Origin of the sequence: Stutzerimonas stutzeri (assembly GCF_002890915.1) — a bacterium.
GTDB classification, from domain to species: Bacteria; Pseudomonadota; Gammaproteobacteria; order Pseudomonadales; family Pseudomonadaceae; genus Stutzerimonas; species Stutzerimonas stutzeri_AF.
Genome location: NZ_POUT01000001.1, coordinates 670812 through 726445, shown reverse-complemented (window position 1 = coordinate 726445; position 55634 = coordinate 670812). Strand labels below are relative to the sequence as shown.

Sequence of the window (55634 nt, the reverse complement as noted above, 5' to 3'; positions counted from 1 at the left end):
TCGCCGATCCGGCCTATGCCCGTGTCCATCTGCAGGGCCGCTTCGATGCCGCGCACAGCTTCCTGCTCGACAGCCGCACCCGCGACGGCCAGGTCGGCGTCGAACTACTGCAGCCCTTCCATGACGATCCCAGCGGCCGCTGGGTGATGGTCAACCGCGGCTGGATTCCCTGGCCGGACCGCCGCGTGCCGCCGGCATTCGATACGCCGACGCAACCGTTGAAGCTGGCTGCCTGGGTCTACGTGCCGCCGGGCAAGCCCTTCGTCTTCAGCCATCGCATGGCCGAGGGCTGGCCGCGGCTGATCAACCATGTCGACGTCGAGGCGCTGTGGAAGCTGCTCGGCCGCGACGGGGTGATCCACGAGTTGCGCCTGGAGCCCGGGCCGGGCGCCTATCGCGCCGACTGGCCGGTCACCAGCATGAGCCCGGCGCAGCACCTGGGCTATGCCGTGCAGTGGTTCGCCCTGGCGGCGGCGCTGCTGGCGCTGTTCATCTATTTCGGCGTGCATCAGGCACGAGGGAAGCACAGTGGAAACGATGAATCCGATCCTTGCCGGCCCTGAGCCGAAGCGTGGACACGGGCGGCTGCAGCTGCTGCTGATCGTCGCCGTGGTGCTCGGGCCGATGCTGCTGGCCACGGCGATGTACCGCTTCGGCTTCTGGGTGCCGGAAAGCCGCAGCTACGACGGCGTGCTGATCGCCGACGGCCAGGACCGCAGCGCCATCGGCGTGGGCACGTCGCCTGGCGCGCCGCGCTGGGAACTGCTGGTCACCGCCCCGCAGGGCTGCGACGAAGCCTGCCGGCAACTGGTCTACCTGGCCCGCCAGATCAATATCGGCCTGGCCCGCGAAGCCGCCCGTGCCAGCCACGCGCTGGCCAGCGCCACGCCGCTCGAGCCGGACTACGAACAGCGCCTGCGCCGCGAGTACCCGCAGCTGCAGCGCCATGCGCTGGATGCCGCGGTTTATTCCCGCAACCCCGAGGCGCCGGCCGCGCCGCAGCTGTGGATCGTCGACCCGCACGGCAACCTGGTGCTGCGCTACGACGCCGGCACCGACGGCAAGGCGATTCTCGACGACCTGAAATACCTGCTGAAGATCTCGCAGATCGGCTGACGCATACGGCCGCCTCGCTGCAGTCCCAACGAGGCGCACAAGGAGAACCCGATGGCCAGACCCGGATACCGCCTCGCCCTGATCGCCACCCTGCTGGCTGCGGTGGTGGTGCTGCTCGGCGCCTATACCCGGCTGACCCATGCCGGCCTCGGCTGCCCGGACTGGCCCGGTTGCTACGGTTTCCTCAGCGTGCCGATGAGCGAGCAGCAGCAGGGCCTCGCCGCCCTGCGCTTTCCCGAAGCGCCGCTGGAGGTGCGCAAGGGCTGGAACGAAATGATTCACCGCTACTTCGCCGGCACCCTGGGCCTGGTGATCCTCGCGCTGGCGGTGCAGGCCATGCGCCGTCGCGGGCGGCCTGGGCAACCGCTGAAGCTGCCGCTGGCGCTGCTCGCCGTGGTGATCGCCCAGGCGGCGTTCGGAATGTGGACCGTGACCCTGCAGCTCTGGCCGCAGGTGGTCACCGCGCACCTGCTTGGTGGCTTCACAACTCTAAGTTTGCTGTTCCTGCTGTGCCTGCGGCTGTCCGGCGCATTCGCGCCGCTGCCGGCGGTGTCCGGGCGCTTGCGCGCCTTCGCCGGCTTCGCCCTGCTGCTGGTGATCGGCCAGGTCACCCTTGGCGGCTGGGTCAGCAGCAACTACGCCGCGGTGGCCTGCACCGACTTCCCCACCTGCCACGGCCAATGGTGGCCGCAGATGGATTTCGCCAACGCCTTCGACCTGACCCACCACGACATCGGCCCCAACTACCTCGGCGGCCTGCTCTATGGCGAGGCGCGTACCGCGATCCACGTCAGCCACCGTATCGGTGCGCTGCTGGTGGCGCTGGTGGCACTGCTGCTCGGCGGCATGCTCTGGCGCCAGGGCCTGGGCCGGCTGGCCGCGCTGCTGCTGGCCACGCTGGCGCTGCAGATTGGCCTGGGCATCAGCAACGTGCTGTTCAATCTGCCGCTGGCGGTGGCGGTGGCGCACAACGGCGGCGGTGCCGCGCTGCTGCTGGTGCTGGTGCTGGTCAATTACCGGCTGCGCCAGCCCGCCCAGGCGCCCGCGCATGCCGAAGCCGTATCGATTTCGAACACGACGGGTCGGCTCGATCTGCCCCGCGCATGACCACGAGGAGAAACCCCATGGCGACTCTACTCAGCGAACGCAGCGCCCAGGCCAGCTGGCGCGACTACCTGGAGCTGACCAAACCGAAGGTGGTGCTGCTGATGCTCATCACCTCGCTGGTGGGCATGTTCCTCGCCACCCGCGCCGGCGTGCCGTGGACGGTGCTGCTGTTCGGCAACCTGGGCATCGCCCTGTGCGCCGGCGCCGCCGCGGCGGTGAACCATGTGGTGGACCGGCAGATCGACGCGGTGATGGCGCGCACCCACAAGCGGCCGCTGGCCGAGGGCCGCGTCTCGCCGGCCGCGGCGCTGACCTTCGCCTTCGTCCTCGGCGTCGCCGGGCTGGCCCTGCTGCTGGCCTTCACCAATGCGCTGGCCGCCTGGCTGACGCTGGCCTCGCTGATCGGCTATGCGGTGATCTACACCGGCTTTCTCAAGCGCGCCACACCACAGAACATCGTCATCGGCGGCCTGGCCGGCGCCGCGCCGCCGCTGCTCGGCTGGGTCGCGGTGACCGGCCAGGTCAGCGCCGAGCCGTTGCTGCTGGTGCTGATCATCTTCGCCTGGACGCCGCCGCACTTCTGGGCGCTGGCCATCCACCGCAAGGCCGAATACGCCAAGGTGAACATCCCGATGCTGCCGGTGACCCACGGCGTGCACTACACCAAGGTGCACATCCTGCTCTACACCGCGGTGCTGCTGGCGGTCAGCTTCATGCCCTTCGCCATCCACATGAGCGGCCCGTTGTACCTCGCCGCCGCGGCGCTGCTGGGTGCGCGCTTCCTCTACTGGGCCATCGCGCTGTACCGCGACAGCCGGCCACATGCGGCAATCAAGACCTTCAAATTCAGCATCTGGTACCTGTTCGCGCTGTTCATCGCGCTGCTGGTTGATCATTATCTGTTGCTCAATATCTGAGCCGCCGAACAAGGATTCCCATGACCCGCATCCAGAAAACCGTCTTCATCCTCGTCGCGCTGGTCGCGCTGGTCATCGGGCTGACGGTTTCCAGGGTGCTGAACAGCGAGCGCCAGCTCGATCCCACCCAGCTACTGGACGCCGGCATCGTGCTGCTGCCGCAGAGCCGCCCGCTGCCGGCGCTGAGCCTGACCGACCAGGACGGCGTGCCGGTGCGAATGGACGAACTGGAGGGTCGCTGGACGCTGCTGTTCTTCGGCTACACCTTCTGCCCGGACATCTGCCCGGCCACGCTGGCCGAGCTGCGCCAGCTCAAGGGCCTGCTGCCCGAGGACGTGCGCGGCGAGATCCAGCCGATCCTGGTCAGCGTCGACCCCAACCGCGACACCCCGGAGCAGTTGAAGCAGTACCTGGGCTACTTCAAGGCCGGTTTCCTGGGCCTCACCGGCCCGCTGGACGATATCCAGAGCCTGGCCAACGGCGTCGGCATTCCCTTCATTCCGGGCGATACCAGCAAGAAAAACTATACCGTCGACCACAGCGGCAACCTGGTCATCATCGGCCCGGACGGCCACCAGCACGGCTTCATCCGCGCACCGCTGAGGGTGCAGAAACTCGCCGAGCAACTACCCGCGCTGGTCAGCCGGGCGCAGTAAGCCCGCTCGCCACGGCAAAGGCCGCAGGATAGCTTCAAGCTTAAAAGCATCATTTCGAGGGCGGGCAATTCACAGGGATGTGGTGAATGCCGCAAGCCCGCCGGGAGCGGGCGCGGCCCACAAAAGCAGCGAGCCCACGCCGAACCCTGTGGGAGGCGCGACCTCGCGGCGATGCAGGCCGCAGGCCTGCCAAAAAGCTCAAGAGCATCGCCCCCTCCCACAAAAAGCCGGCGGACCCTGTGGGAGGTGCGACCTCGCGGCGATGCAGGCCTGCCAGAAATGCTTCAACCCGCCTCTGTCGCCATAGCGCGTCGTGCCGCCATCTGCCGCCGCGCGCCAAGCTTGCGCCACCAGATCACCACACCGGTGACCGACAGCACGGCGATCGCCACGCCGAGCACGGCGATCAGGATGCGTCCCGGCAGGCCGAGGATGCGCCCGCCGTGGATCGCCGGCTGCAGCAGATGGAACCGCTGGCCCAGCGTGCCCTGGCCGGGAATCTCCTGGCCGAGCAGACGGCCGTCGGTGCCATGGAAGAACAGCCAGGCATTGCCTTGGTTGCTGTCGTGCTCGCCGAAGCCGGCACCGTAGAAGTTGTATTCGAAGCTGTAGTACAGCTCGGTGATCGCTTCGCTCAGGCCCAGCTCGGCGGCATGCTGCAGGGCGAAATCGTAGGCCTGGTGGAAGTCGTAGGCGGTCGTGCCCAGTTGCTCGGCGGGCAGCCGCCCGCGGGCCTCGTAGACGCTCGGCTCCACCTTCGATACCAGCGACACCAGCGGCTTGAACACCTGCTCGGGCAGGTTCATCGCCACGCTGCTGAGCGCCACCGGTGTGAGCAGCAGCCACAGCCACAAGCCGCCGGCCCGGTGCACGTCGTGGTTCATGCGCTGGCGCTTGATCTTCCAGGCCGTCCACCATTTGCCGAAGAACGGCCGCCCGCGCGGGAAGGTCAGTACCAGCGAGACGAAGCAGTCGATCACCCAGGCGATCGCCACGATGCCCATCAGCCACAGCCCCCAGTTGCCCGGTAGCGCCAGGTTGTAGTGGAACTCGAGGATGAACGGCACCAGGTTCTTGCGCGAGAAGCAGCATTCGCCCCAGTAGCGCGTACCCACCGGCTCGCCGGTCACCGTGTCGAGGTAATGCACCACCGGCCGTTCCTCGTACGGCTTGCCGGTGGCCGGATCGTTGCGCGGCACCAACGCCATCAGCGCGGCATGCCCCGGATCGTCGGGGAACTCCATGTACCAGACCTGCATGCGCGGATTGGCCCGCTCAACGCGCTCCACCAGCGTGCCCGGCGCCAGTACCGGGCCACGGCTGGCGGTGTGGTAGAACTCCGGGTTGAGCCATTCGTCCAGCTCGTGGTGGAAAGCCAGGATGCTGCCGGTGATGCCGGCGAGGAACAGGAACAAGGCGGTGGCCAGGCCGATATAGCGGTGCAGGAGCACGAGAATGGAACGCATCGTCAGTCGTCCGTATTGCAGAAAGCACAAAGCCGCCAACCCGCTGGGGCCGGCGGCCGCTCGGCGATGATCAGAAGTCGTAGGTCACGGTGGCCATGACGTTGCGCGCCTCGCCGTAGTAGCACTGGCTCAGGCTGTTGCACGCGGCGACGTACTTCTCGTCGGTGAGGTTGTTGAGGTTCAACCGTACGCCGACGCCGGCGAGGCCCACGCGCGACAGGTCGTAACCGAGCATGGCGTCGTACAGCGTGTAGGACGGGATATGCAGGGTGTTTTCCGCATCCGCCCAGCTCTTGCCGAAGTAGCGCGCGCCGCCACCGACCTGCAGCCCGGCCAGCGGCCCCCGGTCGAAGGTGTAGTCGGCCCACAGCGAGGCCATGTTGCGCGCGACCGCGTTGGGCCGGTTGCCGCGATTGTTCACCCCGGCCGCGCCGGTGAAGTCCTTGGAATACTCGACATCCATGTAGGTGTAGCTGGCGATGACGTTGACCTGCTCGAGCGGGCGCAGCCGGGCCTCGACTTCCACGCCCTTGGAGGTGAGCTCGCCGACCGCGCGGTAGAAGTTCTCGTTGGAATCCTTGTTCGCCAGGTTGGACTGCTTCAGGTCGAACCAGGAGAGGGTGTAGAGGTCGTCGGTGCCGAGCGGCTGGTACTTCAGGCCCACCTCGTACTGCTCGCCTTCGGTGGCATCCAGCAGGGCGATGTCGTAGACGCCCGGCGACACCTCGTTGTAGGCCGCGGTGGCGTTGGGGTTGAACGACTCGGAGTAGCTGGCGTAGGGCGACAGGCCGTTGTCGAAGGCATAGAGCACACCGACGCGGCCGGTGAACTGCTCGAGCTTGGCGCTATCGGACTGGTCGCCAGTGTACGCATCCTCGGTATGGTCGAAGGACACATCCACCCAATCCTGGCGCATGCCCAGGGAGAAACGCCAGTTGCCGAGGCTGATCAGATCCTGCACGTAGAGGCCGGTCTGCTCCAGCTCGCGGGTCTCGTCGTACTGATGGTAGAACACCGGGCTGCCGGCGCCGACGGCACCGGTGTAGGGGTTGATCGAAGGCAGACCAGAACCCGCGTCGTAGTCGACCTTGGCCTTGCGTCGCTGGTAGTCGAGGCCGGTCACCAGGGTGTGGCTGAGCGCGCCGGTATCGAAGAGGAATTGCAGCTGGTTGTCGACCGTCCAGGCGTGCAACGCCTCGTCGGCACCGGTGAAGTAGCGCACCAGCTCGTCCGCGCTCGCATAGCCATACTGGTAGACCTGGCCGGAGTCCACGGTCGAGTCGAGGTACTGGAAGTTCTGCCGCGCCGAAACCACATCGTTGAAACGGTGTTCGAGCTGGTAGCCGATCATCTGCTGGTCGCGCTCGAACTTCTCGTAGTCCTCGTCGCCCTCGAAGAAGCTGCGCGAGATGCGTCGGCCGTTGTGCGAGGTGACCGTGCCGTCCGCCGGCAGCCCGCCGTGGTAGCCGCTCTCCGGATCGTGCTGCAGCATGGCCTGCAGGGTCAGGCGGGTGTCCGCGCTGAAGTCGATGGAGAGCGACGGCATCAGCGCATAGCGCTGTTCCTCGATGCCATCGACCTGGTTGTCGGCATCCTTGGCGACGCCGACCAGGCGGTAGGCGATGCGCTCGTCGTCCAGCGGGCCGGTGAAGTCGAACGCGGCCTGCTTGTAGTCGTGGCTGCCGTAGGAGAACTGCAACTGGCGGCGGGCCTCCTGCTGCGGCTTCTTGCTGGTCATCGCCACCAGGCCACCGGGCAGGCTGCGGCCGTAGAGCACCGAGGACGGGCCCTTGAGGATGTCGATGCGCTCGATGAAGTACGGATCGACCTGCAGGCTGCTGTAGGTGCCGCTGTCGCCCAGCAGCTTCTGCCCGTCGAGGTAGAGGTTGTCCACCGAGCCATCGGTGATGCCGCGCATGGCGACGTAGTCGTAGCGGGTGGTCGCGCCGTAGGGCGTGCTCATCAGCCCCGGCGTGTAGCGCACCGCCTGGGCGATGGAGCGCGAGCCCTGGTCCTCGATCTGCTGGCGGGTGACCACCGAGACGGTCTGCGAGGTCTCCACCAGCGGCATGCTGGTCTTGGTCGCCACGCTGCTGTGGGTGGCGTTGTAGCCTTGCATCTCGCCCAGCGCGTTGCCCAGGGCGAAGCCCTCGACCACCATCGGCTTGAGTTCGACGGCACTGGCCTGCTCGACGCGCGGGGCCAGCGAGTAGTTGCCCTGGCCGTCGCGTACCGCCTGCAATCCGCTGCCCTGCAGCAGCGCCGCGAAACCGTCCTCGACGCCGTACTGGCCCTGCAGGCCGCGCGACTGGCGCCCCTGCAGCAGGCTGCCGTCGACCGACAACAGCACGCCCGCCTCGCCGGCGAAGCGGCTCAGCGCGCTGGACAGCGGGCCGGCCGGGATGTCGTAGCTGCGCACCGCCTGCTGGCTCGCCGAATTCTCGGCGGCACTCGCCAGCGCAGGCGCCAGAGCCCCCAGCGGCAGGCACAGCAGGGCGGCACGCACCGCGCCGGTCAGGGCGTGCGAGCGGCTGGGAAGGAGCGGCAAACAGGTCGAACGCATGATGAATCCTTTTCCGTGTTGGCGGGACTTATGCGCCTATGCCCGATCAGAATGGAAAAGGGGAACTGCAGATACGAATATTTTTTATTTGCAACTGTTCTTGGGGCTAGGCCGCCGGCTCCAGGCTGACCCACCAGGCCATGCGCCGCTGGATACGCACCGGCAACGTGGCCGCCAGCGCCTCCAGCACCCGCTCGGTGTCGCCCAGTGGAAATGCGCCGACCACCCGCAGGTCGGCGATGCGCGGATCGCAACCGAGATAGCCGTGGCGATAACGCGACAGCTCGGCAAGGAAGTCGCCCAGGCGCTGGTTATCGGCCAGCAGCACGCCGGTCGACCAGGCCTGCCGCTCCGCCCGCACCGGTTGCAGCGCATCGATGCGGCTGAGGCTGAAACCGGCCTGCTGCCCCGCGGCGACGCTGGTGATGCCGAGCCCCGCCAACTGGATATCCACCACGCCAGTATACACGCTGAGCAGGGTCCGGCCGTCATCCTGGCGCAGCGAGAAACGCGCCGCCTGATCGCTGCGCAGCTGCCCTTCACGGCTGCGCAGCAGCAGCGGCGGAGCGCTGCGCCCGCCCGGGGCATCGACCAGCAGCTCGCCACGATAGAGTGACAACCGCCGCGCCTGGCGATCGAAGGCGATATCCACCGCGCTGTCGGTGTTCAGCCACAGCTGCGAACCATCGGCCAGGCGCAGATCGCGGACCTCGCCGACAGCGGTGCGCTGGTCGGCGGTCCACTCGCGCCAGGGTGCCGCCCCGGTCGCCAGCGTGAGCCCGGCACCCCCGCACAGCACGCCCAGCAGCTTCAGCGCCTGGCGCCGGCTCGAGCGCTGCTGGAGCAGGCCGCCGGCGATGCGCCCGACCGGATCGGCTGCCAGCGGCAGCAACTGCCCGCTGATGCGCTCCACCCTCGCCCAGGCCCGGGCATGCTCGGGCTGCCCGACCCATTCCGACCAGGCCTGGCGCTCGGCGGCGCTGACCGTCCCGGATTGCAGCACCGCGAACCAGTGCGCGGCCTCCTGCAACACACGGTAATCGATGCTCATCACTCCTCCGCCACCAGGGTCAGGCAATGCAGCATGGCCTGCGCCATGTACTTCTTCACCATTCGCTCGGAGACCCCCAGTTCCGCGGCGATCGCCGCATAGGTCATGCCCTGCAGTTGCGACATGAGGAAGGCGTTGCGCACCTTCGCCGGCAGGCGCGCCAGCAGCGCGTCGACCTGCAGCAGGGTTTCGACGATCAGCGCCTGCTCCTCCGGCGAGGGCGCCAGCGGCTCGGGCTGCAGCGCCAGCGCATCCAGGTAGGCCTGCTCGATCTGCCGACGGCGCCAGTGATTGATCAGCAGGCCCTTGGCGATGGTATGCAGGTAGGCCCTGGGCTCGCGGATGGCGGCCATGTCCTCGTCCTTGGCCAGCACCCGCACGAAGGTGTCCTGGGCCAGGTCTGCAGCCTTCTGGTTACAGCCGAGCTGGCGCCGCAGCCAGCCATTGAGCCAGCCGTGGTGATCGGCATAGAGCCGATGCAGCAGTTGCTGCCGAACCATACCTTCGGTTGCCATGCGGCCTCCCATGAATGCTGCGGAGGTTAATGCTAACGCTTCTCAACAACATAAATCCACGACCAACTGTCCGCACTGCCGGGCGGCCTTTTGCGCAGCCTCGACTAGGCTTTCAGAACATCCGAATGTGGAGTGCGACCATGCCTCGTCTGCCCCGATTGGCCACCGCGGCCGCCCTGTCGATGTTCTTGCTGCCGGCCCAGGCCCAGCCGATCCTGCCCGGACTCTGGGAGTTCCGTAGCGGCGATATCCAGATGGATGGCCAGCAGATGCCGGGTACCGACGAGATGCTGGCACAGATGCAGAACCTGCCGGCCGAGCAGCGCAGGATGATGGAAGAAATGCTCGCGGCGCAGGGCGTGCAGCTGGGCGGCAAGGGCGTACGCATCTGCCTCAGCGAAGAACAGGTGAAGTCCGGCGACCTGCCGTTTCAGGACGATCCGGCCTGCCGCCAGGAAATCACCGAGCGCAGCGACAGCCGCTGGAAATTTCGCTTCGAGTGCCCCGATGCTCGCGGCCAGGGAGAAACCCGCTTCATCAGCGATCGCGAGTTCGTCAGCACCATCGAGAGCGAATACCGGCAGGGGACCGAAACCGGCACCTCGCGCATGGAGTCCCACGCGCGCTGGGTCGGCGAGGACTGCGGGACGCTCGAACCGGTGCGCTAGCGTCTCGTCTACGCGGCTGATAGGCAAGCCGAATCGCATCGAGCAAACCGATAGTTCCACGTGAAACCCCCATGAACACAGGGGGGCCAGGCCCTACTCGGTTTCCCAGGTGCCCTCGCTGGTCTGCTCGCAGGCCGGTTGGAGAAAGCGGGCATCGCTGGCGATACCGTAGTAGTGGATGTCCTGCCGATAGGGCATGTTGGAAACGCGGGCGTCGCGGCAGATGCCGAAGGCACCTGGCGGACAGTGCTCGACGAACTGCACCTCGACCTGCTGGCCCTCGAGCTGCGGCTGGCAGAAGCCGCTGCGAAACAGCTCGGCGGGAATGCTGCGATTGGCCTGGCAGAGCTGCACCGCCACCCGCCCGTCATCACTGTGGATGACGCAGGCCTCGGCCAGCGCCTCGCCGGTCATGACGCTTCCCGCTAGTAAAGTCAGCAATAACGATAGCCGCACGAATCATTCCTCCCGAATCGCGGCGACTTTAGCACGGGGTGAGCGCAGCCTCTTCCAGCCGCGCCGCAAAATGCGCACCATGGCCGCCATGCTCGAACAGATCCCCACCCACCTCATCGGCGGCCCGCTCGGCGCCGGCAAGACCAGCCTGATCCGCCAGTTGCTGGCACAGAAGCCGGCGGCCGAGCGCTGGGCGGTGCTGGTCAACGAGTTCGGCCAGATCGGCCTGGACGCCGCGCTGCTGAGCAGCGCGGTCGAGGGCGTCAGCCTGGCGGAAGTCGCCGGCGGCTGCCTGTGCTGCGTCAACGGCGTGCCCTTCCAGGTCGGCCTGGGCCGGCTGCTGCGCCAGGCCCGCCCGGATCGCCTGCTGATCGAACCGTCCGGGCTCGGACATCCGGCCGAACTACTGCGCCAGCTTGGCCAGGCGCCCTGGCAGCAGGTCCTGGCGGTTCAGCCGAGCGTGCTGGTGCTGGACGCCCAGGCACTGAGCCAGGGTGCAGCGCTGCCCGACAGCCAGCAGCAGGCCCTGGCGGATGCCGGGCTGCTGCTGATGAACAAGAGCGAGACACTGGACGCGCCGACGCGCGCGCGACTGGCCAGCCAGTTGCCCGAACGGCCACTGTACTGGACCAGCCAGGGCCGGCTGCCGCTGCAGCGCCTGCCGGGCATCCAGGCCCATGCCCACGAAGCATCGCAGCCACCCGCCCTGCCCCAGGGCGCAGTCACGCTGCCGCAGCTCTGGCTCGATCCGCAGCAGCCCATCTGCCAGGTGCAAGGGAATGACGAAGGCTGGAGCATCGGCTGGCGCTGGCACCCGAGCCAGCGCTCCGATCTGCAGCGCATCGCGCACTGGCTGGCGCAATGGCCCTGGCGCCGCGCCAAGCTGGTGCTGCACGGCCGCGAGGGCTGGCGGTCGGCCAATGCGCTGGAGGGTCATACGCTCGAATTCAGACCCAGCGAATGGCGCAGGGATTCGCGGATCGAGCTGATCTTCGCCGAAGCCCAGGCGCAGGTCGCGCTGGAACAGGGTCTGCTCGCTTGCCGCCTGGCGAGCTGACGATGCTCAATCGCGCGTGCGGCGCCAGTCGTCCAGCTGGATCACCCGCCCCGGTTCCGCGGCGGGCTGGAACGGATGGGCGGCCAGCTCGATACGGCCGACCTGCGCGCCGAACATGACGATGCTGCCAGGATGGCGTTGCTCGCCGGTGACGGTGAATTCGAAACCGTAGATGCGCGCCAGCCGGCGCCGCCCCCGGGCATCCGGCAACAGCGCCAGGCGGCGGAAGGCAACGGCGCCGTCGAGCAGCTCGACGTCCATCTTCTGGCAATGCCGGCGCACCGCCAGCAGGGCACGCTCGCGAATGCCGTGGGAATGCCAGAGCCAGGCGCCCGCGGCGGCCAGCAGCATGAACAGGAACAGGTTGCCCAAGGTCAGCATAGGGTTTCGGATCGTTGGCAGAAGGCGCACAGCTTAGCGCTTTTCGTCAGCGCGAGGCGGTTCGGCAGCCGCACTCAGCTTTCCAGCCAGACGTCCCGCACCCAGTGCCAGACCGTTTCCCAGGTTTCCTCGGTCAGTTCGCCGTCGTCGCCGTCCCAGAGGGTAACCTGGCCTTCCAGATCGACCACATAGTAATCGCGACCGTCCTGGCAGAGCGGCACCAGGTCGCGCGGCACCCCGGCATCCCAGGCGTTGGCCGCCACCTCGGGCAGGTAGGTATGCGCTTGCGGATCGGTGGCGGTGACCGGCTCCAGGCGGCCATAGACCACGTCGCTGACCTGCAGCAGGAACTCGCGCAGGCCGAACGGCAGGTTGATCAGCAGCTGTTCCTCGATCTCCACCAGCAGATCGTCGTCCGGCAGTTCCAGCGGCACCGGCACCGGCTCGTTGAGTTCCCGCAGCTGTTCGATGACCTCTTCCATCGCGACTCCCCTCGTACCGCGTCGATCAGCGGGTGTTATACCCGCCCGCGCATTGGCGAGCCAGCGTTTACGCCGTTCACTGGATGAATAGGTCGCGCTACCCCGCTGCCTGCTCACGAGGGCAGATGAAATTCGCTCCTTACCTCTATATGATTCGTATACGTTTCATTTAGACGGAGATTTCCATGGGAATCGTCAATATCGATGACGAGCTGCACGAGCAGATTCGCAAGGCGAGCAGCGTGTCCTGCCGCTCGATCAATGCCCAGGCTGGCTTCTGGATTCGCATCGGCATGTTGTGCGAAATGAACCCAACCCTCAGCTTCAACGAGGTGGTTGCCGCGCAGATGCGCACCGCCGGTGTCGTGGTGCCCGCCAGAGTGGCGGATGCCTCATGACCAAGAAGCCGGAGGAAATCGCCCTGATGGCGGAGTCGGGCAGGTTGCTGGCATCCGTGTTCGGCTATCTGGATCGGTTGGATCTGCTCGGCCTGTCGACCCTGCAGGTCAACGACCTGGTGGATGACTTCATCGTCAATCAGCTCGGCGCGCGCCCCGCGAGCAAGGGGCAGTACGGCTTCGCCTACGCCATGAACACCTCGCGCAACCAAGTGGTGTGCCACGGCGTGCCCAGCGCCTGCGAGATCCTGCAGAGCGGCGATCTGGTGAATTTCGACATCACCCTGGAGAAGAACGGCTATATCGCCGATTCCAGCAAGACCTACCTGATCGGCGAGGTTTCGGCGCAGGCCCGGCAGCTCGTGCAGGTCACTTACGAGGCCATGTGGAAAGGTATCGAAGCCGTGCGGCCTGGTGCCAGGCTCGGCGATATCGGCCATGCCATCGAACGGCACGCCCGCGCCCATGGCTACTCGGTGGTCAGGGAATATTGCGGGCACGGTATCGGCCGGGAAATGCACGAGCCGCCCGAAGTGCTGCACTGGGGCAAACCGAAGACGGGCCTGACGCTGCGTGAAGGCATGGTCTTCACCATCGAACCCATGCTCAACCAGGGCCGCAATGCCGTACGCACCCAGCGCGATGGCTGGACGGTGGTCACCCTCGACGGCAAGCTGTCGGCGCAGTTCGAGCACACCGTGGCGGTGACCCGCGATGGCGCGCGGGTCCTGACGCTCCGCCCCGAGGAACATCGCCCGAGCGGCGTTTCAGGCTCCTTGGGACACGCTCACCCATCCGAAGTGTAATGTCGGCCCGGCACAAGGGCTTGCCGATCGCTGTAGGAGCTAGCTTGCTGGCGATGCTGTTAACCACTGATCGCCAGCAGCAAGCAGCAGCAAGGACTCGGGCGGGAACCGATCCTCACTCGACGGTGACGCTCTTGGCCAGGTTGCGCGGCTGGTCGACGTCGGTGCCGCGCAGCACCGCGACGTAGTAGGACAGCAGCTGCAGCGGCAGGGTGTAGAGGATCGGTGCCAGCGCATCGTGGATATGCGGCATGTTCACCAGGAAGGTACCCTCGCCGTTCTCGATGCCAGCCTCGCGGTCGGCGAAGACGATCAGTTCGCCGCCGCGCGCGCGCACTTCCTGCAGGTTGGACTTGAGCTTCTCCACCAGCTCGTTGTTCGGCGCCACGGTGACCACCGGCATGTCGGCGTCGACCAGCGCCAGCGGGCCGTGCTTGAGTTCGCCGGCCGGATAGGCCTCGGCGTGGATGTAAGAGATTTCCTTGAGCTTGAGCGCGCCCTCCATCGCCACCGGATACTGCGCACCGCGGCCGAGGAACAGGGTGTGGTGCTTCTCGGCGAAATGCTCGGCAATCTTCTCCACCGTGGTATCCATCGCCAGCGCCTCGCCCAGGCGGGTCGGCAGCCGGCGCAATTCCTCGATCAGCTCGGCTTCCCGGGCGGCGTCGAGGCTGCCGTGCACCTGGCCCAGCGCCAGGGTCAGCAACATCAATCCTACCAATTGGGTGGTGAAGGCCTTGGTCGAGGCCACGCCAATCTCCGGGCCGGCCTGGGTCAGCAGCGTGAGGTCGGACTCGCGTACCAGCGAGCTGATGCCGACGTTACAGATCGCCAGGCTGGCCAGGTAGCCCAGCGCCTTGGCGTTGCGCAGCGCGGCCAGGGTGTCGGCGGTCTCGCCGGACTGGGAGATGGTGACGAACAGGGTGTCCGGCTGCACCACCACCTTGCGGTAGCGGAACTCGCTAGCCACCTCGACCTGGCAGGGAATCCCGGCCAGCTCCTCCAGCCAGTAACGCGCGACCATGCCGGCGTGGTAGCTGGTGCCGCAGGCGACGATCTGCACGTTGCGCACCCGGGCGAACAGCTCGGCGGCCTGCGGGCCGAAGGCCTGCACCAGTACCTGGCGCTCGCCGAGACGGCCTTCCAGGGTACGCTGCACGACCTTGGGCTGTTCGTGGATTTCCTTGAGCATGAAGTGGCGGTATTCGCCCTTGTCCGCCGCCTCGGCGCCCTCGTGGTACTGCACGGCCTCGCGCTGTACCGGCTGGCCGTCGACATCCCAGATCTGCACGCTGTCGCGGCGGATCTCGGCGATATCGCCCTCCTCCAGGTACATGAAGCGGTCGGTGACCTGGCGCAGCGCCAGCTGGTCGGAGGCGAGGAAGTTCTCGCCCAGGCCCAGGCCGATCACCAGCGGGCTGCCGCTGCGTGCGGCGAGCAGGCGATCGGGTTGCTTGGCGCTGATCACCGCCAGGCCGTAGGCGCCGTGCAGGTCCTTGACCGTGGCCTTGAGCGCGACGGTCAGGTCACCGAGCTCGTCGAGCTTGTGCTGCAACAGATGCACGATGACTTCGGTATCGGTGTCGGAAACGAAGACGTAGCCGAGCGCCTTGAGCCGTTCGCGCAGCGCCTCGTGGTTCTCGATGATGCCGTTGTGCACCACCGCCAGGTCGTCGCCGGAAAAATGCGGGTGGGCATTGCGCTCGCACGGCGCGCCGTGGGTGGCCCAGCGGGTATGGGCGATGCCCAGGCGGCCGGACAGCTGCGCCTGCGCCTGGGCCTGCTCCAGTTCCGCCACCTTGCCGGAACGGCGCAGGCGCTGCAGCGCGCCGGCGGCATTCAGCACGGCGATGCCGGCGCTGTCGTAGCCCCGGTATTCCAGGCGCTTGAGGCCCTCGAGAAGGATCGCGGTGATGTTGCGTTCGGCGACGGCGCCAACGATGCCACACATGGTTCAGGTCTCCAGATTGGGTTCGACGGCCGCGCAGAGCAGCTTGACGCCGCGGGCCTGGATACGGGTGCGCGCCTCGTCGCTGAGACGCTCATCGGTGATCAGGGTATGGATGCCGCTCCAGGGCAGCTCCAGGTTGGGAATGCGCCGGCCGATCTTGTCCGCTTCGGCCAGCACGATGACTTCCCGGGCGACCTCGGCCATGACACGCGACAGGCCCAGCAGTTCGTTGAAGGTGGTGGTGCCACGTTCGAGGTCGATGCCGTCGGCGCCGATGAACAACTGATCGAAATCATAGGAGCGCAGCACCTGCTCGGCGACCTGGCCCTGGAAGGACTCCGAATGCGGGTCCCAGGTGCCACCGGTCATCAGCAGCACCGGCTCGTGCTCCAGTTCGCGCAGGGCATTGGCCACGCTGAGCGAGTTGGTCATCACCACCAGGCCCGGCTTGTGGCCCAGCTCGGGAATCATCGCCGCGGTGGTGGTGCCGCTGTCGATGATGATCCGCGCATGTTCGCGGATGCAGCCCACCGCTAGGCGCGCGATGGCCTGTTTCCACGGCGAGACGGGCTGGGCCGTGTCGCCGATCAGCTCCTGGGGCAACGGCACCGCACCGCCGTAGCGACGCAGCAGCAGGCCGTTCTTCTCCAGCGCGGCGAGGTCCTTGCGGATGGTGACTTCGGAGGTCTCGAAACGCCGCGACAACTCATCCACGCTGACTTCGCCCTGCTCGTTGAGCAGGGCGAGAATCGCGTGGCGGCGTTGCGGCGTGTTGCGCTTCGACATGAACATGTTTCGATTCGAAAGTTAATGCCGCGAATCAAAACATATGCGCCCGGAGGACGCAAGCTGGCAGTGCCGCTTAAGGCTTCTGCTTGCTCGGCCGCTGCCAGCCGTCGATGTTGCGCTGGCGGCCCCGGCCGAGCGCCAGGGTATGCGTCGGCACATCCTCGGTGATCACCGAGCCCGCACCGGTGGTGGCGCCATCGCCCAGGTTCAGCGGCGCGACCAACGAGCTGTTGGAGCCGATGAACACGTCCTCGCCCATCACCGTCCTGAACTTGTTGGCGCCGTCGTAGTTGCAGGTAATGGTACCGGCGCCGATGTTGCTCCGCGCGCCGATCTCGGCATCGCCCAGGTAGCTCAGGTGGCCGGCCTTGGCGCCTTCGGCCAGGGTCGCGTTCTTCAGTTCGACGAAGTTGCCCACGTGCGCCCTGGCGCCGAGCACACTGCCGGGGCGCAGGCGGGCGAACGGGCCGCAGTCGGCGCCCTCGCCGAGTTCCGCGCCTTCCAGGTGCGAGTTGGCCTTGACGATCGCGCCCTTGCGCAGGGTGCTGTCCCTGATCACGCAGTTGGGGCCGATCGAAACGCCGTCCTCGATGATCACGCTGCCTTCGAGAATCACGTTGACGTCGATCAGCACGTCGCGGCCGACGCTGACGTCGCCGCGCAGGTCGAAGCGCGCCGGATCGCGCAGCGTCACCCCCTCGGCCATCAGTCGGCGGGCCGCGCGCCGCTGATAGTGGCGTTCGAGTTCGGCAAGCTGGATGCGGTCGTTGGCGCCCTGCACTTCCATGGCATCCAGCGGCTGCTCGGTGGCCACACGTAGGCCATCGGCCACCGCCATGGCGATCACGTCGGTCAGGTAGTACTCGCCTTGGACATTGCTGTTGGACAGCCGCCCCAGCCATTCGCCGATACGGCTGCCCGGTACCGCCAGGATGCCGGTATTGCCCTCGCGAATCGCCCGCTGCTCGGCGCTGGCGTCCTTGTGCTCGATGATCGCCTGCACCTCGCCCTGCGCGTCGCGGACGATGCGCCCGTAGCCGCTGGGGTCGTCGAGTACCACGGTGAGCAGCGCCAGCTGCTCGGGACCGACCTTGTGCAACAGGCGCTGCAGGGTTTCGGCCTCGATCAGCGGCACGTCGCCGTAGAGGATCAGCACCCGCTCGGCCGCGAGGTTCGGCAGCGCCTGCGCCACCGCATGGCCGGTGCCGAGCTGCTCGGCCTGGACGACGTAGTTGAGGTCCTCGCCCGCCAGGCACTGGCGCACCTGCTCGGCGCCATGGCCGATGACCACCTGGATGCTCCGGGGCTGCAGCGCACGCGCGGTATCGATGACATGCCCGAGCATGGATTTGCCGGCGACCGGATGCAGCACCTTGGGCAGGGAGGAACGCATGCGGGTGCCCTGACCGGCGGCGAGAATGACGATATCGAGAGACATGGGGCTGATCCTGAAACGGTATCGGGCCGGGTAGCGGCCCGGCGATGCCGGAGCCATCCGCGCGCCGGTCCGACAAATGGCGGAAAAAGAAAAAGGGTAGCCAAGGCTACCCTTTTACTCGTGCGCGATGAAGTCGCGGGCCGATCAGTGCCGGCCGTACTTCTTGCGCAGGTGCTCGATGGTACGCAGCTGGGCGGCAGCTTCGGCCAGACGAGCGGCGGCGGAACCGTAGTCGAAATCCGCCCCCTTCTCGTGCAACGCCTTTTCCGCAGCCTTGACGGCGGCCTGAGCAGCGGCCTCGTCGATGTCCTTGGCGCGCGTGGCGGTATCGGCGAGAACCTTCACCATGTTCGGCTGCACTTCGATGAAGCCGCCGGAGATGTAGAAGATCTCCTCGTCGCCACCCTGCTTGATCACCCGCACCGGACCCGGCTTGAGATCGGTCAGCAGCGGCGCGTGGCCCGGCAGGATACCGATGTCACCCAGGTTGCCATGGGCGACGACCATTTCCACCAGCCCCGAGAACAGCTCTTCTTCCGCGCTGACGATGTCGCAATGGACTGTCATAGCCATACTTATGCCTCGGTAATCAGCCCGCCCGGCCAAGGCCGGTCAGGCTGGATCGGCGCCCGCGAACGGGCGCGCCAGTTACAGTTTCTTGGCTTTCTCGATGGCTTCGTCGATGGTGCCGACCATGTAGAACGCCTGCTCCGGCAGGTGGTCGTACTCGCCATTGAGGATGCCCTGGAAGCCACGGATGGTTTCCTTCAGGGACACGTACTTGCCCGGGGCGCCGGTGAAGACTTCCGCCACGTGGAACGGCTGGGACAGGAAGCGCTGGATCTTGCGCGCGCGCGCCACCAGTTGCTTGTCGGTCTCGGACAGTTCGTCCATGCCGAGAATGGCGATGATGTCCTTCAGTTCCTTGTAGCGCTGCAGCACGTACTGCACGCCGCGGGTCACTTCGTAGTGCTCCTGGCCGACCACCAGCGGGTCCAGCGAACGGCTGGTGGAGTCCAGCGGGTCGACCGCGGGGTAGATACCCAGCGAGGCGATGTCGCGGCTCAGTACCACGGTGGCGTCGAGGTGGGCGAAGGTGGTCGCCGGGCTCGGGTCGGTCAGGTCGTCCGCGGGAACGTAGACGGCCTGGATCGAGGTGATCGAACCGGTCTTGGTGGAGGTGATGCGCTCCTGCAGAACGCCCATTTCCTCGGCCAGGGTCGGCTGATAACCCACCGCGGACGGCATACGACCCAGCAGTGCCGACACTTCGGTACCGGCCAGGGTGTAGCGGTAGATGTTGTCGATGAACAGCAGGACGTCGCGGCCTTCCTCACGGAACTTCTCGGCCATGGTCAGGCCGGTCAGGGCCACGCGCAGACGGTTTCCCGGCGGCTCGTTCATCTGGCCGTAGACCATCGCCACCTTGTCGAGAACGTTGGAGTCCTTCATCTCGTGATAGAAGTCGTTACCTTCACGAGTACGCTCACCGACGCCGGCGAATACGGACAGACCGCTGTGCGCCTTGGCGATGTTGTTGATCAGCTCCATCATGTTCACGGTCTTGCCGACACCGGCACCACCGAACAGACCGACCTTGCCGCCCTTGGCGAACGGGCAGACCAGGTCGATGACCTTGATGCCGGTTTCCAGCAGGTCGTTACCACCCGCCTGCTCGGCGTAGCTCGGCGCGGCGCGGTGGATGCCCCACTGCTCTTCGCACTCGACCGGGCCGGCCTCGTCGATCGGCTCGCCCAGCACGTTCATGATGCGGCCGAGGGTACCGGTGCCGACCGGCACGGCGATGGCCTTGCCGGTGTTGTTGACGTCCAGGCCACGCTTGAGGCCTTCGGTCGAACCCATGGCGATGGTACGGACAATGCCGTCGCCCAGCTGCTGCTGGACTTCCAGGGTGGTCTCGGCGCCCTGAACTTTCAGTGCGTCATAGACGTTCGGCACCAGATCGCGCGGAAATTCCACGTCGATGACGGCGCCGATGATTTGAACGATACGTCCGCTACTCATGTTTGGTTCCTCTGAATATTTGAACCGTTCTTAAACCGCGGCAGCGCCGCCGACGATTTCCGAAATTTCCTGAGTGATCGCAGCCTGACGGGCCTTGTTGTAGACCAGTTGCAGATCGCTGATCAATTCACCGGCGTTGTCGGTTGCGTTCTTCATGGCAATCATCCGCGCCGCCTGTTCGGCTGCGCCGTTCTCGACCACCGCCTGATAGGCCTGGGACTCGATGTAACGAACCAGCAGGGCATCCAGCAGTTGCTGGGCGTCCGGCTCGTAGAGGTAGTCCCACTGACCCTTCTTGACCGGCTCGGCGTTCTCGTCTGCAGCCAGCGGCAGCAGTTGGTCGACCGTCGGTTTCTGGGTCATGGTGTTGATGAACTTGTTGGATACCAGGTACAAGCGATCGATACGGCCCTCGTGGAAGCCATCGAGCATGACCTTGACGCTGCCGATCAGATCGTTGATCGACGGCTCTTCGCCGAGGTTGCCGATTGCCGCGACCACGTTGCCGCCGAAGCTGCGGAAGAAGCTCGCACCCTTGTTGCCGATCACGCAAAGGTCTGCTTCGACCTTCTGATCGTGCCATTCCTTCATGTTCTTGATCAGCGCCTTGAACAGGTTGATGTTCAGGCCGCCGCACAGACCACGGTCGGTGGACACGACGATATAGCCGACACGCTTGACCGGACGCTCCACCATGAACGGGTGACGGTACTCGGGGTTGGCGTTGGCCAGATGGCCAATCACCTGCCGGATCCGCTCCGCATAAGGACGGCTGGCCGCCATGCGCTGCTGTGCCTTGCGCATCTTGCTGACCGCCACCTTCTCCATGGCGCTGGTGATCTTCTGCGTGCTTTTGATGCTCGCAATCTTGCTGCGAATCTCTTTTGCGCCTGCCATTTGACACCTATCGGGTTAGCAGGCGGGCGCCGCGAGGCGCCCGCTGCGGCTTACCAGCTTTGCGTGGCCTTGAACTTCTCGATGCCGGCCTTCAGGCCCGCGTCGATTTCGTCATTGAAGTCGCCCTTCACGTTGATCTTCGCCATCAGCTCGGCGAACTCGCGGTTGAAGAAGGCGATCAGGGCCTGCTCGAAAGCACCCACCTTCGCCACTTCCACGTCGCCCAGGAAGCCACGCTCGGCGGCATACAGGGACACGGACATGTCGGCGATGGACATCGGCGCGTACTGCTTCTGCTTCATCAGCTCGGTGACGCGCTGACCATGCTCGAGCTGCTTGCGGGTGGCCTCGTCCAGATCGGAAGCGAACTGCGCGAACGCAGCCAGTTCACGGTACTGGGCCAGGGCGGTACGGATGCCACCGGAGAGCTTCTTGATGATCTTGGTCTGCGCGGCGCCACCGACGCGGGATACCGAGATACCGGCGTTGACGGCCGGGCGGATGCCTGCGTTGAACATGGCCGATTCCAGGAAGATCTGACCGTCGGTGATGGAAATCACGTTGGTCGGAACGAACGCGGAAACGTCGCCCGCCTGGGTCTCGATGATCGGCAGCGCGGTCAGCGAGCCGGTCTTGCCGGTCACGGCACCGTTGGTGAACTTCTCGACATACTCTTCGGAAACGCGGGAAGCACGCTCCAGCAGACGGCTGTGGAGATAGAACACGTCGCCCGGGTAGGCTTCGCGTCCCGGCGGACGGCGCAGCAGCAGGGAAATCTGGCGATAGGCCACGGCCTGCTTGGACAGATCGTCATAGACGATCAGCGCGTCTTCACCGCGGTCACGGAAGTACTCGCCCATGGTGCAGCCGGCGTACGGAGCCAGGTACTGCAGCGCGGCGGACTCGGAAGCCGAGGCGGCGACGATGATGGTGTTGGCCAGGGCGCCATGCTCTTCCAGCTTGCGCACCACGTTGGCGATGGTCGACTGCTTCTGACCGATGGCCACGTAGACGCAACGGATGCCGCTGTTGCGCTGGTTGATGATGGCGTCGATCGCCATGGCGGTCTTGCCGATCTGGCGGTCACCGATGATCAGCTCGCGCTGGCCACGACCGACCGGGATCATGGCGTCGACCGACTTGTAGCCGGTCTGTACCGGCTGGTCGACCGACTTACGCCAGATCACGCCCGGTGCCACTTTCTCGACGGCGTCGGTTTCCTTGGCGTTGATCGGGCCCTTGCCATCGATCGGGTTGCCCAGTGCGTCGACCACGCGGCCCAGCAGTTCCGGACCTACCGGAACTTCGAGGATGCGGCCGGTGCACTTGGCGCTCATGCCTTCGGTCAGGCCCAGGTAGTTACCCAGAACCACGGCACCGACGGAGTCCTGCTCCAGGTTCAGTGCCATACCGAAGATGCCGCCGGGGAACTCGATCATTTCGCCGTACATGACGTCGGCCAGACCGTAGATGCGTACGATGCCGTCGGAAACGCTGACGACGGTGCCCTCGTTACGGGCTTGAGCAGCGACATCCGATTTCTCGATGCGCTGCTTGATGATTTCACTAATCTCGGAAGGATTCAGTTGCTGCATGCCATGACCCTCAAATCAGGATTTCAACGATTCGGCCAACTGGCTCAGTTTGCCGCGGACCGAACCGTCGACAACCACGTCACCGGCGCGAATCACCACGCCGCCGATCAGCGCAGGATTCACGGCCTGCTGGAGGTTGACGGTGCGATCTAGCCGCTTCGACAGGGCGGCAGCCAAAGTTTGGAGTTGCGCGTTGCTGAGCTCGAAGGCGGTTTCGACTTCGGCTTCGAGCGTTTTCTCGGCTTGCGCCTTGATGTCCTCGTACAGCTCCCACACGGTCGGCAGGACCGACAGGCGATCATTCTCGCCAAGGGTCTGGACGTAGTTGCGGAACGCTTCGTCGGTATCGTCGCCGAGCAGACGCACCAGTTCCTGAACCTTGCTTTCGCTGGTCAGGCGGGGGTCGTTCAGCAACGCTGCGACTTCGGGGACTTCAACAGCGACGGCGGCCAGGTTGAGCATCTTCGACCAGGATTCGGTCTGTCCTGCCGCACTGGCGAACTCGAAAGCGGCTTTCGCGTAAGGCCGAGCAAGCGTCTGGGTATTGATCATCGCTTGCCTCGCTTAGAGTTGGGAGGCCAGTTTTTCGACCAGCTCGTTGTGCACCTTGGCGTCCACCTGGGACTCCAGGATCTTCTCCGCGCCGGCGACGGCCAGAGCCGCTACCTGACTGCGCAGTTGGTCCCTGGCACGGTTCACTTCCTGTTCGATCTCGGCGCGGGCGCCGGCGACCAGTCGCTCGCCTTCCACACGTGCCTGCTGCTTGGCTTCCTCGATGATCGCGTTGGCGTGCTTGTTCGCCTGTTCGATGATCTGGGCTGCCTGCTCCTTGGTCTCACGCAGGGTGTTGGACACCTTGTCCTGAGCCAGTTTCAGGTCTTGCTGCGCACGGCCTGCCGCATCCAGTCCTTCGGCGATCTTCTTCTGGCGCTGCTGCATGGCCTGGGTGATGGGCGGCCATACGAATTTCATGCAGAACCAAACGAAGATAGCGAAGGCGAGCGTCTGACCGAACAGCGTCAAGTTAATGTTCACAGCGATTTACCTCGTGCTATCTCGTTCAACGCGGGAGTCATTCCACGGCGACGGGGCTCGCCCGGCGAACCCCATCTCAAACCGGAAAAATGCTTAGCCGGCGACAACGAAGATGAGGTACATCGCGATACCAACGCCGATCATCGGCACGGCGTCGAGCAGACCGGCCATTAGGAAGGTCTTGGTTTGCAGCTGAGGAGCCAGCTCGGGTTGACGAGCGGTGGATTCCAGCAGTTTGCCGCCCAGCAGGGCGAAGCCGATGCCGGTACCCAGGGCACCCAGACCGATCATGATGGAGGCGGCGATGTAGACGAGTTCCATGTAAAGCTCCTGAAGCTAAGGGGGTTAAGGTTTTTCGGTGAAGCGTTAGCGGTTTTCAGTGATGTTCTTCATGGGCAGAGCTCAGGTACACCACCGTCAGTACCATGAAGATGAAGGCCTGAAGCGGGATCACCAGGATATGGAAGATCGCCCAAGGCACATTCAGGGTCCACTGCACGTAGAACGGCAGCAGAGCGATGAGGATGAACACCACCTCACCGGCATACATGTTGCCGAACAGACGCAGCGCGAGGCTGAGCGGCTTGGTCAGCAGACCGAGGATTTCCAGGAACAGGTTGAACGGCACCAGCGACCAGTGGTTGAACGGGGTGAATGCCAGTTCCTTGCTGAAGCCGCCGAAGCCCTTGACCTTGACGCTGTAGAACAGGATCAGGACGAAGACGCCGAGGGACAGGCCGAAGGTGCCGTTGGGATCGGCGGTCGGCACGATCTTGAAGGCCGGCAGGCCGAGCAGATGAGCGATACCGGGGATGTAGTCGACCGGAATCCACTTCAGGCTGTTCATCAGGAACACCCAGACGAAGATGGTCAGCGCCAGCGGGGCGATCAGGGTGTTGCGGCCGTGGAAGGTATCCTTGACCACGCCTTCGACGAACTCGACGCACATCTCGACGAAGTTCTGCAGCTTGCCCGGTACGCCGGCCGTGGCGGCCTTGGCAGCGCTACGGAACAGCAGGATGAAGAGGGCGCCCATCAGCAGCGACCATCCCAGGGTATCCAGGTGGAACGCCATGAAGCCCATGTCGCGCGCCTCGAGGCCGGTCTGGGCGATGGTCCAGGTGGCTTGATCGAGGACGGAGCCGTCAGCGCGCTCGTAACCCGCCGGCAGCTTGCCGTAGGTCAGGTTCTGCAGGTGGTGCTGGATATATTCAGCCGGGGTACTCGCCATATACGCCTCAAATGCTCAATGCTTCGGATTGTTTTTCATCAGCAGGAGCGCACTTGCACCGACGCCCAGAACCAGCAGATAGCCAGCGAACAAGGCAACCGGCTGCAGCGGCCGCACCCCCACGAACACCAGCGCGAACAGCGCTGCTGCAAGAATCTGTTTACCCATCTCTCCAGACCAGAAGGACTGGATGATCGCCCGGGTCGAACGTGCGCCAAAATAACGAAAGGCCTTGTATGCGAAATACACGTTCGCCAACAGCGCGATCAGACCGCCGCACAAGGCCGAGTAGCCGGCGACGATACCAAAAAGGACCCCACATGAGACAGCGGTCAATAGAGCGACCAGTGCTTGCATCAGCAGAACGCGAAAAGCCGGGAGGCGATGGAAGGGTGTTCTGTTGCGTATGTTCACCGGTTTTCCATCACTGCAGCAGGCCGCGCAAATTAATTGTCCGCAGTCAAAAAAGCGCGGCGAGTATAGGAGCAGGCCAGTCAGCGTTCAACCATCCGGTAGTATTTTCCGACTAGCACTACAAACATTTTGTATCAGCGGATGTGCGCCAGCACGCCCTGCAGTTCGTCCAGTGAACTGTAACGGATCACCAGCTGGCCCTTGCCCTTCTGACCGTGCTTGATCTGCACCGGAGAGCCCAGACGTTCGGCCAGGCGCTGCTCCAGGCGACTGATGTCCGGATCGACCCTGGCCTCGACCTTGGGCGTTTCCTTGCTGTTCAGCCACTGGCGCACCAGCGCTTCGGTCTGCCGCACGGTCAGCCCGCGTGCGACAACATGCCGCGCGCCTTCTATCTGTCGTTCGCCCGGCAAACCCAGCAATGCGCGGGCATGGCCCATCTCCAGGTCGCCATGGGACAGCAGCGTCTTGATCTCTTCGGGCAGGGCGATCAGCCGCAGCAGGTTGCTCACAGCGACGCGCGACTTGCCCACCGCGTCGGCCACCTGCTGCTGGGTCAGCTGGAATTCCTGCTGCAGGCGTTGCAGAGCCACGGCCTCTTCGATCGGATTGAGGTCCTCGCGCTGGATGTTCTCGATCAGCGCCATGGCGATGGCGGCCTCGTCGGCGACTTCCCGGACCAATGCCGGCACGGCTTCGATGCCGGCCTGCTGGCTGGCGCGCCAGCGGCGCTCGCCGGCGATGATCTCGTAGCGGCCGCCAGTGATCGGCCGCACCACGATCGGCTGCATCACGCCATGGGTCCTGATCGACTGGGCCAGCTCTTCCAGGGCCTGCGGGTCCATGTCGCGGCGCGGCTGGTACTTGCCGCGCTGGATCAACTCCAGCGGCAGGTGCTGCAGTTCGCGGGTATCGACCTTGGCCGCCTCTTCCTGCATGGCCGAGACGCTGGCGCCGCCGAGCAGGGCATCCAGTCCGCGTCCTAGGCCTCTTTTCTTGGTCGCCATGAAGATTCCTTATGCGAGGGCGCTGCGCGCGGCCTGGCGCTGGCGCCGCGACAGTTCGCCGGCCAGTGCCAGGTAGGCCAGTGCGCCCTTGGATTGCTTGTCGTAGACCAGTGCCGGCATGCCGTGGCTGGGCGCCTCGGCGAGCCGCACGTTGCGTGGGATGACGGTGTCGTAGAGCTTGTCGCCGAAATGTGCCTTGAGCTGTTCGGAGACGTCGTTGGTCAGGCTGCTGCGCGGGTCGTACATGGTGCGCAACAGGCCTTCGATCTTCAGGCTCGGATTCAGCGCTTGGCCGATGCGCTGGATCGAGTTGACCAGATCGCTCAAGCCTTCGAGCGCGTAGTACTCGCACTGCATGGGGATGATCACGCCGTCGGCGGCGGTCAGCGCGTTGATGGTCAGCATCGACAGCGACGGCGGGCAGTCGATGAGGATGTAGTCGTAGTTCTCGCGCACCGGCGCCAGCGCCTCGCGCAGGCGGTTCTCCTTGGCCGGCAGGTTCAGCAGCGCGACCTCGGCCGCGGTCAGGTCGCGGTTGGCCGGCAGCAGCTGGTAGCCGCCGTGTTCGGAGAACTGCATGGCGTCCACCAGGCTGCATTCGCCGATCAGCACGTCGTAGATCGAGTACTCCAGGTTCAGCTTGTCCACGCCGCTGCCGGTGGTGGCGTTACCCTGGGGGTCGAGGTCGATCAGTAGCACCCGGCGCCGGGTGGCCACCAGCGAGGCGGCCAGGTTGATGCAGGTGGTGGTCTTGGCGACACCGCCCTTCTGGTTGGCGATGGCGAATACTCTGGCCATGGTCAGCGTCTGTCCGTCATGAAGTGCGGCGCAGTATCAGCAGATGGCGCTGGCCTTGGCAACCGGGAACCTTGAGTACGTGACAGGCATCCAAGCGGAAATCGTCCGGCAGCGCCTGCAGTTCGTCGTCGGGCTGCACGCCCTTCATCGCCAGCCAGCGGCAATCGGCTGCCCCCAGATGACGGGTCCAGTCGGTGAAGTCCTGCAGGGAGCTGAAGGCCCGCGAGGTGATGCCGTCGAACGGGGTTGCCGGCCGATAATGTTCCACTCGGTCGTGGACGACCTCGAGATTGGTCAGTTTCAGCTCCAGCTTCACCTGGGTCAGGAAACGGGTCTTCTTGCCGTTGGCGTCGAGCAGGGTGAAGCCATGCTCGGGGAACATGATCGCCAAGGGCACGCCTGGCATGCCACCGCCGCTGCCGACGTCGAGCCAGTGCTGGCCGGCTTCGGCGACGAAGGGCACCACGCTGAGGCTGTCGAGCAGGTGACGCGAGACCATCTCGTCCGGATCGCGCACTGCGGTCAGGTTGTAGGCCTTGTTCCACTTGATCAGCAACGCCAGGTAGGCCAGCAGCTGTTCCTGCTGGTGGGTGCTGACGTCGATGCCGAGTTCAGCGGCGCCGCGAGCAAGCTCGGCGGCGTGCTGTTCGCTGACTCCGTTCATCAGGCGCTCTGCTCCAGTTGCTGGCCAGCATTGCGCTTCTTCAGGTGAATCATCAGCAGCGATACCGCCGCCGGCGTGACGCCGGGAATGCGCGAGGCCTGGCCGAGGGTCTCCGGACGGGCCAGGCCCAGCTTGTGCTGGATCTCCTTGGACAGCCCGGCGATCGTCGCGTAGTCGAGATCGGCCGGCAGGCGCACGTTCTCGCTGGCGCGCAGGCGTTCGATCTCTTCCTGCTGGCGCTCGATGTAGCCGGCGTACTTGGTCTTGATTTCCACCTGCTCGGCGACCTGCGGGTCTTCGGCGCCGGCACCGGTCAGTTCGATCAGGCTCTGGTAGTCGATTTCCGGTCTCGCCAGCAGGTTGAGCAGGTTGTATTCGCGCGCCAGCGGGCTGCCGAAACGCGCGGCGATGGCCTCGCCCTCGGCGCTGCCCGGGCGTACCCAGCAGCTCTTCAGCCGCTGTTCCTCGCGCTCGATGCCTTCGCGCTTGGCGCAGAACGCCGCCCAGCGGCGCTCGTCGACCAGGCCCAGCTCGCGGCCCTTCTCGGTCAGGCGCAGGTCGGCGTTGTCCTCGCGCAGGATCAGCCGGTACTCGGCGCGCGAGGTGAACATGCGGTAGGGCTCCTGGGTGCCGAGGGTGATCAGGTCGTCGACCAGCACGCCGAGGTAGGCCTCGTCGCGGCGCGGGCACCAGCTGTCCTTGCCCTGCGCGCGCAAGGCGGCGTTGGCGCCGGCGAGCAGGCCCTGGGCGCCGGCTTCCTCGTAGCCGGTGGTGCCGTTGATCTGGCCGGCGAAGAACAGCCCGGCGATGACCTTGGTTTCCAGGCTGTACTTGAGGTCGCGCGGGTCGAAGTAGTCGTACTCGATGGCGTAGCCGGGGCGCACGATGTGCGCGTTCTCCATGCCGCGGATGCTCTGCACGATCTGCAGCTGCACGTCGAACGGCAGCGAGGTGGAGATGCCGTTGGGGTACAGCTCGTGGGTGGTCAGGCCTTCGGGCTCGAGGAACACCTGGTGGCTGTCCTTGTCGGCGAAGCGATGGATCTTGTCCTCGATCGACGGGCAGTAGCGCGGGCCGACGCCTTCGATCACGCCGGAATACATCGGCGAGCGATCCAGGTTGGCGGCGATGATCTCGTGGGTGCGCGCGTTGGTGTGGGTGATCCAGCAGCTGACCTGCGGCGGATGCTGCTCGCGCGAGCCGAGGAAGGACATCACCGGCAGCGGCGTATCGCCGGGCTGTTCGGTCATCTGCGTGAAATCCACCGTGCGGCCGTCGATGCGCGGCGGCGTGCCGGTCTTCAGCCGGCCGACGCGCAGCGGTAGTTCGCGCAGGCGCTGGGCCAGGGCGATCGACGGCGGATCGCCGGCACGACCGCCGGAATAGTTCTGCAGGCCGATGTGGATAAGTCCGCCAAGGAAGGTGCCGGTGGTCAGCACCACCGAGCTGGCGAAGAAACGCAACCCCATCTGGGTGACCACGCCCTTGACCTCGTCCTGTTCGACGATCAGGTCGTCGGCCGCCTGCTGGAATATCCACAGGTTGGGCTGGTTCTCCAGGATCTCGCGGATCGCCGCCTTGTACAGCACGCGGTCGGCCTGCGCGCGGGTGGCGCGTACCGCCGGTCCCTTGCGGCTGTTGAGCACGCGGAACTGGATGCCGCCCTTGTCGGTGGCGGTGGCCATGGCTCCGCCCAGGGCATCGATTTCCTTGACCAGATGGCTCTTGCCGATGCCGCCGATGGCCGGGTTGCAGCTCATCTGCCCGAGGGTTTCCACATTGTGGCTGAGCAGCAGGGTCTTCACGCCCATGCGTGCCGCTGCCAGCGCAGCTTCGGTGCCGGCATGGCCGCCGCCGATCACGATCACGTCAAAACGGGAAGGGAAGTCCACCACGCACCTCGTGCCTGTTCAGATGGGAATTGGGGAAACCGCGAAGTATAGGGATTTAGCCGAAGCTAAAGAAGGGCCCTGAGCAAAAAATGATCAACCGTTGGGTCGAATGCTCGGGCAGGCAAAAGAATACAAAGAAGAAGAAATTTATAAAGAGCTTGTTTATATGTTTATGTATGGTGACAAGACATTCTGTGGATAAAAGCTTGCAGCCCACTCCTGGCGCCGTTTGCAAGGAATGATAACCCTGTGCGGTGGCTGGGTGTCGGCGGTGTGTTTGCCGTCGGCAGCCTGTGGATTAAATCAAGGCTTATGCACAAGCGGGATTATCCTCGGCTTTCGGGTCGTCTTATCGACCGGGTTCAGGGCCGTTTTTCCACAGGGCTCCTGCTCCAGCATGGTGGTAGCAGATAAAGCATGCGCACACAGCCATCCGCCGCACTTTGCGGCACGGCGGATGACGGGATTGGGGCGGAGAGGACGGGGGGCGCAGGCGGGTGATTACGCCTGTATCGGACTCACTTGCCGATGCAGAAACTCGAGAAGATACGCCCAAGCAGATCGTCGGAGCTGAACGCCCCGGTGATCTCGCCGAGCGCCTGTTGCGCCAGGCGCAGGTCCTCGGCCAGCAGTTCGCCGGCGCCGGCGAGGGTCAGCTGGGCGTGACCGTGTTGCAGGTACTGCTCGGCCAGGCGCAGCGCATCCAGGTGACGGCGGCGGGCGCTGAAGCTGCTTTCGGCAGTCTGTTCGTAGCCCATGCAGCTTTTCAGGTGCTCGCGCAGCAGCTCGATGCCTTCGCCGGAACGGGCGCACAGGCTCAGCGTCACCTGGCCATCGGCGGCGACCTGCAGGGCGATCGGCTCGCCGCTCAGGTCGGCCTTGTTGCGGATCAGCGTGACCTTGGTCGGCTCCGGGCTGCTGTCGAGGAATTCCGGCCAGAGCGCCGAGGGATCGTCGGCCTCGGGGGCGCTGGCATCGACCATCAGCAGCACCCGGTCGGCCTCGCCGATGGCGCTGAGCGCGCGCTGTACGCCGATGCGCTCGACATGGTCCTGGGTGTCGCGCAGCCCGGCGGTGTCCACCACGTGCAGCGGCATGCCGTCGATGAGGATGTGTTCGCGCAGCACGTCGCGGGTGGTGCCGGCGATATCGGTGACGATGGCCGCCTCGCGCCCGGCCAGCGCATTGAGCAGGCTGGACTTGCCGGCGTTGGGCCGGCCGGCGATGACCACCGTCATGCCGTCGCGCAGCAAGGCACCCTGGCCGGCCTCGCGCAAAACTGTGGATAACTCGGCACGTACGCCCTCGAGTTGCGCGAGCACGTGGCCATCGGCGAGGAAATCGATTTCCTCCTCGGGAAAGTCGATGGCCGCCTCGACGTAGATGCGCAGCTGGATCAGGCGCTCGGTGAGCTGGTGCACCCGCCGGGAGAACTCGCCCTGCAGGGAACGCACGGCATTGCGCGCGGCCTGGGCCGAACTCGCCTCGATCAGGTCGGCGATGGCCTCGGCCTGGGCCAGGTCGAGCTTGTCGTTGAGGAAGGCCCGTTCGCTGAATTCGCCGGGCCGCGCCAGCCGCGCGCCCAGCTCCACGCAGCGCTGCAACAGCATGTCAAGCACCACCGGGCCGCCGTGGCCCTGCAGCTCCAGCACATCCTCGCCGGTGAAGGAATGCGGCCCGGGGAAGAACAGCAGCAGCCCTTCGTCGATCACCTCGCCGTCGTCGGCGTGGAACGGCCCGTAGTGCGCATGCCGCGGCGTCGGCTCGCGTCCGCTGAGGGTGATCGCGACCGCCCTGGCACGCGGGCCCGAGACACGGACGATGCCCACCCCGCCGCGTCCGGGCGCGGTGGCGACGGCGGCGATGGTATCGCGGGCATGGCTCATGGGGGCCTCCTGTCAGGCTAACGGGGAGAAAGCAAAACGCCCCAATCAAGGGGCGTTCGCGTAAGCGGGCAAGGCGTCAGGCTTTCTTGGCCGTACCTTCGATCTGCCGGGTAATGTACCACTGCTGGGCGATCGACAGGACGTTGTTGACTACCCAGTACAGCACCAGGCCGGCCGGGAACCAGAGGAAGAAGAAGGTGAAGATGATCGGCAGCAGCTTCATCACCCGCGCCTGCATCGGGTCCGGCGGAGTCGGGTTCAGCTGCTGCTGGATGAACATGGTCACGCCCATCACGATCGGCAGGATGAAGAACGGATCCTTGATCGACAGGTCGGTGATCCAGAACATCCACGGTGCCTGGCGCATCTCCACGCTTTCCAGCAGCACCCAGTAGAGGGCGAGGAATACCGGCATCTGCACCAGGATCGGCAGGCAGCCTCCCAGCGGATTGATCTTCTCCTTCTTGTACAGCTCCATCATCGCCTGGGACATCTTCTGGCGATCGTCACCGAACTGTTCCTTGAGCGCCTGCATCTTCGGCGACACCGCGCGCATGCGCGCCATCGACTTGTAGCTGGCCGCCGACAGCGGGAAGAATGCCAGCTTGATGACGATGGTCAGGGCAATGATCGACCAGCCCCAGTTACCCAGCAGCGCATGGATGTTCTGCAGCAGCCAGAAGATCGGCTGGGCGATGAACCAGAGGATGCCGTAGTCGACGGTCAGGCGCAGGCCGGGCGACAGTGCTTCCAGCTTGTCCTGGCTCTTCGGACCGGCATACAGGGTGGCGCCGGTTTCGCCCTGGGCGCCGGCCGCGACGCTGACCGCCGGACCGGTGAAGCCGATGATGTAGTTGCCCTGGCTGTCCTTGCGGGTCTGCACCTGGTTGGTGTCGTCAGCCTGCGGAATCCAGGCGGTGACGAAGTAGTGCTGCAGCCAGGCGACCCAGCCGCCCCGCACGGTCTCACGCAGGTTCTTTTCGTCCATGTTCTTCATGGAGACCTTGCGATAGGGCTCGTCCTTGGTCCACAGCGCGGCGCCGAGATAGGTGGCGGTGCCGGTGGCGGTGCTGGAGGACGGGTCGCTGCTGTTGTCGCGCTTGAGCTGGCCGAACAGGTAGCCGGTCCAGGGCTTGTCGCTCTGGTTGTCGATCAGGTAGCGCACGCCCAGATCGTAGTTGCCGCGCGCGAAGGTGAAACGCTTGATGTAGTTGACGCCTTCGGCACTGTAGGTCAGGTCGACCACCAGCTGGTCCTGGCCGTCGGCCAGTTGGTATTCGGTCTTCTCGCTGGCGTACTGCGGACGTCCGCTGGCCTTGTCCGGGCCGTCGCCGATCAGGCCGCTCTGCGCCTCGTAGGTACGCTCGCTGCTGCGCTCGAACAGCTGGAACGGCACGTCGGGGCGATCCTGGCGTCGCGGATACTGCGGCAGTTGCAGCTCGACGATGTCGCCGCCCCGCGGATCGATGGCGACGCTCAGCACATCGGTGCGCACGCGGATCAGCTGATTGCTCGGCGCGGCACTGGGCAATGCGCTGGCTTGCTCTTGGCCGGCCACCGCCGGTACGTCTTCGACACCACTCTCGCTGGCAGTAGTGGCTGGAGTATCCGGCAGCGCCGGTGCAGCGGCCTGGCTTTGCGAGGTTTCGGCTGGCAGGGCGGCCTGGCCGTAGTCCTGGTTCCACTGCAGAACCATCAGGTAGGCAACGACTGCCAGGGCTACAAGCAGGATCGAGCGTTTGATATCCATGGTTACTCGGCCATCGGAGATGAATTGGAAGTGTTATGGGAGGGCACGGGATCGTAGCCGCCGGGATTCCACGGATGGCAGCGACCCAGCCGGCGCAGACTCAGCCAGCCGCCGCGCAGCAGACCATGGGTTTCGATGGCCTCGAGTGCATAGCAGGAGCAGCTTGGATAGAAACGACAATGGCTGGCCATCATGGGACTGATGGCGTACTGGTAAACCCTGATCGAAGCGATGGCCAATTTACGCATGGGTAGTGTTGGCTGCTCCAGGTTCGGCGGAGGCCTTGGACGGCGTGCGTGACAGGCGCTTCCAGAGCTTGACGAACTGCCGCGCCAGTTCGGGATTGTCCAGGTCGGCCAATCCCTTGCGGGCGACGATCACGATGTCCCAGCCCGTCAGTTCCAGCTGGTGGTGACGAAAGGTCTCGCGGATCTGCCGCTTGATGCGGTTGCGCTCAACCGAGAGCTTGACGCTCTTCTTGCCGATCACCAGGCCGAGACGAGGGTATTGCAGATCGTTCTCGCGGGCCAGCAGCAGGACGTGCCTGCCAGGTACCTTACCGTAAGGGGAGTCGAAGACTGCCTTGAATTGGCGGGGGGTCAGCAGTCGCTTTTCCCGGCCGAAGTCCCGACTCACTACCTGTTCCGATATCAGACGGTCAGACGCTTGCGGCCTTTGGCGCGACGACGCGACAGGACTTGACGACCGTTCTTGGTGGCCATGCGGGCACGGAAGCCATGGGTACGGGCGCGCTTGATGGTGCTGGGTTGGAAAGTGCGTTTCATGGTGCGTTTACCTGGTGATCCATCGCGGGCCGGAATGGCCCCCTTTTAAGAGACCGGCGATTGTAGAGAAGCTGCCCGGCCAGGTCAATTTCCAACCAGACCTCCGCCTGATAAAAGATAGAAAGAGAGATATTTAAAGCTTTCAAGATGTAATGCTTGTATATGATACCGCCCATGCCTGTGTAAAAGTCCGGCTATGCCCCGTGGTTCGTGGGCTTCAGGAAAGGCGAACCAGGTGGGTAAGCCGTGCGGGGCTGGTGGAGTGTCTCGGAGTAACCTGGGGATGGAATGCCTGGATATCCACAGGAGTCGTTGGCCGCTGGTACTTCACAGGCTCATCCAGAACCTTCAGCTGCGGTTATCCACAAAGTTGAAGGGATGGCTTGGCATAACGTTTCGACTCTGGTTGAGCGACCGGCTTTCGGGTTGTTGTGGATAACCGCAGACCCGACAGCTACAATGCCGCCTTCTTACCTCGACAGCGTCGATAGGAGATTCCGTGTCGGTGGAACTTTGGCAGCAGTGCGTGGAGCTCTTGCGCGATGAACTGCCTGCTCAGCAATTCAACACATGGATTCGTCCGCTCCAGGTAGAAGCCGAGGCTGACGAACTGCGGGTCTACGCGCCCAATCGCTTCGTACTCGACTGGGTCAACGAGAAGTACCTGTCGCGTCTGCTCGAACTGCTTTCCGAGCGTTCCACCGGGCTTGCCCCTGCACTCTCGCTGCTCATCGGCAGCAAGCGCACCGCTGCCGCCGCGCTTCCTTCCGCTGCCGCAGCGGCGGCTCGTGCCCAGCCGCAGCCGGTCCCCGTGGCCCCCAGCGCAATCGAGCAACCGCAGGCTGCACAGTTCGAGCCGCTGTCCGTCGCAACCGAAGAGCCCGAGGCTGCACCGCCGCGAGTCGAGCGCGCCGTGCAGGTGGAGGGCGGGCTCAAGCACACCAGCTATTTGAACCGCACCTTCACCTTCGAGAACTTCGTCGAGGGCAAATCCAACCAGTTGGCACGCGCCGCGGCCTGGCAGGTGGCGGACAATCCCAAGCACGGCTACAACCCGCTGTTCCTCTATGGTGGCGTCGGCCTCGGCAAGACCCACCTGATGCATGCGGTGGGCAATCACCTGCTGAAGAAGAACCCCAACGCCAAGGTGGTCTACCTGCACTCCGAGCGCTTCGTCGCCGACATGGTCAAGGCGCTGCAGCTCAACGCCATCAACGAATTCAAGCGTTTCTACCGCTCGGTGGACGCGCTGCTGATCGACGACATCCAGTTCTTCGCCAAGAAGGAACGCTCGCAGGAAGAGTTCTTCCATACCTTCAATGCGTTGCTCGAAGGTGGGCAGCAGGTCATCCTCACCAGCGATCGCTACCCCAAGGAGATCGACGGCCTGGAGGAGCGCCTGAAATCGCGTTTCGGCTGGGGCCTGACGGTGGCGGTCGAGCCGCCTGAGCTGGAAACCCGGGTGGCGATCCTGATGAAGAAGGCCGACCAGGCCAAGGTCGACCTGCCGCACGATGCGGCCTTCTTCATCGCCCAGCGTATACGTTCCAACGTGCGCGAACTCGAAGGCGCCCTGAAACGGGTGATCGCCCATGCCCACTTCATGGGCCGCGATATCACCATCGAGCTGATCCGCGAATCGCTGAAGGATCTGCTGGCGTTGCAGGACAAGCTCGTCAGCGTCGACAATATCCAGCGCACCGTGGCCGAGTACTACAAGATCAAGATATCCGATCTGTTGTCCAAGCGCCGTTCGCGTTCCGTCGCGCGGCCGCGGCAGGTGGCGATGGCGCTGTCCAAGGAATTGACCAACCACAGCCTGCCGGAGATCGGCGATGCGTTCGGTGGCCGGGATCACACCACGGTCCTGCATGCCTGCCGTAAGATCGCCGAACTTCGGGAAACTGACGCAGATATCCGCGAAGATTACAAGAATCTGCTGCGAACTTTGACAACCTGAGTGCGACCCATCTACTAGGCAAGGGACCAGACCATGCATTTCTCCATTCAGCGCGAAGCCCTGTTGAAACCCCTGCAGCTGGTTGCCGGCGTCGTCGAGCGGCGCCAGACCTTGCCGGTGCTGTCCAACGTCCTGCTGGTGGTGCAGGGACAGCAACTGTCGTTGACCGGTACCGACCTGGAAGTCGAGCTGGTCGGCCGGGTCGCCCTCGAGGATGCCGCCGAACCGGGCGAGATCACCGTGCCGGCACGCAAGCTGATGGACATCTGCAAGAGCCTGCCCAGTGATGCGCTGATCAGTATCCGCCTCGATGAGCAGAAGGTGGTAATCAAGTCCGGGCGCAGTCGTTTCACCCTGTCGACGCTGCCGGCCAACGATTTCCCCACGGTGGAAGAAGGTCCCGGCTCGCTGTCGTTCAGCGTCGAACAAGGCAAGCTGCGCCGCCTGATCGAGCGCAGCAGCTTCGCCATGGCGCAGCAGGACGTGCGTTACTACCTCAACGGCATGCTCATCGAGGTGTCCAGCGGCATGCTGCGCGCCGTGGCCACCGACGGCCATCGCCTGGCGATGTGTTCCATGCAGGCCGGCATCGAGCAGGCCGATCGTCATCAGGTCATCGTCCCGCGCAAGGGCATCCTCGAACTGGCGCGCCTGCTCAACGACCAGGACGCCGAGGTCAGCATCGTCCTGGGCCAGCACCACATTCGCGCCACCACCGGCGAGTTCACCTTCACTTCCAAGCTGGTCGACGGCAAGTTCCCCGACTACGAGCGCGTATTGCCGCGTGGCGGCGACAAGCTGGTGGTCGGTGACCGGCAGCTGCTGCGCGAGGCCTTCAGCCGCACCGCTATTCTCTCCAACGAGAAATACCGCGGCATCCGCCTGCAGCTGGAAAGCGGCCTGCTGAAAATCCAGGCCAACAACCCCGAGCAGGAAGAGGCCGAGGAAGAGGTGGCGGTCGACTACAATGGCGGCTCGCTGGAGATCGGTTTCAACGTCAGCTACCTGCTCGACGTGCTGGGCGTGATGACCACCGACCAGGTTCGCCTGATCCTTTCCGACGCCAACAGCAGCGCCCTGCTGCAGGAATTCGACAACGACGACTCGGCCTACGTCGTGATGCCGATGCGCCTGTAATCGTCGACCTGAATGTCCCTCAGTCGTATCTCCGTCACCGGGGTACGCAATCTGCACCCGGTGACGCTGACGCCCTCTCCTCGCATCAACATCCTCTTCGGCGATAACGGCAGCGGCAAGACCAGTCTGCTCGAGGCTATCCACCTGCTCGGCCTGGCCCGTTCGTTTCGCAGCATCCGCCTCAATCCGGTGATCGGCTACGAGCAGCCGGCCTGCACCGTGTTCGGCCAGGTGCAGCTGCCCGACGAGCACAGCCGCGCGCTGGGCATCTCGCGCGATCGCAGCGGCGAGGTGAGAATCCGTATCGACGGGCAGAGCGTTCGTTCGACCGCCGAGCTCGCCGATACCCTGCCCTTGCAGCTGATCAACCCGGACAGTTTCCGCCTGCTCGAAGGTGCGCCGAAGCTGCGTCGACAATTCCTCGACTGGGGTGTGTTCCACGTGGAACATCGCTTTCTCGGTGCCTGGCAACGGCTGCAACAGGCCCTGCGGCAACGGAACTCGTGGCTGCGGCATGGTACACTTGACGGCGCTTCGGAAGCGGCCTGGAGCCGGGAACTGGCGCTGGCGAGCGACGAGATCGACGGCTATCGGCGCGCCTATATCCAGGCGCTGAAACCGGTCTTCGAAAGAACGCTCGACACGCTGCTGGAGCTCGATGGGCTGACGCTCAGTTATTACCGTGGATGGGACAAGGAGCGCACGCTCAGCGAGGTGCTGGCGGCTTCCCTGGAGCGCGATCGAGCGTTGGGACATACCCAGTCCGGACCTCAACGCGCCGACCTGCGGCTGAGAATGGGCAACCATAACGCGGCTGAAGTTCTGTCGCGCGGCCAACAGAAGCTGGTGGTGTGTGCCTTGCGCATTGCCCAGGGCCACCTCGTCAGCGAGGCGAAGCGTGGGCAGTGCATCTACCTGGTCGACGACCTGCCGTCCGAACTGGACGAGCAGCATCGGCTGGCGTTGTGCAGGTTGCTCGAGCAACTGGACTGTCAGGTGTTCATTACCTGTGTCGATTCAACTGTTTTGCAAGCAGGCTGGTGCGAACAGACACCAGTCTCAATGTTTCACGTGGAACATGGGCATATCAGCCAAGTCCACGGCCCCTCGGGAGTGAAGGCATGAGCGAAAACCACACGTACGATTCGTCGAGCATCAAGGTACTCAAAGGCCTCGATGCCGTGCGCAAGCGTCCCGGCATGTACATCGGCGATACCGACGACGGCACCGGTCTGCACCACATGGTCTTCGAGGTCGTCGATAACTCGATCGACGAAGCCCTGGCCGGCCACTGCAGTGACATCTCCATCACCATTCATGTCGATGAATCCATCACCGTGCGTGACAACGGTCGCGGCATTCCGGTGGACCTCCATAAGGAAGAAGGTGTCTCGGCGGCCGAGGTCATCATGACCGTACTGCACGCCGGTGGTAAGTTCGACGACAACTCCTACAAGGTTTCCGGCGGCCTGCATGGTGTGGGGGTGTCGGTGGTCAATGCACTGTCCGAGGAGCTGCTGCTGACGATCCGCCGCGAAGGCAAGGTCTGGGAACAGCTGTACCGCCACGGCGTGCCGCAGGCGCCGCTTGCCGCAGTCGGCGAGACCGATACCTCGGGCACCGAAATCCACTTCAAGCCTTCGGCCGAGACCTTCCAGAACATCCACTTCAGCTGGGACATCCTGGCCAAGCGCCTGCGCGAGCTGTCCTTCCTCAACTCCGGGGTTGGTATCGTCCTGCGTGACGAGCGCAGCGCCAAGGAAGAACTGTTCAAGTACGAAGGCGGCCTGAGCGCCTTCGTCAGCTACCTCAACACCAACAAGACCGCGGTCAACCAGGTGTTCCACTTCAACGTGCAGCGCGACGACGGCGTCGGTGTCGAGGTGGCGCTGCAGTGGAACGACAGCTTCAACGAGAACATCCTCTGCTTCACCAACAACATCCCGCAACGCGATGGCGGCACCCACCTGGCCGGCTTCCGCTCGGCGCTGACCCGCAACCTGAACGCCTACATCGAGCAGGAAGGCCTGGCGAAGAAGCACAAGATCTCCACCACCGGCGACGATGCGCGCGAGGGCCTGACGGCGATCATCTCGGTGAAGGTGCCGGACCCCAAGTTCAGCTCACAGACCAAGGACAAGCTGGTCTCCTCCGAGGTGAAGACTGCGGTGGAACAGGAGATGGGCAAGTACTTCGCCGACTTCCTGCTCGAGCATCCCAACGAGGCCAAGGCCGTGGTCGGCAAGATGATCGACGCCGCCCGTGCCCGCGAGGCCGCGCGCAAGGCCCGGGAAATGACCCGGCGCAAGGGCGCGCTGGATATCGCCGGCCTGCCGGGCAAGCTCGCCGACTGCCAGGAGAAGGATCCTGCGCTGTCCGAACTCTACATCGTGGAGGGTGATTCCGCGGGTGGCTCGGCCAAGCAGGGGCGCAACCGCAAGACCCAGGCTATCCTGCCGCTCAAGGGCAAGATCCTCAACGTCGAGAAGGCGCGCTTCGACAAGATGCTGTCCTCCCAGGAAGTCGGTACGCTGATCACCGCGCTGGGCTGCGGCATCGGGCGCGAGGAGTACAACATCGACAAGCTGCGCTACCACAACATCATCATCATGACCGATGCCGACGTCGACGGCTCGCACATCCGCACCCTGCTGCTGACCTTCTTCTTCCGCCAGCTGCCGGAGCTGATCGAGCGTGGCTACGTGTATATCGCCCAGCCGCCGCTGTACAAGGTCAAGCGTGGCAAGCAGGAGCAGTACATCAAGGACGACGAGGCGATGGAGGAATACCTGACCCAGTCCGCCCTGGAAGATGCCAGCCTGCACGTCAACGAAGACGCCCCTGGCCTCAACGGCGAGGCGCTGGAGAAGCTGGTCAACGACTACCGCACGGTGATGAAAACGCTGCAGCGCCTGTCGCGGCTGTATCCGCAGGAGCTGACCGAGCACTTCATCTACCTGCCGCGGGTATCGGTCGAGCAACTGGCCGACCAGGCCGCCATGCAGGCCTGGCTGGAGCAGTACGCCGCACTGCTCAAGAATGTGGAGCGCTCCGGCCTCGTCTATAACGCCAGTCTGCGTGAAGACAAGGAGCGCCACCTGTGGCTGCCCGAAGTGGAAATCAGCTCTCACGGGCTGGCCAGCTACATCACCTTCAACCGTGACTTCTTCGCCAGCAACGATTACCGCACCGTCACCGCGCTGGGCGAGAAACTCAATAGCCTGCTCGAGGAAGGTGCCTACGTGCAGCGCGGCGAACGCAAGAAGCCCGTGGCCAGCTTCAAGGAAGCGCTCGACTGGCTGATGGCAGAAGGCACGCGCCGGCACAGTGTCCAGCGCTACAAGGGGTTGGGCGAAATGAACCCGGATCAGCTGTGGGAAACCACCATGGACCCGAACGTGCGCCGCATGCTCAAGGTGACGATCGACGATGCGATTGCTGCCGATCAGATCTTCAATACGCTGATGGGCGATGCCGTCGAACCGCGTCGTGATTTCATCGAAACCAATGCGCTGGCGGTGTCGAACCTGGATTTCTGATTTCCTCTTCGGTGCTTCGAACGAAACCCGGTCCCTGGACCGGGTTTTTTATGCGAGATAGACAATCTGCATCGCCCCGACTGGTTTAATCAATTTCGAAAACAGCCCTTGTCGGCATAAGGTTATCCCCATCGAAAGTTACTTACCTTACCGCCCGATGGGCAGCCAAAATTCAAGCGGGGTATAGCCTAATGTTGGACACCACTCTCAAGACCCAGTTGAAAGCCTACCTGGAGAAGGTCACGCAGCCCTTCGAGATCGTCGCGTCCCTCGATGACGGCGAGAAATCCCAAGAGCTGCTGGGCCTGCTGCAGGACATCGCCGGCCTCAGCGACAAGATCACCCTCAGGACCGATGGCGACGACGCACGCAAACCGTCGTTCGCCCTCAACCGCCTTGGCGGCGACATCGGCCTGCGCTTCGCCGGCATCCCCATGGGCCACGAATTCACCTCGCTGGTGCTGGCCCTGCTGCAGGTCGGCGGCCACCCGTCGAAGACCGCGGCGGACGTGATCGAGCAGATCAAGGCCCTCGACGGCGACTACCGCTTCGAAACCTACTTCTCGCTGTCCTGCCAGAACTGCCCGGACGTGGTCCAGGCGCTGAACCTGATGGCCGTGCTCAACCCGAACGTCAAGCACGTCGCCATCGACGGCGCGCTGTTCCAGGACGAAGTCGAAGCCCGCCAGATCATGTCGGTGCCGAGCATCTACCTCAACGGCGAACCCTTCGCCCAGGGCCGCATGAGCGAGGAAGAAATCCTCGCCAAGCTCGACACCGGCTCCAGCGCCCGTGATGCGGAGAAACTCAATGCCCGCGACGCCTTCGACGTGCTGGTGGTCGGCGGTGGCCCGGCCGGTGCCGCAGCGGCCATCTACGCCGCGCGCAAGGGCATCCGTACCGGTGTCGCGGCCGAGCGCTTCGGCGGCCAGGTGCTGGACACCATGGCCATCGAGAACTTCATCTCGGTGAAGGAAACCGAAGGCCCGAAACTGGCCCGCGCACTGGAAGAGCACGTGCGCGAGTACGAGGTCGACATCCTCAACCTGCAGCGCGCCAGCCAGCTGATCCCGGCCGGCGCCGACGGCCTACACCGCGTCCGGTTCGACAACGGCGGCGAACTCAAGGCCAAGACCCTGATCCTCGCCACCGGTGCGCGCTGGCGCGAGATGAACGTGCCCGGCGAGCAGCAATACCGTGGCCGTGGCGTGGCCTACTGCCCGCACTGCGACGGCCCGCTGTTCAAGGGCAAGCGCGTGGCGGTGATCGGCGGCGGCAACTCCGGCGTGGAAGCGGCCATCGACCTGGCCGGCATCGTCGCCCACGTCACCCTGCTGGAGTTCGGCGAGGACTTGCGGGCCGACGCGGTGCTGCAGCGCAAACTGCAGAGCCTGGCCAACGTCACCATCCTGAAAATGGCGCAGACCACCGAAGTCCAGGGCGACGGGCAGAAAGTCACCGGCCTGCTCTACAAGGACCGCGCCACGGATGAAATGCACAGCGTGGCACTGGAAGGCATCTTCGTGCAGATCGGCCTGCTGCCCAACAGCGACTGGCTCAAGGGCAGCGTGGAACTGAGCCCGTACGGCGAAATCATCGTCGACGCCAAGGGCCAGACCAGCCTCCCCGGCGTATTCGCCGCGGGCGACGTGACCACGGTGCCGTACAAGCAGATCGTCATCGCCATGGGCGAAGGGGCCAAGGCCTCGCTGAGCGCCTTCGATCACCTGATCCGGACGTCGGCGCCGGCCTGAGGCCGGTCGCCACAGCGGCACCCCCTGGAAAGGGAGCGGATGCGAGTCCGCTCCCTTTTTTTTCGTGGCGGGCCTGCTTCACCGTGAGGGCGTCCAAAGGGGCGGCCGTAGGACGCGCTCCGGCGCATCAGCGGCGCGTTGCTTGATGTTCCGCTCGTTGGGCTTCGCGCTGCTCAACCCAACCTACAAGAGTCAGCCCAAGCCGCGTCTGCTGCCTGGAGGCAAGCGCGTAGGTTGGGTTGAGGTGCGCAGCAGCAAAGCCCAACGCTTAGCGAGGCGACGTTGTCACAAGAGGCCGAGCGTAGCGAAGCATTGCTTGATGCTCCGGCTCGTTGGGCTTCGCGTTGCTCAACCCAACCTACAAGAGCCAGTCCAAGCCTTGCTCAGGCCACGCGCCCTGCCCTGCCGTAGACTCTCCAGGCGCTCACTCCGGCTTGCTGAGCACGCAGCAATTGCGCCCGGCGTTCTTCGCCTGGTAGAGCGCCTGGTCGGCGCGCTGCAGCAGGCGCTCGTAGTCGGGATGGCCATCGTGTACCGCCATGCCGATGCTCACCGTCACGCTCAATTCGCCGCCCTGCGGCAGGCGGAAGCGTTCCCTGGCGATGCGCTCGCGCAGCTTCTCCGCGGCGCGCAGTGCCTTTTCGGCGTCGATGTCCACCAGTACCAGGAGAAACTCCTCGCCGCCGAGGCGGAACGCATAGTCGCCACCCCGGGTGTTGGCGGCGAGCAGCGTGGCGACCTGCTGCAGGATCAGGTCGCCGCCGTCGTGGCCATGGCAGTCGTTGATCTTCTTGAAATGATCGACATCGATGATCAGCACGCCGAAGGTGTTGCCGGACTGGCGGCTGTAGAGCACTTCCTTGCCCATCACCACCGGCAGGAACTTGCGGTTGAGCAGGCGCGTCAGCACGTCGCGACCGGCCTCGAGGTCGTTGGCCTGCTCGAACAGGCTGTCGAGGAGGAACTTGATCGAGCGGGTATGCTCGCGAATCTGGTGCAGCGCCGGCAGGTGGCCGCTGCTCCCGGGCGCCTGCGCCGCGAGGCCGGCCAGGCCCCGGTCGATCTGCTCGATGTAGTCGAGAATGCTGGCGCTTTCCGGCGAACCCTGGAAGGCATGCGAGGCCTTGTGGCGGAACCACAGGCCGAACTCCGAACCGGCCAGTTGCGGCAGCATGCCGCCGGTGTTGCCGATGGCCAGGTCGAACATCAACTGGTTTTCCCAGTCCAGCAGCGCGGCGCGCTGACGCTCCTTCTCGGCACCGATGTTCTGCGATACCGAGAACAGCCGGTAGGCTTCCTCGGCCCGCGAGTTGCGGTCATGCGACTGGGAGAAGGCGAAGCAGATGATCTCCACCGCCAGGTCGATGATGTCCGCGCCCATTCGCGCCGCCTTGCGCCGCACCGGCTCGTCCAGGCCGCGCTGCTCCAGCAGCTGGCGCAGGCGCCCCTTGAGCGAGCGGGCTCCGCGCAGTACCAGGCTGACCGGAATCTCGATCCGCGCATGAATTTCGCCGATCTTGCGCTGCAGGTCGACGACGGCATCCAGGTCGCTCTGCGCGGTGGCGGAAAAGATCGTCATGATCCAGTTCTGCATGGACTGGCCGAGGCGGTTCTTCACCTGTTCATGGGACAGGAAGCTGGCCGAGTGCGGGTCGGCCAACATCTGCTCGTAGAAGTAGCGCGCCAGTTCGGCGCTGCTTGCTTCCGCTGCGGCGTGCAGGGCGGCGGCGGCCTCGGCGGGGTGTTCGTCCAGCAGGCGCAGCCATTCGGCGACCAGCTGATGGTTGGGAATCTGCTGCATACGAGACTCGTGTAGAGGGGCAGACTTCCGTGTCGCGCCGTGGAAAAAGGTCAGTCGCCCGGACGACCCTGGGCTTCGAGCTGCTGCACCTGGGCGTTCACCCAATCCTCGGCGCGCTGGTTGAGCTCGGCGATGGCGCGCGGGCTCCCGCTTTCGCCGTGCATGGTCGGGCCGATGACCACCTGAATGGTGCCCGGGCGCTTGCCCCAACCGGCCTTGGGCCAGAACATGCCGGCGTTGTGGGCGATCGGCAGTACCGGCAGGTTGGCATTGATCGCCAGCGCTGCGCCGCTGCGCGAGAACTTGGCCGGCTGGCCGACCGGTACCCGGGTGCCTTCCGGGAAGATCAGCACCCAGGCGCCCTGCTCCAGCCGCTCGTGGCCCTGCTTGGCGACCTGGCGCAGGGCTGCCTTGGGATTGTCGCGATCGATGGCGATGGGCTTGAGCAGCATGATCGCCCAGCCGAAGAAGGGCACCCGCAGCAGCTCGCGCTTGAGCACCTGGGTCAGCGGCTCGAAATACGCCGAGAGGAAGAAGGTTTCCCAAGTGCTCTGGTGCTTGGCCAGGATCACGCAGGGACGCGCCGGGATGTTTTCCGCGCCGTGCACTTCATAGCGCAGGCCGACCAGGGTCCTGGCCAGCCAGACGGCGCAGCGGCACCAGTTCTGCACCACGAAGCGGTAGCGTGCGCGGAAGCCCATGAACGGTGCGCAGGCCAGACTGACCAGGCACCAGGCGAAGGCGGTGAACGCCAGCAGGAAATAGAACAGCGCGATGCGCAGGGGCAGCAGGCTCATCGAGAACTCTCGAGTAGATGATCGACAACGGCGGCCAGGTCATCGAAGACCTGCGTGCCCGGCGGCAGCGCGCCTTCCAGCGTCCGCAGGCCCTTGCCGGTCCTGACCAGGTAGGGCACGCCACCGAGCAGCATGCCGGCATGCAGGTCACGATGGCTGTCGCCGACCACCGGGACGCCCTTGAGGTCCGCCAGGCCGAAGTGCTCGGCGATGCTGCGGTACATCCCCGGCTTGGGCTTGCGGCACTCGCAGCCGTCGTCCGGGCCGTGCGGGCAGTGCACGATCAGATCGATGCGCCCGCCCTGCTCCATCACCAGTTGCTGCATCTTGAAATGCATGTCGCCGAGGGTGCTCGCATCGAACTTGCCGCGCGCCACACCGGACTGGTTGGTGGCCACCGCCACCGTCCAGCCGGCCTTGCACAGCCGCGCGATGGCCTCCAGCGAGCCCGGGATGGGGATCCACTCGTCCACCGACTTGACGTACGCGTCGGAGTCCTCGTTGATCACGCCGTCGCGGTCCAGCACGATCAGCTTCACCGGCTTAGCCAAGTGCGGAAATATCGGCAACGCCAAGGAACAGTCCTCTCAACCGGGCCAGCAAGGCGTAACGGTTGGCGCGCACCGAGGCATCCTCGGCATTCACCAGCACCGCCTCGAAGAAGGCATCCACCGGGCCGCGCAGGTGCGCCAGGCGCTCCAGTGCCTCGCGGTACTGACGTGCCGCGGCGAGCGGCTGCACGGCCTGCTCGGCCTGCTGGATCGCCGAGTACAGCGAGAACTCGGTGGCGTTGTCGAACCAGCGTGGCTCCACGGCCTCCGGCAGCCCGGCTTCGAACTTGCCGAGCAGGTTGGAGACGCGCTTGTTGGCCGCGGCCAGCGCCTCGGCTTCCGGCAGCGTGCGGAAGGCCTGCACCGCCTGCACGCGCTGATCGAAGTCCAGCGCCGATCCGGGCTGCACGGCACGCACCGAGAGGTAGGCGGCGACGTCGACGCCCTCGTCCTCGTAGCGCGCACGCAGGCGGTCGAAGATGAACTCCAGCACCTGATCGGCGAGGCCGGCCGACTTGACCTGTGTACCGAACTGGCCGATGGCGACGTTCACCGCCTCGACCAGGTCCAGGTCCAGCTGCTTCTCGATGAGGATGCGCAGCACGCCGAGGGCGGCGCGGCGCAGGGCGTAGGGGTCCTTGGAGCCGGTCGGCAGCATGCCGATGCCGAATATCCCGACCAGGGTGTCGAGCTTGTCCGCCACTGCCACCGCGGCACCGGTCAGGGTGCTCGGCAGCTCGCCACCGGCGCCACGCGGCATGTACTGCTCGTTCAGCGCCAGTGCAACGTCCTCAGGCTCGCCCTCGTTGAGCGCATAGTAGTAGCCGGCGATGCCCTGCATCTCCGGAAACTCGCCAACCATCTCGGTGGCCAGGTCGGCCTTGCTCAGCAGGCCGGCACGCATGGCGCGCGCCTTGTCGCCGCCGGTGCGCTCGGCGATCAGCCCGGCCAGGCGCGAGACGCGCTCGGCCTTGTCGAACACGGTGCCGAGCTGGGCCTGGAACACCACGTTCTTCAGCCGCTCGTTGAAGCGTTCCAACGGCTGCTTCTTGTCCTGCTTGAAGAAGAACTCGGCGTCGGTCAGGCGCGGGCGCACCACCTTCTCGTTGCCGGCGACGATCTGCGCCGGGTCCTTCGATTCGATGTTGGCCACGGTGATGAAGCGCGGCAGCAGCTTGCCGTCGGCGTCGACCAGGCAGAAATACTTCTGGTTGTCCTGCATGGTGGCGATCAGCGCTTCCTGCGGCACCTCGAGGAAGCGTTCTTCGAACGAGCAGACCAGCGGCACCGGCCACTCCACCAGCGCGGTGACCTCATCGAGCAGCGCCGGCGGCACGATGGCCGTACCGCTCTGCTCGCTGGCCAGCTGCTCGACGCGCTGGGCGATCAGCGCGCGGCGCTCGGCGAAGTCGGCGATCACATGAGCGCCGCGCAGGTCTTCCAGGTAGCTTGCGGGCTTGGAGATATGCACCTGACCCGGGCTGTGGAAGCGATGGCCGCGGGATTCGCGGCCGGCGCGCTGGGCGAGGATCTCGCAATCGATCACCTGCTCGCCGAACAGCATCACCAGCCACTGGGTCGGACGGACGAACTCGTCCTTGCGTGCGGCCCAGCGCATGCGCTTGGGAATCGGCAGGTCGTTCAGCGAAGCCTCGACGATGGCCGGCAGCAGCTGGGCGGCGGGCTGGCCTTCGATGGTGCGGCTGAACTTGAGCTTCGGCCCGCTGCGGTCGATTTCGGCGAGATCGACGCCGCACTTGCGGGCGAAGCCCAGGGCGGCCTGGGTCGGCTCGCCGTCGGCATCGAAGGCGGCCTGCAGCGGCGGGCCGTCGAGGTTGATGCTGCGGTCCGGCTGCTGGGTCGCCAGCTGCTCGACCAGTACCGCCAGGCGCCGTGGCGCGGCGTAGGCGCGGGCCTTGACGAAGCCCAGGCCGGCGTCCTTCAGGCCCTTCTCGATGCCGGCGCAGAAGGCTTCGGCCAGCTTGGCGAGCGCCTTCGGTGGCAGTTCTTCGGTACCCAGTTCGACGAGGAAATCCAGTGCACTCATTCTGCAGCCTCCAGCTTGGCCAGCACTTCGTCACGCAGTTCGGGGGTGGCCATGGGGAAGCCGAGTTTGGCGCGGGCCAGCAGGTAGCTCTGGGCGATCGAACGGGCCAGGCTGCGCACGCGCAGGATGTACTGCTGGCGCGCGGTGACCGAAATGGCGCGACGGGCATCGAGCAGGTTGAAGGTGTGCGAGGCCTTGACCACCATCTCGTAGGCCGGCAGCGGCAGCTCGGCGGCCATCAGCCGGTTGGCTTCGCTCTCGTAGAAATCGAAGAGTTCGAACAGCTTCGGCACATTGGCGTGCTCGAAGTTGTAGGTCGACTGCTCCACCTCGTTCTGGTGGAACACATCGCCGTAGGTCACGGTGCCGAACGGACCGTCGGCCCAGATCAGGTCGTAGACCGAGTCGACACCCTGCAGGTACATGGCCAGGCGCTCCAGGCCATAGGTGATTTCACCGGTGACCGGGTAGCACTCGACGCCGCCGACCTGCTGGAAGTAGGTGAACTGGGTGACTTCCATGCCGTTGAGCCACACCTCCCAGCCCAGACCCCAGGCGCCGAGGGTCGGCGATTCCCAGTTGTCCTCGACGAAACGCACGTCGTGCACCGAGGTGTCGACGCCGATGCGACGCAGCGACTCCAGGTACAGGTCCTGGATGTTGTCCGGGTTGGGCTTCAACACCACCTGGAACTGGTAGTAGTGCTGCAGGCGGTTGGGGTTTTCGCCGTAGCGGCCGTCGGCCGGGCGGCGCGAGGGCTGGACGTAGGCGGCGTTCCAGGTCTCCGGGCCGATGGCGCGCAGGAAGGTGGCGGTGTGGAAGGTACCGGCGCCCATTTCCATGTCATAGGGCTGCAGGACCACGCAGCCCTGCTCGGCCCAGTAGCTTTGCAGGGCGAGGATCAGGTCTTGGAAGGTGCGCACGGCAGGCGTAGTCTGGCTCAAAATTTCACCTGTGCTGGGCTTCGACAGAAAGCCTCGAAGTATACCCCCCGCATGGCTGCGCTTGCGATGGTTTCGGCCATCGGACGAGCCCTGCGCAAGGAGACCACATGCCACGTTGCGCCTGGTGCGGCACGGATCCGCTGTACATCGACTACCACGACCACGAGTGGGGCGTGCCGACCCGCGACCCGCAGGTGTTGTTCGAATTCCTCCTGCTCGAAGCCTTCCAGGCGGGGCTGTCATGGATCACCGTGCTGCGCAAGCGCGAACGCTACCGGCAGGTGCTGTTCGGCTTCGATGCCGAGCGCCTGGCGCGCCTCTCCGACGAGGAGATCGAGGCGCTGATGCAGGACCCCGGCATCATCCGCAACCGGCGCAAGCTGGAGGCCGCGCGCAGCAATGCCCGCGCCTGGCTGCAGCTGGAGAATCCGGTGGAGCTGCTCTGGTCCTTCGTCGAGGGTCGGCCGAAGATCAATTGCTTCGAACGCATCGACCAGGTGCCGGCGGTCACGCCCGAGGCCGAGGCCATGAGCCGCGCACTGAAGAAGGCCGGCTTCAGCTTTGTCGGGCCGACCATCTGCTACGCCTACATGCAGGCCTGCGGGATGGTCATGGACCACACCCTCGATTGCGACCGCCATGCGCAACTGAAGACGCCATGATCTCATCGCCCAGCGGCCGCATGCCGGAGACTTCCTCGCCTGTCACCCCGACGCGGGTTTTGCTGTCGAAGCCTGCGAACGCGACCTGCAGCACAGGCAGCGGCCGCGCCTTTACTGACTGCACGCGGCGCGATCGTTACACTTGACGCCTTTTCGAGTGTTGGAGTCTGTCCGTGGAAAAACTCAAGGGCGCTCTGGTGGTCGGCTCGCTGCGACTGTTCGCCCGCCTGCCCTGGCGCATGGTGCAGGGCCTCGGTTCGGCGATCGGCTGGCTGATGTGGAAGCTGCCGAACCGCTCGCGCGAGGTGGCGCGGATCAACCTGCACAAGTGCTTTCCCGAACTGGACGCCGCGGAGCTGGATGCCCTGCTCGCCCGTACCCTGCGCGAAACCGGCAAGACCTTCACCGAAAGCGCCTGCGCCTGGATCTGGCCGGCGGACAAGACCCTGCGGCTGATCCGCCAGGTCGAGGGGCTGGAGGTGCTGGAGCAGGCGCTGGCCTCGGGCAAGGGCGTGGTCGGCATCACCAGCCACCTGGGCAACTGGGAAGTGCTCAATCATTTCTACTGCGCGCAGTGCAAGCCGATCATCTTCTACCGGCCGCCCAAGCTGAAGGCAGTGGACGACCTGCTGCAGCAGCAGCGTGTGCAGCTGGGCAACCGCGTCGCGCCGTCGACCCGCGAGGGCATCCTCAGTGTCATCAAGGAAGTGCGCCGCGGTGGCTCGGTGGGGATCCCCGCCGACCCCGAGCCGAGCGAAGGCAGCGGTCTGTTCGTGCCGTTCTTCGCCATTCAGGCGCTGACCAGCAAGTTCGTCCCGGGCATGCTCGCTGGCGGCAAGGCGGTCGGTGTGTTCCTCCATGCCTTGCGCCTGGAGGACGGTTCGGGCTTCAAGGTGATTCTCGAGGCGGCGCCCGAGGGAATGTACAGCGACGATAGCGAAACCGCGGTGGCGGCCATGAGTGCGACGATCGAGAAGTACGTGCGTGCCTATCCGAGCCAGTACATGTGGACCATGAAGCGCTTCAAGAAACGCCCGCCTGGCGAGAAGCGCTGGTACTAGGGGCCTGCCGGGGAAAAGAGAAGAACAACGACAACAAGGATGGCCCCATGCGCAATCAGCGACAGCACACCAGGACCAGCATCAAGTGCCGGATCCGCATCACCCATCCCACTTTCGGCGAGGTCTTCGCCCATACCCGCGACCTCTCCGATGGCGGCGTGTATGTCCGGCATCCACAGTTGCTGGTGCTGCAGCCGGGGGCCGTGGTGACCGGCCAGGTGCAGGACCTGCCGATCCCGGCGCCGGAGCTGCGGATGGTGGTGATGCGGGTGGATGCCGAAGGCGTCGGCCTGCAGTTCCTGCGCGACGATTGACGGTCGCCGGGCCGGGTTTCAGTCCGGGGTAAGCCGGTCGAGCCGGCGCAGGAACACGTTCATTTCCTTTTCCGCCTGCCGATCGCCATGGGCGATCGCCGCCGCGATGCCCCGCTCCCAGGCCTGGTGGGCGCCCTGCTTGTCGCCATCGGCCTGCAGCGCCTTGCCCAGCAGCTTCCAGGCGGCCGTGTATTTCGGATCGAGTTCGACGCAGCGGCGCAGGTGCTGCGCCGCCCTGCCCGGCTCGCCGGCATCGAGGTAACCCTTGCCCAGGCCGAAACGCAGCATGGGGTTGTCCATGCCTTGCGAGAGCATCTTTTCCAGGGATTCGAGCATGTCATGCCCCTTCGGCGGCCTTCGGGCCATTGGCTTCAAGTTAAGCAAAGCCGGGTGGAGTTGCCGTTAGTCTTTAGCCTAGTGCGTGGTCGCGACGAGCCGCCAGACGCTTCAATGCGCCTCGTTGACCGCGCTGAGGAACTCCCGGGTGCGTTCCTCGCGCGGCTGGTTGAACAGCTCGTCCGGCGTGCCTTGTTCATGGATGCGGCCCTGATGGAAGAAGCACACGCGATCGGCGAATTCGCGGGCGAAGCCCATCTGGTGGGTGACCATCAGCATGGTCAGGTTGTGCGCCTCGCCGAGCCGGCGGATGACGTTCAGCACCTCGCCGCACAGCTCCGGGTCCAGCGCCGAGGTCACCTCGTCGAACAGCATCACCTTCGGCCGCATGGCCAGCGCCCGGGCGATGGCCACGCGCTGCTGCTGGCCGCCGGAGAGCTGCGCGGGAAAATGCTCCAGCTTGTCTTCCAGGCCGACCATCGCCAGCAGCTCTTCGGCGCGCTGGCGGGCCTCGGCTTTGGTCAGCCCGAGCACCTGCACCGGCGCTTCCATGACGTTCTGCAGGGCATTCATGTGCGGGAACAGGTTGAAGCTCTGGAACACCATGCCGACCTTGCCGCGTATCCGCCGCAGGTGGCGGGCATTGGCGCGCACCAGCTGGCCGCTGGCATCGAGCATGTGCGTCAGCGGCTCGCCGTCGACCTCGATCACGCCTTCGTCGATTTCCTCCAGCGTCATCAGTACCCGCAGCAGGGTGGACTTGCCCGAGCCGCTGGGGCCGATGATGGCCACCTTCTCGCCCTCCTGCACGTCGAGGTCGAGGCCGTCGAGCACGGTGAGCTCGCCGTAGCGCTTGGTCACCCCGGCGAAACGCACCATGGGGCGCTCCGGCTGCTCCGGGCCGAGCGTCGGGCTCAGGGTTCCGTCAGGTTGCACTGGCGTATTCATCGGGCGGGCTCCATGCGGTTTTCCAGGCGGCGCACGCACCAGGCGAGGCCGAGGCTGAGGATGAGGAAGAACAGGCCGACCAGGGTGATCGGTTCCAGGTAGCGGAAGCTTTCCGAGCCGATGTTCTTGGCCCGCTGCATGATTTCCACCACGGTGATCGCCGAGAGCACCGGCGTGTCCTTGAGAATCGAGATCAGGTAGTTGCCCAGCGCCGGCAGCACCGGGCGCAGGGCCTGCGGCAGGATCACGTCGCGGTAGGCGGTCCAGGGCCGCATGTTCAATGCGGTCACCGCCTCCCACTGCGCGCGCGGCACCGCGTCCAGGCCGGCGCGGTAGACCTCGGCGGTGTAGCAGCCGTAATGCAGCGCGATGCCGATGACCCCGGCCTGCAGGGCCGTGAGGTTGAGGCCGTAGTTGGGCAGCACGTAGAAGAGGAAATACACCTGGATCAGCAGCGGCGTGCTGCGGATGAACTCGATCAGCCCGCCGACCGGCCAGGCCAGCCAGCGCTGGCGGCTGCGCCGGCCGATGGCGAGGAACAGGCCGAGCACCACGGCGATGGCGAAGCCGCCCAGGGCGATGCCGAGGGTGGTCAGCGAGGCGTCGAGCAGGCGCGGCAGGATCTCGCCGGCGAACTGCCAGTCGAACAGGTTCATGACAGCCCTCCGCGCATCCGGCCGCGCGCCAGGTGGCGTTCCAGCCGGCGCATGGCGAAGTTGATCGTCTGGGCGAGGGCGAAGTAGACGAGCAGCGCCAGGCCGAAGATTTCCAGCGTCATCAGCGTCGCCTGGTCCAGCTGGCGGGCGCGGAAGGCCAGGTCGGAGAGCGTGATCAGCGACACCAGCGAGGTGTTCTTCAGCAGCTCGATCAGCAGGTTGGTGCCCGGCGGGATCGCCGCCAGCAACGCCTGCGGCAGGATGATCCGGCGTAGGCGGGTAGCCGGCGTCATGTTCAGTGCCTGGCAGGCCTCGTGCTGGCCGCGGTGTACCGAGCGGATGGCGCCGCGCAGTACCTCGGCGCCATAGGCGCCGATGTTCAGGCCGAGGCCGAGCACGGCGACGGCGAAGGCGCTCAGCTCGAGATTGAACGGCGGCAGCGGCAGCACGAAATACAGCCAGAACAGCTGCACCAGTAGCGAGGAGCCGCGAAAGACTTCGATGTAGCCGATGGCCAGCCAGCGCAGCGGCGCGAGCGGCGACAGCCTGGCCAGCGCGGCGGTCAGCGCGCAGGCGATGGCCAGCAGGGAGCCGAAGAAGGTCACCTTGACGGTCACCCAGGCGCCCTGCAGCAGGAGGGGGAGTAGTTCGGTCATGTTGGCGCTATCCGGTTGCCGGAGCGCTGACCGAGGCTGCGCGAGCGGCGGCACAGCCTTGGTCAGCGTTCACTGCCGGGTCGACCGGCCGGCAACGCCGACGGGCCGCCCGGGGTACTTCAGGAGCCGCAGAGTTCGGCCGCGGTCTTGTCGGTCAGGTTCGAGCGGTCGAAGCCGAACGGTTCGACGGTCTGCAGGTGCTCGTCGCTGCCCAGCCACTGCTTGAGTTCGGCATTGACCGCATCGCGCAGCGCCCGGTCCTCGGGGCGGAACGCCAGTGCGCCATAGCCGGCACGGGCCGGGTCGTCCTGGAAGTCGGCAATGGCCTCGACGTCGTTGCCGGCCTTCGCGGCCAGGCCGCGCATGGTCAGCTGGGTGCCGATGGCGGCATCGGCACGCCCGCTGCGCACCGCCTGCAGCTGCGAGGTGGTGTCCGGCACCTGGACGATCTGCGAATCCTTGATGCCGGCCTGACGCGCATAGCCCAGGTTCACCGTGCCGGACATGATCGCCAGCTTGATATCCGGGTTGCCGGCGATGTCTTCGTAGCTGCGCAGCTTCTTCGGGTTGCCTTCGGCCACCAGCAGGGTGTCGAGCAGACGGTAGTGCGGGTCGGTGAACAGCACCTGCTTGCAGCGCTCGGGGGTGATGTACATGCCGGCGGCGATCAGGTCGAAGCGCCCGGCGCGCAGGCCGGGGATCAGCGAGCCCCATTCGGTCAGCACCGGCTTGATGGTGTCGATCTGCAGGCGCTCGAAGACCTTGCGCACGATCTCCGGCGATTCGCCGGTCACCGTGCCGTCGAGCGCGGTGTAGGCGAAGGGGGTTTCGTTGGCGTAGCCGATGCGCACGCTGCTGCTGTCTTTGACGCTTTCCAGGGTATCGGCCTGGGTCAGGCTGCCGAAACCGATGCTGGCCAGGGCGGCGCAGCCGATCAGCAGCCGGCGGGTGGGTGTCGGGATGGTGATGTTCCTCATGGGAGATTCTCCTGTTCCTTGTAGAGACCCGAGGAATCGGATCGTTGTGTTTTAGGAGGGGATTTCGCGCATTCGGGTGGGTTGAACAGGGGCGGTATGCCGCGGCAGGGGTTCCCGATTCGAGCTGCGATAGCCTTTATCAATCGGTCTGCCAATCAGCGGCAATCCGCGCCGATGCAGGCGGAGGGTACAAAAGCTGGGCATAAAATGGAAATCGGAGGGGATTTGAGACGAATGGATGCGATAGCGATTGATCCTGCCGAAGCGCGATGAGCCGGGCGCTGCAGCGATCCGGGCAGGCCAGCGGGTGCCGACGATTGATAAAACGAAACGACCCGCCGGGGCGGGTCGTTCGGGCAGGTTGCGGCGTGGGGTCAGAAGAACGTCAGGCCGGCCTGGAACAACCGCTCGACATCGCGGATGTGCTTCTTGTCGACGAGGAAGAGAATCACGTGGTCGCCGGATTCGATCACCGTGTCGTCGTGGGCGATCAGCACCTGTTCGTCGCGGATCACCGCGCCGATGGTGGTGCCCGGCGGCAGGGCGATCTGCTCGATGGCGCGCCCGACCACCTTGCTCGAGCGCGGATCGCCGTGGGCGATGACCTCGATGGCCTCGGCCGCGCCGCGCCGCAGCGAGTGGGCGCTGACGATGTCACCGCGGCGCACGTGGGTCAGCAGGGTACCGATGGTGGCCAGCTGCGGGCTGATGGCGATATCGATCTCGCCGCCCTGCACCAGGTCGACGTAGGCCGGGTTGTTGATGATGCACATGACCTTGCGCGCCCCCAGCCTTTTGGCCAGCAGCGAGGACATGATGTTGGCCTCGTCGTCGTTGGTCAGGGCGAGGAACACGTCCGCCTCGTTGATGTTCTCCTCCACCAGCAGGTCGCGGTCCGAGGCGCTGCCCTGGAGGATGATGGTGCTGTCCAGGGTGTCGGAGAGGTAGCGGCAGCGCGCCGGGTTCATCTCGATGATCTTGACCTGGTAGCGGCTCTCGATGGCTTCGGCCAGGCGCTCGCCGATGTGCCCGCCGCCTGCGATGACGATGCGCTTGTAGTTCTCGTCGAGCCGGCGCATCTCGCTCATCACCGCGCGGATGTGGCCGCGGGCGGCGATGAAGAACACCTCGTCGTCGGCCTCGATGACCGTGTCGCCCTGCGGCAGGATCGCGTGGTTGCGGCGGAAGATCGCCGCCACGCGGGTATCGACGTTGGGCATGTGGCGACGGATCTGGCGCAGTTCCTGGCCCACCAGCGGCCCGCCGTAGTAGGCGCGTACCGCGACCAGCTGGGCCTTGCCGTCGGCGAAGTCGATCACCTGCAGCGAGCCGGGATGCTGGATCAGGCGCTTGATGTAGTTGGTGACCACCTGCTCCGGGCTGATCAGCACGTCCACCGGGATCGCCTCGTTGGCGAACAGGCCGGAGCGTACCAGGTAGGCCGACTCGCGCACGCGGGCGATCTTGGTCGGGGTATGGAACAGGGTATAGGCCACCTGGCAGGCGACCATGTTGGTCTCGTCGCTGTTGGTCACCGCCACCAGCATGTCGGCGTCGTCCGCGCCGGCCTGGCGCAGCACGGGCGGGAAGGAACCGCGGCCCTGGACGGTGCGGATGTCCAGGCGGTCGCCGAGATCGCGCAGGCGGTCGCCGTCGGTATCCACCACGGTGATGTCGTTGGCCTCGCTGGCGAGGTGC

At 65.2% G+C, this 55634-nt stretch carries 56 protein-coding genes (2 of these 56 cut by a window edge); 17 read left to right on the top strand and 39 right to left on the bottom strand.

From position 1 onward, the window contains the following. The 5 genes in view from CXK94_RS03470 to CXK94_RS03450 are tightly spaced (at most 51 nt apart) and all read left to right on the top strand, a layout consistent with a single transcriptional unit that may run on beyond the window. On the top strand, positions 1-563 hold the 3' portion of the coding sequence (locus CXK94_RS03470; protein ID WP_102893341.1) for an SURF1 family protein. Its footprint begins 175 nt before the window's first position; only the last 563 of its 738 coding nucleotides appear in the window; its start codon lies off the left edge, out of view; the stop codon is at positions 561-563. Beyond that, entirely contained in the window at positions 538-1116 is a 579-nt protein-coding gene (locus tag CXK94_RS03465; RefSeq protein WP_102893279.1) for a hypothetical protein, read from the top strand. Before CXK94_RS03470 ends, CXK94_RS03465 begins: the two co-directional genes overlap by 26 nt. Before the next feature lie 51 nt (positions 1117-1167). Further along, positions 1168-2223 (top strand): COX15/CtaA family protein, encoded by a 1056-nt coding sequence (locus CXK94_RS03460; protein ID WP_102893278.1) that lies wholly within the window; start codon positions 1168-1170, stop codon positions 2221-2223. A gap of 17 nt (positions 2224-2240) precedes the next feature. After that, positions 2241-3140 carry a heme o synthase gene (cyoE, locus tag CXK94_RS03455; protein WP_037038187.1) on the top strand — a complete coding sequence of 300 codons (900 nt, stop codon included), beginning with the start codon at positions 2241-2243 and terminating at the stop codon, positions 3138-3140. A gap of 20 nt (positions 3141-3160) precedes the next feature. After that, positions 3161-3796 carry an SCO family protein gene (locus CXK94_RS03450; RefSeq protein ID WP_102893277.1) on the top strand — a complete coding sequence of 212 codons (636 nt, stop codon included), beginning with the start codon at positions 3161-3163 and terminating at the stop codon, positions 3794-3796. A 284-nt stretch (positions 3797-4080) separates the two neighbouring features. Here the strand turns inward: CXK94_RS03450 and CXK94_RS03445 are convergent, their stop codons facing one another. The 4 genes from CXK94_RS03445 to CXK94_RS03430 form a co-directional block, all read right to left on the bottom strand. Next, complete coding sequence (locus tag CXK94_RS03445) at positions 4081-5262, bottom strand: PepSY-associated TM helix domain-containing protein (RefSeq protein WP_102893276.1); 1182 nt, start codon at positions 5260-5262, stop codon at positions 4081-4083. Between the two features lie 70 nt (positions 5263-5332). Then, positions 5333-7825: a TonB-dependent siderophore receptor gene (locus CXK94_RS03440; protein ID WP_102893275.1), complete on the bottom strand. Its 2493-nt coding sequence runs from the start codon at positions 7823-7825 to the stop codon at positions 5333-5335. A gap of 106 nt (positions 7826-7931) precedes the next feature. Further along, positions 7932-8876: a FecR domain-containing protein gene (locus CXK94_RS03435; RefSeq protein WP_037038181.1), complete on the bottom strand. Its 945-nt coding sequence runs from the start codon at positions 8874-8876 to the stop codon at positions 7932-7934. After that, positions 8876-9391 carry a sigma-70 family RNA polymerase sigma factor gene (locus CXK94_RS03430; RefSeq protein ID WP_037038180.1) on the bottom strand — a complete coding sequence of 172 codons (516 nt, stop codon included), beginning with the start codon at positions 9389-9391 and terminating at the stop codon, positions 8876-8878. The genes CXK94_RS03435 and CXK94_RS03430 overlap by 1 nt, the downstream gene beginning before the upstream one ends. Positions 9392-9531: 140 nt before the next feature. Between CXK94_RS03430 and CXK94_RS03425 the strand changes: the two genes are divergently transcribed. Continuing rightward, entirely contained in the window at positions 9532-10059 is a 528-nt protein-coding gene (locus CXK94_RS03425) for a DUF3617 domain-containing protein (RefSeq protein ID WP_102893274.1), read from the top strand. A 93-nt stretch (positions 10060-10152) separates the two neighbouring features. Here the strand turns inward: CXK94_RS03425 and CXK94_RS03420 are convergent, their stop codons facing one another. Next, positions 10153-10515 carry a hypothetical protein gene (locus tag CXK94_RS03420; protein WP_037038178.1) on the bottom strand — a complete coding sequence of 121 codons (363 nt, stop codon included), beginning with the start codon at positions 10513-10515 and terminating at the stop codon, positions 10153-10155. Between the two features lie 70 nt (positions 10516-10585). On the opposite strand from CXK94_RS03420, the gene CXK94_RS03415 reads away from it, so the two are divergent. Next, on the top strand, positions 10586-11572 hold the full coding sequence (locus CXK94_RS03415; protein WP_102893273.1) for a CobW family GTP-binding protein: 987 nt from the start codon (positions 10586-10588) through the stop codon (positions 11570-11572). 6 nt (positions 11573-11578) lie between these two features. On the opposite strand, the gene CXK94_RS03410 is transcribed toward CXK94_RS03415, so the two are convergent. Next, positions 11579-11953, bottom strand: a complete 375-nt coding sequence (locus CXK94_RS03410; protein ID WP_037038176.1) for a DUF3301 domain-containing protein — start codon at positions 11951-11953, stop codon at positions 11579-11581. 74 nt (positions 11954-12027) lie between these two features. Next, complete coding sequence (locus tag CXK94_RS03405) at positions 12028-12435, bottom strand: SMI1/KNR4 family protein (protein ID WP_102893272.1); 408 nt, start codon at positions 12433-12435, stop codon at positions 12028-12030. A 185-nt stretch (positions 12436-12620) separates the two neighbouring features. Here CXK94_RS03405 and CXK94_RS03400 point away from each other — a divergent pair, with 185 nt between their 5' ends. Further along, complete coding sequence (locus CXK94_RS03400; RefSeq protein WP_102893271.1) at positions 12621-12833, top strand: ParD-like family protein; 213 nt, start codon at positions 12621-12623, stop codon at positions 12831-12833. After that, positions 12830-13639: a type I methionyl aminopeptidase gene (map, locus tag CXK94_RS03395; protein WP_102893270.1), complete on the top strand. Its 810-nt coding sequence runs from the start codon at positions 12830-12832 to the stop codon at positions 13637-13639. The genes CXK94_RS03400 and map overlap by 4 nt, the downstream gene beginning before the upstream one ends. A gap of 115 nt (positions 13640-13754) precedes the next feature. Here the strand turns inward: map and glmS are convergent, their stop codons facing one another. The 21 genes from glmS to rpmH all read right to left on the bottom strand — a co-directional run bounded on the left by glmS (position 13755) and on the right by rpmH (position 33796). Next, the gene (glmS, locus tag CXK94_RS03390; protein WP_037038156.1) at positions 13755-15590 is read right to left on the bottom strand and encodes a glutamine--fructose-6-phosphate transaminase (isomerizing); all 1836 of its coding nucleotides are present in this window, start codon (positions 15588-15590) and stop codon (positions 13755-13757) included. Positions 15591-15593: 3 nt separating this feature from the next. After that, on the bottom strand, positions 15594-16376 hold the full coding sequence (locus tag CXK94_RS03385) for a DeoR/GlpR family DNA-binding transcription regulator (RefSeq protein ID WP_037038220.1): 783 nt from the start codon (positions 16374-16376) through the stop codon (positions 15594-15596). A 76-nt stretch (positions 16377-16452) separates the two neighbouring features. Next, positions 16453-17817 (bottom strand): bifunctional UDP-N-acetylglucosamine diphosphorylase/glucosamine-1-phosphate N-acetyltransferase GlmU, encoded by a 1365-nt coding sequence (gene glmU, locus CXK94_RS03380; RefSeq protein ID WP_037038155.1) that lies wholly within the window; start codon positions 17815-17817, stop codon positions 16453-16455. 144 nt (positions 17818-17961) lie between these two features. Next, positions 17962-18390, bottom strand: a complete 429-nt coding sequence (locus CXK94_RS03375) for a F0F1 ATP synthase subunit epsilon (RefSeq protein ID WP_037038153.1) — start codon at positions 18388-18390, stop codon at positions 17962-17964. A gap of 75 nt (positions 18391-18465) precedes the next feature. Continuing rightward, positions 18466-19842: a F0F1 ATP synthase subunit beta gene (atpD, locus tag CXK94_RS03370; RefSeq protein WP_037038152.1), complete on the bottom strand. Its 1377-nt coding sequence runs from the start codon at positions 19840-19842 to the stop codon at positions 18466-18468. Between the two features lie 30 nt (positions 19843-19872). Then, positions 19873-20739: a F0F1 ATP synthase subunit gamma gene (gene atpG / locus CXK94_RS03365; protein WP_037038151.1), complete on the bottom strand. Its 867-nt coding sequence runs from the start codon at positions 20737-20739 to the stop codon at positions 19873-19875. Positions 20740-20789: 50 nt separating this feature from the next. Further along, complete coding sequence (gene atpA / locus CXK94_RS03360; RefSeq protein ID WP_102893269.1) at positions 20790-22334, bottom strand: F0F1 ATP synthase subunit alpha; 1545 nt, start codon at positions 22332-22334, stop codon at positions 20790-20792. A 15-nt stretch (positions 22335-22349) separates the two neighbouring features. Then, complete coding sequence (locus CXK94_RS03355; RefSeq protein WP_037038149.1) at positions 22350-22886, bottom strand: F0F1 ATP synthase subunit delta; 537 nt, start codon at positions 22884-22886, stop codon at positions 22350-22352. A 12-nt stretch (positions 22887-22898) separates the two neighbouring features. Then, positions 22899-23369 (bottom strand): F0F1 ATP synthase subunit B, encoded by a 471-nt coding sequence (locus CXK94_RS03350; protein WP_037038147.1) that lies wholly within the window; start codon positions 23367-23369, stop codon positions 22899-22901. Between the two features lie 93 nt (positions 23370-23462). Then, positions 23463-23690 carry a F0F1 ATP synthase subunit C gene (gene atpE / locus CXK94_RS03345; protein ID WP_003290909.1) on the bottom strand — a complete coding sequence of 76 codons (228 nt, stop codon included), beginning with the start codon at positions 23688-23690 and terminating at the stop codon, positions 23463-23465. A 55-nt stretch (positions 23691-23745) separates the two neighbouring features. Continuing rightward, positions 23746-24600 (bottom strand): F0F1 ATP synthase subunit A, encoded by an 855-nt coding sequence (gene atpB / locus CXK94_RS03340; RefSeq protein ID WP_037038146.1) that lies wholly within the window; start codon positions 24598-24600, stop codon positions 23746-23748. Positions 24601-24615: 15 nt separating this feature from the next. Then, positions 24616-25014: a F0F1 ATP synthase subunit I gene (locus tag CXK94_RS03335; protein WP_102893268.1), complete on the bottom strand. Its 399-nt coding sequence runs from the start codon at positions 25012-25014 to the stop codon at positions 24616-24618. Between the two features lie 134 nt (positions 25015-25148). Further along, positions 25149-26021 (bottom strand): ParB/RepB/Spo0J family partition protein, encoded by an 873-nt coding sequence (locus tag CXK94_RS03330; protein WP_102893267.1) that lies wholly within the window; start codon positions 26019-26021, stop codon positions 25149-25151. A 9-nt stretch (positions 26022-26030) separates the two neighbouring features. Further along, positions 26031-26819, bottom strand: coding sequence for a ParA family protein (locus tag CXK94_RS03325; RefSeq protein ID WP_037038139.1), 789 nt, complete (start codon positions 26817-26819; stop codon positions 26031-26033). Between the two features lie 16 nt (positions 26820-26835). Next, positions 26836-27483, bottom strand: coding sequence for a 16S rRNA (guanine(527)-N(7))-methyltransferase RsmG (gene rsmG / locus CXK94_RS03320; protein WP_102893266.1), 648 nt, complete (start codon positions 27481-27483; stop codon positions 26836-26838). Next, on the bottom strand, positions 27483-29375 hold the full coding sequence (mnmG, locus tag CXK94_RS03315) for a tRNA uridine-5-carboxymethylaminomethyl(34) synthesis enzyme MnmG (protein ID WP_102893265.1): 1893 nt from the start codon (positions 29373-29375) through the stop codon (positions 27483-27485). Before mnmG ends, rsmG begins: the two co-directional genes overlap by 1 nt. 518 nt (positions 29376-29893) lie before the next feature. Then, positions 29894-31261, bottom strand: a complete 1368-nt coding sequence (mnmE, locus tag CXK94_RS03310; protein ID WP_102893264.1) for a tRNA uridine-5-carboxymethylaminomethyl(34) synthesis GTPase MnmE — start codon at positions 31259-31261, stop codon at positions 29894-29896. Between the two features lie 76 nt (positions 31262-31337). Then, entirely contained in the window at positions 31338-33011 is a 1674-nt protein-coding gene (gene yidC, locus CXK94_RS03305; protein WP_102893263.1) for a membrane protein insertase YidC, read from the bottom strand. Between the two features lie 2 nt (positions 33012-33013). Then, a complete protein-coding gene (gene yidD, locus CXK94_RS03300; RefSeq protein ID WP_014822280.1) occupies positions 33014-33259 on the bottom strand; it encodes a membrane protein insertion efficiency factor YidD in 246 nt (81 codons plus the stop codon). Then, entirely contained in the window at positions 33252-33647 is a 396-nt protein-coding gene (gene rnpA, locus CXK94_RS03295) for a ribonuclease P protein component (RefSeq protein ID WP_102893262.1), read from the bottom strand. Before rnpA ends, yidD begins: the two co-directional genes overlap by 8 nt. A gap of 14 nt (positions 33648-33661) precedes the next feature. Then, on the bottom strand, positions 33662-33796 hold the full coding sequence (gene rpmH, locus CXK94_RS03290) for a 50S ribosomal protein L34 (RefSeq protein WP_003290924.1): 135 nt from the start codon (positions 33794-33796) through the stop codon (positions 33662-33664). 499 nt (positions 33797-34295) lie between these two features. On the opposite strand from rpmH, the gene dnaA reads away from it, so the two are divergent. From dnaA to ahpF, 5 genes are all read left to right on the top strand, one after another. Further along, on the top strand, positions 34296-35756 hold the full coding sequence (gene dnaA / locus CXK94_RS03280; protein WP_102893261.1) for a chromosomal replication initiator protein DnaA: 1461 nt from the start codon (positions 34296-34298) through the stop codon (positions 35754-35756). A gap of 33 nt (positions 35757-35789) precedes the next feature. After that, positions 35790-36893, top strand: coding sequence for a DNA polymerase III subunit beta (gene dnaN / locus CXK94_RS03275; protein ID WP_102893260.1), 1104 nt, complete (start codon positions 35790-35792; stop codon positions 36891-36893). Positions 36894-36905: 12 nt separating this feature from the next. Continuing rightward, a complete protein-coding gene (gene recF / locus CXK94_RS03270; RefSeq protein ID WP_102893259.1) occupies positions 36906-38018 on the top strand; it encodes a DNA replication/repair protein RecF in 1113 nt (370 codons plus the stop codon). Next, positions 38015-40432: a DNA topoisomerase (ATP-hydrolyzing) subunit B gene (gene gyrB, locus CXK94_RS03265; protein ID WP_037038124.1), complete on the top strand. Its 2418-nt coding sequence runs from the start codon at positions 38015-38017 to the stop codon at positions 40430-40432. Before recF ends, gyrB begins: the two co-directional genes overlap by 4 nt. A 191-nt stretch (positions 40433-40623) precedes the next feature. Beyond that, positions 40624-42186, top strand: coding sequence for an alkyl hydroperoxide reductase subunit F (gene ahpF, locus CXK94_RS03260; RefSeq protein WP_102893258.1), 1563 nt, complete (start codon positions 40624-40626; stop codon positions 42184-42186). A 424-nt stretch (positions 42187-42610) separates the two neighbouring features. Here ahpF and CXK94_RS03255 read toward each other — a convergent pair whose 3' ends face one another. The 5 genes from CXK94_RS03255 to glyQ are packed head-to-tail and all read right to left on the bottom strand — an operon-like array spanning position 42611 to position 48326. After that, positions 42611-43987, bottom strand: a complete 1377-nt coding sequence (locus CXK94_RS03255) for a GGDEF domain-containing protein (RefSeq protein ID WP_102893257.1) — start codon at positions 43985-43987, stop codon at positions 42611-42613. Between the two features lie 50 nt (positions 43988-44037). Beyond that, positions 44038-44784, bottom strand: coding sequence for a lysophospholipid acyltransferase family protein (locus CXK94_RS03250; RefSeq protein ID WP_102893256.1), 747 nt, complete (start codon positions 44782-44784; stop codon positions 44038-44040). After that, on the bottom strand, positions 44781-45323 hold the full coding sequence (gene gmhB / locus CXK94_RS03245; RefSeq protein WP_102893255.1) for a D-glycero-beta-D-manno-heptose 1,7-bisphosphate 7-phosphatase: 543 nt from the start codon (positions 45321-45323) through the stop codon (positions 44781-44783). The genes CXK94_RS03250 and gmhB overlap by 4 nt, the downstream gene beginning before the upstream one ends. A gap of 4 nt (positions 45324-45327) precedes the next feature. Next, complete coding sequence (glyS, locus tag CXK94_RS03240) at positions 45328-47382, bottom strand: glycine--tRNA ligase subunit beta (protein WP_102893254.1); 2055 nt, start codon at positions 47380-47382, stop codon at positions 45328-45330. Next, entirely contained in the window at positions 47379-48326 is a 948-nt protein-coding gene (glyQ, locus tag CXK94_RS03235) for a glycine--tRNA ligase subunit alpha (protein ID WP_003284253.1), read from the bottom strand. Before glyQ ends, glyS begins: the two co-directional genes overlap by 4 nt. Positions 48327-48433: 107 nt before the next feature. Here glyQ and CXK94_RS03230 point away from each other — a divergent pair, with 107 nt between their 5' ends. The 3 genes from CXK94_RS03230 to CXK94_RS03220 all read left to right on the top strand — a co-directional run bounded on the left by CXK94_RS03230 (position 48434) and on the right by CXK94_RS03220 (position 50363). Continuing rightward, positions 48434-48988 carry a DNA-3-methyladenine glycosylase I gene (locus CXK94_RS03230; protein ID WP_102893253.1) on the top strand — a complete coding sequence of 185 codons (555 nt, stop codon included), beginning with the start codon at positions 48434-48436 and terminating at the stop codon, positions 48986-48988. Positions 48989-49161: 173 nt separating this feature from the next. Beyond that, a complete protein-coding gene (locus CXK94_RS03225; protein WP_102893252.1) occupies positions 49162-50049 on the top strand; it encodes a lysophospholipid acyltransferase in 888 nt (295 codons plus the stop codon). Positions 50050-50096: 47 nt separating this feature from the next. After that, the gene (locus CXK94_RS03220) at positions 50097-50363 is read left to right on the top strand and encodes a PilZ domain-containing protein (protein WP_102893251.1); all 267 of its coding nucleotides are present in this window, start codon (positions 50097-50099) and stop codon (positions 50361-50363) included. An 18-nt stretch (positions 50364-50381) separates the two neighbouring features. Here CXK94_RS03220 and CXK94_RS03215 read toward each other — a convergent pair whose 3' ends face one another. From CXK94_RS03215 to trkA, 6 genes are all read right to left on the bottom strand, one after another. Beyond that, positions 50382-50699, bottom strand: a complete 318-nt coding sequence (locus CXK94_RS03215; RefSeq protein WP_037040843.1) for a tetratricopeptide repeat protein — start codon at positions 50697-50699, stop codon at positions 50382-50384. A 111-nt stretch (positions 50700-50810) separates the two neighbouring features. Further along, positions 50811-51647: an ectoine/hydroxyectoine ABC transporter ATP-binding protein EhuA gene (gene ehuA / locus CXK94_RS03210; RefSeq protein ID WP_102893250.1), complete on the bottom strand. Its 837-nt coding sequence runs from the start codon at positions 51645-51647 to the stop codon at positions 50811-50813. Beyond that, positions 51644-52303 carry an ectoine/hydroxyectoine ABC transporter permease subunit EhuD gene (gene ehuD, locus CXK94_RS03205; RefSeq protein ID WP_037040848.1) on the bottom strand — a complete coding sequence of 220 codons (660 nt, stop codon included), beginning with the start codon at positions 52301-52303 and terminating at the stop codon, positions 51644-51646. Before ehuD ends, ehuA begins: the two co-directional genes overlap by 4 nt. Beyond that, complete coding sequence (gene ehuC, locus CXK94_RS03200) at positions 52300-52959, bottom strand: ectoine/hydroxyectoine ABC transporter permease subunit EhuC (RefSeq protein ID WP_102893249.1); 660 nt, start codon at positions 52957-52959, stop codon at positions 52300-52302. Before ehuC ends, ehuD begins: the two co-directional genes overlap by 4 nt. 119 nt (positions 52960-53078) lie before the next feature. Next, positions 53079-53936 carry an ectoine/hydroxyectoine ABC transporter substrate-binding protein EhuB gene (gene ehuB / locus CXK94_RS03195; protein ID WP_102893248.1) on the bottom strand — a complete coding sequence of 286 codons (858 nt, stop codon included), beginning with the start codon at positions 53934-53936 and terminating at the stop codon, positions 53079-53081. A 374-nt stretch (positions 53937-54310) separates the two neighbouring features. Beyond that, positions 54311-55634, bottom strand: the 3' portion of a protein-coding gene (trkA, locus tag CXK94_RS03190) for a Trk system potassium transporter TrkA (RefSeq protein WP_102893247.1). Its footprint extends 50 nt past the window's final position; 1324 of the gene's 1374 nt are visible here — the last part of the coding sequence; its start codon lies beyond the right edge, outside the window; the stop codon is at positions 54311-54313.

Bases quoted from the DNA above. Each gene is read 5' to 3' on its own strand.
- CXK94_RS03465 (WP_102893279.1), top strand. From the start codon at position 538: ATGAATCCGATCCTTGCCGGCCCTGAGCCGAAGCGTGGACACGGGCGG.
- CXK94_RS03460 (WP_102893278.1), top strand. From the start codon at position 1,168: ATGGCCAGACCCGGATACCGCCTCGCCCTGATCGCCACCCTGCTGGCT.
- cyoE (WP_037038187.1), top strand. From the start codon at position 2,241: ATGGCGACTCTACTCAGCGAACGCAGCGCCCAGGCCAGCTGGCGCGAC.
- CXK94_RS03450 (WP_102893277.1), top strand. From the start codon at position 3,161: ATGACCCGCATCCAGAAAACCGTCTTCATCCTCGTCGCGCTGGTCGCG.
- CXK94_RS03445 (WP_102893276.1), bottom strand. From the start codon at position 5,262: ATGCGTTCCATTCTCGTGCTCCTGCACCGCTATATCGGCCTGGCCACC.
- CXK94_RS03440 (WP_102893275.1), bottom strand. From the start codon at position 7,825: ATGCGTTCGACCTGTTTGCCGCTCCTTCCCAGCCGCTCGCACGCCCTG.
- CXK94_RS03435 (WP_037038181.1), bottom strand. From the start codon at position 8,876: ATGAGCATCGATTACCGTGTGTTGCAGGAGGCCGCGCACTGGTTCGCG.
- CXK94_RS03430 (WP_037038180.1), bottom strand. From the start codon at position 9,391: ATGGCAACCGAAGGTATGGTTCGGCAGCAACTGCTGCATCGGCTCTAT.
- CXK94_RS03425 (WP_102893274.1), top strand. From the start codon at position 9,532: ATGCCTCGTCTGCCCCGATTGGCCACCGCGGCCGCCCTGTCGATGTTC.
- CXK94_RS03415 (WP_102893273.1), top strand. From the start codon at position 10,586: ATGCGCACCATGGCCGCCATGCTCGAACAGATCCCCACCCACCTCATC.
- CXK94_RS03410 (WP_037038176.1), bottom strand. From the start codon at position 11,953: ATGCTGACCTTGGGCAACCTGTTCCTGTTCATGCTGCTGGCCGCCGCG.
- CXK94_RS03405 (WP_102893272.1), bottom strand. From the start codon at position 12,435: ATGGAAGAGGTCATCGAACAGCTGCGGGAACTCAACGAGCCGGTGCCG.
- CXK94_RS03400 (WP_102893271.1), top strand. From the start codon at position 12,621: ATGGGAATCGTCAATATCGATGACGAGCTGCACGAGCAGATTCGCAAG.
- map (WP_102893270.1), top strand. From the start codon at position 12,830: ATGACCAAGAAGCCGGAGGAAATCGCCCTGATGGCGGAGTCGGGCAGG.
- glmS (WP_037038156.1), bottom strand. From the start codon at position 15,590: ATGTGTGGCATCGTTGGCGCCGTCGCCGAACGCAACATCACCGCGATC.
- CXK94_RS03385 (WP_037038220.1), bottom strand. From the start codon at position 16,376: ATGTCGAAGCGCAACACGCCGCAACGCCGCCACGCGATTCTCGCCCTG.
- glmU (WP_037038155.1), bottom strand. From the start codon at position 17,817: ATGTCTCTCGATATCGTCATTCTCGCCGCCGGTCAGGGCACCCGCATG.
- CXK94_RS03375 (WP_037038153.1), bottom strand. From the start codon at position 18,390: ATGGCTATGACAGTCCATTGCGACATCGTCAGCGCGGAAGAAGAGCTG.
- atpD (WP_037038152.1), bottom strand. From the start codon at position 19,842: ATGAGTAGCGGACGTATCGTTCAAATCATCGGCGCCGTCATCGACGTG.
- atpG (WP_037038151.1), bottom strand. From the start codon at position 20,739: ATGGCAGGCGCAAAAGAGATTCGCAGCAAGATTGCGAGCATCAAAAGC.
- atpA (WP_102893269.1), bottom strand. From the start codon at position 22,334: ATGCAGCAACTGAATCCTTCCGAGATTAGTGAAATCATCAAGCAGCGC.
- CXK94_RS03355 (WP_037038149.1), bottom strand. From the start codon at position 22,886: ATGATCAATACCCAGACGCTTGCTCGGCCTTACGCGAAAGCCGCTTTC.
- atpE (WP_003290909.1), bottom strand. From the start codon at position 23,690: ATGGAACTCGTCTACATCGCCGCCTCCATCATGATCGGTCTGGGTGCC.
- atpB (WP_037038146.1), bottom strand. From the start codon at position 24,600: ATGGCGAGTACCCCGGCTGAATATATCCAGCACCACCTGCAGAACCTG.
- CXK94_RS03330 (WP_102893267.1), bottom strand. From the start codon at position 26,021: ATGGCGACCAAGAAAAGAGGCCTAGGACGCGGACTGGATGCCCTGCTC.
- CXK94_RS03325 (WP_037038139.1), bottom strand. From the start codon at position 26,819: ATGGCCAGAGTATTCGCCATCGCCAACCAGAAGGGCGGTGTCGCCAAG.
- rsmG (WP_102893266.1), bottom strand. From the start codon at position 27,483: ATGAACGGAGTCAGCGAACAGCACGCCGCCGAGCTTGCTCGCGGCGCC.
- mnmE (WP_102893264.1), bottom strand. From the start codon at position 31,261: ATGAGCCATGCCCGCGATACCATCGCCGCCGTCGCCACCGCGCCCGGA.
- yidC (WP_102893263.1), bottom strand. From the start codon at position 33,011: ATGGATATCAAACGCTCGATCCTGCTTGTAGCCCTGGCAGTCGTTGCC.
- yidD (WP_014822280.1), bottom strand. From the start codon at position 33,259: ATGCGTAAATTGGCCATCGCTTCGATCAGGGTTTACCAGTACGCCATC.
- rpmH (WP_003290924.1), bottom strand. From the start codon at position 33,796: ATGAAACGCACTTTCCAACCCAGCACCATCAAGCGCGCCCGTACCCAT.
- dnaN (WP_102893260.1), top strand. From the start codon at position 35,790: ATGCATTTCTCCATTCAGCGCGAAGCCCTGTTGAAACCCCTGCAGCTG.
- recF (WP_102893259.1), top strand. From the start codon at position 36,906: ATGTCCCTCAGTCGTATCTCCGTCACCGGGGTACGCAATCTGCACCCG.
- gyrB (WP_037038124.1), top strand. From the start codon at position 38,015: ATGAGCGAAAACCACACGTACGATTCGTCGAGCATCAAGGTACTCAAA.
- ahpF (WP_102893258.1), top strand. From the start codon at position 40,624: ATGTTGGACACCACTCTCAAGACCCAGTTGAAAGCCTACCTGGAGAAG.
- CXK94_RS03255 (WP_102893257.1), bottom strand. From the start codon at position 43,987: ATGCAGCAGATTCCCAACCATCAGCTGGTCGCCGAATGGCTGCGCCTG.
- CXK94_RS03250 (WP_102893256.1), bottom strand. From the start codon at position 44,784: ATGAGCCTGCTGCCCCTGCGCATCGCGCTGTTCTATTTCCTGCTGGCG.
- glyS (WP_102893254.1), bottom strand. From the start codon at position 47,382: ATGAGTGCACTGGATTTCCTCGTCGAACTGGGTACCGAAGAACTGCCA.
- CXK94_RS03230 (WP_102893253.1), top strand. From the start codon at position 48,434: ATGCCACGTTGCGCCTGGTGCGGCACGGATCCGCTGTACATCGACTAC.
- CXK94_RS03220 (WP_102893251.1), top strand. From the start codon at position 50,097: ATGCGCAATCAGCGACAGCACACCAGGACCAGCATCAAGTGCCGGATC.
- CXK94_RS03215 (WP_037040843.1), bottom strand. From the start codon at position 50,699: ATGCTCGAATCCCTGGAAAAGATGCTCTCGCAAGGCATGGACAACCCC.
- ehuA (WP_102893250.1), bottom strand. From the start codon at position 51,647: ATGAATACGCCAGTGCAACCTGACGGAACCCTGAGCCCGACGCTCGGC.
- ehuD (WP_037040848.1), bottom strand. From the start codon at position 52,303: ATGAACCTGTTCGACTGGCAGTTCGCCGGCGAGATCCTGCCGCGCCTG.
- ehuC (WP_102893249.1), bottom strand. From the start codon at position 52,959: ATGACCGAACTACTCCCCCTCCTGCTGCAGGGCGCCTGGGTGACCGTC.
- ehuB (WP_102893248.1), bottom strand. From the start codon at position 53,936: ATGAGGAACATCACCATCCCGACACCCACCCGCCGGCTGCTGATCGGC.